Source organism: Mycobacterium canetti CIPT 140010059 (assembly GCF_000253375.1).
GTDB lineage: Bacteria > Actinomycetota > Actinomycetes > Mycobacteriales > Mycobacteriaceae > Mycobacterium > Mycobacterium tuberculosis.
In genome coordinates, this window is record NC_015848.1 from 4,199,607 (window position 1) to 4,257,277 (window position 57,671).

Genomic DNA, 57,671 nt, shown 5'->3' on the forward strand with positions numbered 1-57,671 from the left:
CCAGTTCCCCCTCGGTGAGCGGCGTCGGGAGGTACTCGTCAATGATCCGTGCCTCGGCATGCTCGGTGGCGGCGAGCTCACCGCGGCCGTTTTGGGTGTAGATCTCCGCCGCCTCACCACGCTTGCGCGATTCCCTGGCCAACACCTTGATCACCTCGTCGTCGGAGAGCTCTCTTGCCTGCTTGCCAGAGACCTCCTCGGTCTGGATCGCGGCCAGCAGCATGCGTATGGTCGCGGTCCGCAGCTTGTCCTGCGTCTTCATCGCTTGGGTCAGGTCTGACCGAAGCTGGGATTTAAGTTCCGCCATTGCACAAACGCTACGCGCCGCAACGCCCGAAACCCGACACTGAGACCTACATTGAGAAATGCACCGACCGCGGACAGGATGGAGGCCATGACGAACGACGACAGCTGCTGCGTCCGGTGAGCACGCTGCCGCCTGGCTACCCGGTTGAACCACCGCCCGTGGCGCCGGGATATGCGCCGGCCGGATATCCGCCCTACCCCGCTACACCACCCGGGTACGGCCCGCCGGGTTATGGTGCGCCGCCCAGCTATGGCCCCCCGCCTGGCTATGGTCCACCCCTCGGCTACCCCGCCGCACCGCCCGGCTGCGGACCACCGCCCGGCTATGGCCCACCGCCCGGCTATGGCCCACCGCCCGGCTATGGCCCACCGCTCGCCCCGGGCGCGGTCAAACCAGGAATAATCCCGCTGCGGCCGTTGACCTTGAGCGATATCTTCAACGGCGCGGTCGGCTACATCCGCGCTAACCCGAAGGCGACGCTGGGATTGACCGCCATGGTCGTGGTGACCCTGCAAATCATCTCACTGGTGGCCCTATTTGGCCCCATGACCGCCTTCGGTGACATCGTGACCGGGGAGCCCGACGAGCTGACCGGCGCGGTGGTGGGCGGTTGGTCAGCGTCATTCGGCGCCAGTCTCCTGGTCAGCTGGCTAGCGGGTGTGCTGCTCAGCGGAATGCTCACCGTCATCGTCGGGCGGGCCGTGTTCGGTTCGCCGATCACCGTCGGCGAGGCGTGGGCCAAGGTTCGCGGTCGCCTGCTCGCGTTGTTCGGCCTGGCACTGCTGGAAGCAGCCGGCGTGGTGGCGGTGCTCGGGCTGGCGGTCGTCATACTTTCCGGGGTCGCGGCGGCGGCCAACGAGGCAGCGGCGGCCCTCCTCGGCTTCCCGCTGCTGCTCGTGGTTGGGGTGTCGCTGGCCTATTTGTATGTCGTCCTGCTGTTCGCACCCGTGCTGATCGTGCTGGAGAGGCTGCCCATCGTCGAGGCGATCACCAGATCCTTTGCGCTCGTGCGTCATGGCTTCTGGCGGGTCCTGGGCATCCGCCTGCTGACGGTGCTGGTGGTGGGCGTAGTTGGTAATGCGATCGCGGCTCCTTTCATGATCGTCGGCGAGATAGTGACGGCCGTCACAGCGTCCGACGGGTCAGTCACCATGCGGCTCGTCGGCGCTACGCTCTCGGCCATCGGAGTGACGATCGGCCAGATTGTCACCGCGCCGTTCAGCGCCGGAGTTGTCGTGCTGTTATACACCGACCGCCGTATCCGTGCCGAGGCCTTCGACCTGGTATTGCAGACCGGCTTAGAAGCCGGCCCCACCGGCGGGCCCGCCCCGGTGGAGTCCACCGACAACCTATGGCTCACGCGGCCTTTCTAAAGGGAGTTAGTGAGGACAGGCTGACAGTGCCCTCCATCGACATCGACCGCGAAGCCGCACACCAAGCCGCACAACGCGAGCTCGACAAACCGATCTACCCCAAAGACTCCCTGACCAAGGAACTCACCGACTGGATCGACGAGCAGCTGTACCGGATTTTGGAGAAGGGATCCTCGATACCTGGCGGTTGGTTCACCATCACCGTGCTGCTCATCTTGCTGATGATCGCGGTGACCGCCGCCGTCCAGATCGCACGGCGCACCATGCGCACCAACCGCGGCGGTGACTACCAGTTGTTTGACGCCGGCCAATTGACCGCAGCCCAGCATCGCTCCACGGCTGAAAGCTATGCCGCCGAGGGTAATTGGGCTGCGGCGATCCGCCACCGGCTACAAGCCGTGGCTCGCGAGTTGGAGGAGACCGGCATGCTCAACCCGGCTGCCGGGCGCACCGCCAACGAGCTGGCCAGCGATGCGGGCGAGGTTTTACCGCATCTGGCAGGGGAATTGACGCAGGCGGCAACCGCTTTCAACGACGTCACCTACGGCGAGCGACCCGGAAGCCAAGGCGCCTACCAAATGATCGCCGACCTCGATGACCATCTGCGGTCCCGTTCACCGGCCGTCGTATCTGCAGTGCAGCACCCGGCCGTGTTCGACTCGTGGGCGCAGGTCCGGTGATTCCCACACGTCTCGCAACCGTGCGCCGCCGACGGCCGTGGCGCGGGGTGTTGCTCACGCTGGCCGCAGTCGCCGTCGTGGCCTCGATCGGCACCTATTTGACGGCGCCACGGCCTGGAGGCGCCATGGCCCCCGCGTCCACCAGCTCGACGGGGGGCCACGCGCTGGCGACGCTGCTTGGCAACCACGGCGTCGAGGTTGTCGTGGCCGACTCCATCGCCGATGTCGAAGCCGCGGCACGCCCCGACTCGCTGCTGTTGGTGGCGCAGACGCAGTATCTAGTCGACAACGCACTGCTGGATCGGCTGGCGAAAGCCCCCGGTGACCTGTTGCTGGTGGCACCCACCTCACGAACTCGTACGGCGCTGACGCCGCAACTGCGCATCGCGGCCGCCAGCCCATTCAACAGTCAGCCGAATTGTACGCTGCGGGAAGCTAATCGGGCAGGATCGGTGCAGTGGGGGCCCAGTGACACCTACCAGGCCACCGGCGACCTGGTGTTGACCAGCTGTTACGGCGGGGCATTGGTCCGCTTTCGTGCTGAGGGCCGAACCATCACGGTGGTTGGCAGCAGCAACTTCATGACCAACGGCGGCCTGCTGCCGGCCGGCAACGCCGCACTGGCCATGAACCTCGCGGGCAACCGGCCTCGTCTCGTCTGGTACGCGCCCGACCACATTGAGGGGGAAATGTCTTCTCCGTCATCTCTTTCCGACCTGATTCCGGAGAACGTGCACTGGACCATCTGGCAATTGTGGCTGGTGGTGCTCTTGGTGGCATTCTGGAAAGGCCGGCGGATCGGTCCACTGGTGGCCGAGGAGTTACCCGTTGTGATCCGCGCGTCGGAGACTGTCGAGGGTCGCGGTCGGTTGTACCGATCCCGTCGGGCGCGTGATCGCGCCGCGGACGCACTACGCACCGCGACGCTGCAACGCCTGCGGCCCCGACTTGGGGTGGGCGCAGGCGCGCCGGCGCCAGCAGTGGTGACAACCATAGCGCAGCGCAGCAAAGCTGACCCGCCGTTTGTTGCCTACCATTTATTCGGCCCGGCACCGGCCACCGACAATGACCTGTTACAACTTGCCCGTGCGCTCGACGACATCGAAAGGCAGGTCACCCACTCGTGACACAGTCCGCGTCCAACCCGCAAGCTCCTCCCACCCAAACCCCTGGCGCTGAATTGCCCGGCTATCCCCCGCAAGCGGGTGGTGCCCCTACAGCGGCCCCTTCCGGGCCGCATCCTCACCGGGCTGAAGCAGAATCGGCACGTGATGCATTGCTGGCATTACGCGCCGAGGTCGCCAAGGCCGTCGTCGGACAGGACGGGGTGATCAGCGGCCTGGTGATCGCTCTGTTGTGCCGTGGGCACGTGCTCCTGGAAGGTGTTCCAGGAGTGGCGAAGACGCTGATTGTCCGCGCTATGTCCGCCGCTTTGCAACTGGAGTTCAAGCGGGTGCAGTTCACCCCTGACCTGATGCCAGGCGACGTCACCGGTTCACTGGTCTACGATGCCCGCACCGCCGAGTTCGTGTTCCGGCCGGGCCCGGTGTTCACCAATTTGCTGCTGGCCGATGAGATCAACCGCACCCCACCCAAGACGCAGGCCGCGCTGCTCGAGGCGATGGAAGAGCGTCAAGTCAGTGTGGAGGGTGAGCCTAAGCCGCTGCCCAACCCGTTCATCGTCGCCGCGACGCAGAACCCGATCGAATACGAGGGCACCTATCAGTTGCCCGAAGCCCAACTGGATCGTTTCCTGCTGAAACTGAATGTGACACTGCCGGCACGCGATTCCGAGATCGCCATCCTTGACCGGCACGCGCACGGGTTCGACCCGCGCGATCTATCCGCGATCAATCCGGTGGCCGGGCCGGCCGAGCTGGCGGCTGGCCGCGAGGCGGTGCGCCACGTGCTGGTCGCTAATGAGGTGCTGGGCTACATCGTCGACATCGTCGGGGCCACCCGCTCCTCGCCCGCACTACAGCTCGGTGTGTCGCCGCGTGGGGCAACCGCCCTGCTGGGCACCGCCCGGTCCTGGGCGTGGCTGTCCGGGCGCGATTACGTCACCCCCGACGACGTGAAGGCGATGGCTCGACCGACGCTACGCCACCGGGTGATGCTACGCCCGGAAGCCGAGCTGGAAGGCGCCACACCCGACGGCGTTCTCGACGGAATTCTGGCCTCGGTTCCGGTGCCCCGCTAGTGATCCGTGTGATCGGCGCCGGCGACGATGCAGTGGGGGCACCGCCCGCTTGCGGGGGACGAAGCGATGGGGTGGGGGTACGCCCCCACAAGTGGGAGGTACCCCCACCCGCTTGCGGGGGAGAGCGGCGCAGATGATCCTAACCGGACGCACCGGCTTGCTGGCCCTGATCTGCGTCCTGCCGATAGCGCTGTCCCCTTGGCCGGCAAGGGCTTTCGTGATGTTGCTGGTGGCGCTTGCGGTAGCGGTGACCGTGGACACCCTGCTGGCGGCCAGCACCCGTAAGTTGCGCTTTACCCGCTCGCCGTATACCTCCGCCCGGCTCGGGCAGCCCGTGGACGCGAGCCTGCTGCTCTGCAATGGGGGCCGCCGCCGGTTCCGCGGCCAGGTTCGTGACGCCTGGCCGCCCAGTGCCCGTGCGCAGCCGCACACCCACGATGTCGACGTGGCTGCCGGGCAGCGCCAGCAGGTGCACACTGCACTGCGGCCAGTTCGGCGTGGGGACCAGCGCGCAGCAATGGTCACGGCCCGTTCGATCGGACCACTGGGGTTGGCGGGACGGCAGAGTTCACAGTCGGTGCCCGGCTTGGTCCGGGTGCTGCCGCCGTTCCTGTCTCGCAAGCACCTGCCGTCGAGGCTGGCCAAGCTGCGGGAGATCGACGGGCTGTTACCCACGTTGATACGCGGCCAAGGCACCGAATTCGATTCGCTGCGCGAGTATGTCGTCGGCGACGACGTCCGCTCGATCGATTGGCGCGCGAGCGCACGCCGCGCCGATGTCATGGTCCGCACCTGGCGGCCCGAACGGGACCGCCGAGTCGTCATCGTGCTCGACACCGGACGCATGGCGGCGGGGCGGGTCGGTGTCGACCCGACCGCCGCCGATCCCGCCGGGTGGCCGCGGCTGGACTGGTCCATGGATGCCGCACTGCTGTTGGCGGCACTGGCGTCACGAGCCGGCGACCATGTCGACTTCCTGGCCCACGACCGGATCAGCCGCGCCGGCGTGTTTGGCGCCTCGCGTAGCGAACTGCTTGCCCAACTGGTCGATGCCATGGCCCCGCTGCAACCGGCGCTTATCGAATCCGACTGGCATGCAATGATTGCCGCCATCTTGCGGCGCACCCGGAGGCGATCGCTGGTGGTGCTGCTGACCGACCTCAACGCGACCGCTCTCGACGAGGGCCTGTTGCCGGTGCTGCCGCAGTTGTCGGCCCGACACCATGTGCTGGTCGCCGCGGTTGCCGACCCGCGCGTCGATCAACTGGCCGCCGGGCGGTCCGACGCGGCAGCGGTGTACGACGCTGCGGCTGCGGAGCGCGCCCGCAACGACCGGCGTGCGATCGCGTCACAACTGCGCCGAGGCGGGGTAGATGTCATCGACGCTCCTCCCGCCGAAATCGCACCCGGACTTGCGGATCGCTACCTGGCGATGAAAGCGACCGGCCGCCTCTAATTTCCGACCTCCATTGTGAAATGTGCGACGCCAGCGCGGCGTGTCGTGTCGCGAGTTTCACTCTCGGGGGAGTTCAGCCGGTCGGGACCACGTCGGGCGCGTCCTCCATGTCGCCGGTCTCCCCGGCCTGCGCGGCACGACGACCGAAGTAGCCGATGTAGGACAGAAACACCGCCTCGGCGATGATCCCGACGGCGATCCGAACAAACGTCGGCAACGGCGACGGTGTCACCACCGCCTCGATCAGACCTGCGACCAGAAACACACCCACCAAGCCCACCGCGACCGACACGACACCACGTCCTTGCTCGGCGAGGACCTGTCCGCGCGGGCGGTTGCCTGCAGATATCACCGACCACCCCAGCCGCATCCCAATCGCCGCGGCGAGAAAGACGGCCGTCAGCTCCAGCAGCCCGTGCGGAAGAAGCAGGCCCAGCAGGAAATCGCCCTTCCCCGCCTGGAACATCAGCCCGGCGATCAATCCGACGTTGGCGGCGTTATCGAAGAGCACCAGCGGTATCGGCAGCCCCAGCACAACAGACATCGCGATGCACGTGGTAGCCACCCAGGAGTTGTTCACCCAGACCTGCAGAGCGAACGACGCGGCCGGGTGCTCGCTGTAATAGGACTGGACGTCATGGCTGACCAATTCGTCTATCTCAGTGGGCGTCCCGATCGCGGACTGCACCTCGTGACTGCCGGCCACCCAGAACCCGATCAGCACCACGACGGCGAAAAACGCCACCGCAGTCGCCAGCCACCACCGCCAGGTACGGTAGGCCACGACCGGGAACGACACTGTCCAGAACCGAATGAACGTACGGGTCAGCGGTGCGTGCGCGCCTGTGACCGCGGACCGAGCCCGCGCGACTAGACTCGACAGCCGACCGGTCATCAACTGGTCCGACGAAGCCGATCTGAGCATCGACAGATGCGTGGACACACGCTGATATAGCTCGACGAGTTCGTCGATTTCGGCTCCGCTCAGTGAATGGCGCTTCTTGATCAAGTGGTCGAGCCGGTCCCACGTGCCGCGGTTGGTCAGCAAGAACGCGTCGACATCCACCCTGCGCAGCCTACCTAAGCCGCCGAGCGTGAGCGGTGGCCAAGGCCGAGTGCAGCAGAGCACCGCACCAAAGCCTGTAGCGTTTGTTGGTATGTCGGAAGTGGTGACCGGCGACGCCGTGGTGCTCGACGTACAGATCGCCCAGTTGCCGGTGCGCGCGGTCAGCGCGGTCATCGATATCACCATAATATTCATCGGCTACATCCTCGGTCTGATGCTGTGGGCGACCGCCCTGACCCAGTTCGACGAAGCCTTGACCACCGCATTCCTGATCATCTTCACGGTGCTGGCGCTGGTCGGCTATCCCCTGGTCTGGGAAACCGCAACGCGGGGCCGATCAGTGGGGAAGATCGTGATGGGTCTGCGGGTGGTGTCAGACGACGGTGGCCCGGAGCGGTTCCGGCAGGCGCTGTTTCGCGCGTTAGCGTCGGTGGTGGAGATCTGGATGCTGCTCGGGAGCCCCGCCGTGATCTGCAGCATGTTGTCGCCAAAAGCCAAGCGAGTCGGCGACGTCTTCGCGGGCACGGTCGTTGTCAGCGAACGTGGTCCGCGGTTGGGGCCGCCGCCGGTGATGCCACCGTCGCTGGCCTGGTGGGCGTCGTCGCTGCAATTGTCTGGGCTTACCGCCGGCCAAGCCGAGGTTGCACGTCAATTTCTGGTGCGGGCACCGCAACTCGATCCTGCGCTACGCGAGCAGATGGCCTACCGGATCGCCGGTGATGTGGTTGCCCGCATCGCTCCGCCGCCGCCACCCGGAGTTCCACCACAGTTGGTCCTGGCCGCCGTCCTCGCCGAACGACACCGGCGTGAACTGTTGCGACTGCGTCCCACGCTGCCTCCCGCAGGACAGGCGCCATGGGCCCAAATGGCGCCTCATCGGGGTTGGCCGCCCGGTTTGTCCGGCGCCACGCCGTGGCCTCCTCAGCAGCCGGTGATCCCCTGGCCGGAGCCAGATCCGCCACCGCAAGCCGCTCCCTGGCCGCAGCAGGCGCCGGACGGCCCGGGATTCTCGCCGCCGGGCTAGCAGCTAGTCTTCGCTGCGCCGGATCCCCCGAGCGTGCGGACATGTTCAGGCGCACAGCGAAAGCTAGGACACGTCAACCCAATCCAGGGTCCGCTGCACCGCCTTGCGCCAGCCGGCATAGCCCGCGGCACGCTCGTCGTCGTCCCACGTCGGTGTCCACCGCTTGTCCTCTCGCCAGTTGGCCCGCAGATCGGACGGAGCCGCCCAGAACCCGACCGCCAAGCCCGCCGCGTAGGCCGCACCTAGTGCGGTGGTCTCGGCGACCACCGGCCGCACCACATCCACACCCAACACGTCGGCCTGGATCTGCATACACAGGTCGTTGCCGGTGATCCCGCCATCCACCTTCAACACCTGCAGGCGAACACCGGAGTCTGCTTCCATGGCGTCCACCACATCGCGGCTCTGGTAGCAGATCGCCTCCAGCGTTGCGCGCGCCAGGTGCGCGTTGGTGTTGAACCGCGACAACCCGACGATCGCGCCGCGCGCATCGGACCGCCAGTATGGCGCGAACAGCCCGGAAAACGCCGGCACGAAATACATGCCGCCGTTGTCGGGGACCTGGCGGGCCAGCGCCTCACTCTGTGCGGCGCCGCTGATGATGCCCAGCTGATCGCGTAGCCACTGCACCGCCGAGCCGGTCACCGCGATCGAACCTTCAAGCGCGTACACGGGTTTAGCGTTCCCGAATTGGTAGCACACCGTGGTTAGCAGGCCGTTATTCGATCGCACGATCGTTTCACCGGTGTTCAGCAGCAGAAAATTGCCGGTCCCATAGGTGTTTTTCGCCTCCCCTGGGGCCAGACAGACTTGACCGACCATGGCCGCATGCTGATCACCGAGAACTCCGGTGATCGGCACCTCACCGCCGACAGGCCCGGTCGCCAGCGTGACACCGTAAGGCTCCGACGGCGCCGACGATGCGATCTCGGGCAGCATGGCCCGAGGTATCGAAAAAAACGACAACAGCTCGTCGTCCCAGTCCAGCGTCTCTAGATCCATCAACATGGTCCGGCTGGCGTTGGTTACATCGGTGACATGCACACCCCCCCGCGGCCCGCCGGTCAGATTCCACAACACCCAGGTGTCCGGTGTGCCGAACAATGCGTCGCCGTTCTCGGCGGCCGCGCGGACTCCATCGACATTTTCCAGGATCCACTGCAGCTTGCCGCCAGAGAAATATGTTGCCGGCGGCAGGCCCGCCTTGCGGCGGATCAGGTTTCCACGACCGTCTCGATCCAGCGCCGACGCGATGCGGTCGGTGCGGGTATCCTGCCATACGATCGCGTTGTAGTAGGGCCGTCCGGTGTGCCGATTCCATACCAGCGTCGTCTCACGCTGGTTGGTAATCCCCAACGCGGCAATATCTTTCGGCGATAGGTTGGTGGCGTTGAGCACCGAGATCAACACCGACGCGGTGCGCTCCCAGATCTCGACCGGGTTGTGCTCCACCCAGCCGGCCCGGGGCAGGATCTGCTCGTGCTCGAGCTGGTGGCGGGCCACCTCGGCACCGTGGTGATCGAAGATCATGCAGCGGGTGCTGGTGGTGCCCTGGTCGATGGCGGCTATGAAATCCGAGGACTCGGCCAATTGCTCTCCTAGGATGGCGTCGGACACTGCATGTAATCGTCCATGATGGTCCACCGCAGCGGCGGGTCCGACGCCGTCAGCCGGCGAAGGGGTCGCGAATTCTAATGCCCTCGAACTTGCGGAAGTCGCGGTCGTGACTCCAGATCGTGGCGATGCCGTGATGGCGCATGAGCGCGACGAGGTGGGCGTCGGGAACCAGATTGCCCCGCGGCTTGACCGGGTCGGCTACTCGCCGATAGACGGGCCAGAATCCGTTGGCCTCGCCGACCTGCCGCACGTGCGGTCGTGAGGTGAATTGCTCGATGTTTTCGACGGCGACCTCAGGCGCCAGCGGCGCACCCAACAACGTGGGATGGGTGACAACCCGCAGATAACCCAGCGCGACGGGCCACAATAGATATACCAGCCCTGGCCCAGCCAGGAATCGCTCAACGAGCGTCTTCGCCTTATCGTGAAACGGGCTGGCTCGGTGCGTCGCATGGACCAGAACATCGACGTCAAAGGTTTCGCTCACCCACGGTCCAAAATCGCCCAAACAGCGTCCTTGTCGTCAAGATCCACACGAGGCCGCAAGTCGGCAGTCGCCCAGCGGATGTCAACGTTTGGAGGAGGCTCGGCCGCCAGAGCTTGCGCAAGCAATTCGGAGGCGAGCTGCCCTAACGTTTTGCGCTCCTCGCGCTGGCGTCGTTTCAACGCCCGCAGTATGTCGTCATCGAGGTCGATCGTAGTGCGCATACATCAGATGCTAACTCGATATGCATCTGATGCGAACGATCTCACCCTTCTTGCGCTGCCGGCACGAAACCTGTTGCATCACCAATGTGGGCGAAGAGGTCACGCGCACCACATATAGCCGCGAACATCAGCGCGAGTACCGGCGCAAGGTGCGGCTGTGCTTGGACGTCTTCGAGACCATGCTTGCGCAGACCAGTTTCGAGGCCGACCGGCCACTCACCGGCATGGAGATCGAATGCAACCTCGTCGACGCCGACTACCAGCCGGCCATGTCGAACCGCTATGTGCTGGATGCCATTGCCGACCCGGCGTACCAGACCGAATTAGGCGCTTACAACATCGAATTCAATGTTCCGCCTCGCCCGCTACCGGGACGCACTTGCCTAGAGCTGGAGGACGAAGTCCGCGCCAGCCTCAACGATGCCGAGACCAAGGCCAGCTGCAGCGGAGCTCACATCGTGATGATCGGCATCTTGCCCACACTGATGCCAGAGCATCTGACCGACGGCTGGATGAGCGCATCAGCGCGTTATGCGGCTCTCAACGAGTCGATTTTCAAGGCCCGCGGCGAGGATATCCCCATCAACATCGCCGGCCCGGAACCGCTGAGCTGCCATGCCGGATCCATCGCACCCGAATCCGCTTGCACCAGTGTGCAATTACATTTGCAGCTAGCACCGGCGGATTTTCCGGCTAACTGGAATGCGGCTCAGGTACTGGCCGGACCGCAGTTAGCACTAGGTGCCAACTCGCCCTATTTCTTCGGCCACCAGCTGTGGTCGGAAACCCGCATCGAGCTGTTCACACAGTCCACTGATGCCCGTCCCGAGGAGCTGAAATCGCGAGGGGTGCGCCCCCGGGTATGGTTTGGCGAACGCTGGATCACCTCCGTCCTCGACTTGTTTCAGGAAAACATCCGCTACTTCCCCACCCTGCTACCCGAGGTGTCCGACGAGGACCCCCTCGCAGAGTTTTCGGCTGGACGCATCCCACACCTGTCCGAATTGCGGCTGCATAACGGCACGGTGTACCGGTGGAACCGGCCGGTGTACGACGTGGTCGACGGGCGCCCGCATCTGCGGCTGGAGAACCGGGTGCTACCCGCCGGGCCGACGGTCGTTGACATGCTGGCGAATCATGCCTTCTATTACGGCGCACTACGCGGTCTGTCCGAGGCCGACCCCCCATTGTGGACGCAGATGAATTTCGCTGCGGCACAAGCGAATTTCCTGGCAGCCGCCAGGTACGGCATGGACGCCCAGTTGGATTGGCCGGGCTTGGGCGAGGTGACGACGCGGGAGTTGGTGTTGGGCACGTTGTTGCCGATGGCACACGAGGGACTGCGGCGGTGGGGTGTCGACGCGGCGGTACGCGACCGGTTCCTGGGTGTCATCGGCGGTCGCGCCCAGACCGGCCGCAACGGCGCGCACTGGCAGGTCGCCACCGTGGCGGCCCTACAAGACGGCGGGCTGACCCGGCCCGCGGCACTGGCTGAGATGCTGCGCCGGTACTGCGAGCACATGCACAGCAACGAACCCGTGCATACCTGGGACACGTAGTCCACGAGTAGGTTGGGAGCCATGACCGACGAGGTAATGGACTGGGACAGTGCCTACCGTGAGCAAGGCTCCTTCGACGGGCCGCCGCCGTGGAACATCGGTGAACCCCAGCCTGAACTGGCAGCGCTGATCGCGGCCGGCAAGGTCCGCAGTGACGTGCTAGACGCCGGATGCGGATACGCCGAACTGTCATTGGCCCTTGCCGCCGACGGCTACACCGTGGTCGGCATCGACCTCACGCCCACCGCCGTCGCGGCTGCCACCAAGGCCGCTGAGGAGCGCGGTTTGACCACGGCCAGCTTCGTGCAGGCCGACATCACGGAGTTCGCGGCTTATCCAGCCGGCTCCGCCGGCCGCTTTTCCACGGTGATCGACAGCACCCTGTTTCATTCGCTGCCGGTGGACAGCCGCGACCGCTATCTGAGCTCGGTGCACCGCGCGGCGGCCCCGGGCGCCAGCTATTACGTGCTGGTCTTCGCCAAGGGCGCCTTCCCCGCCGAGCTGGAAGTCAAGCCAAACGAAGTCGACGAGGACGAGTTGCGTGCCGCGGTGAGCAAATACTGGAAGATCGACGAAATCCGGCCCGCCTTCATTCATGTCAATCCGGTCACGATTCCGCCCCAGCTGGCCGGAGCGCCAGTCGAATTCCCGCCATACGATCACGACGAGAAGGGTCGGGTGAAGTTCCCCGCCTATCTACTCACCGCCCACAAGGCCGGCTGAGGCTAACGTTCGCCGCTGGTCGCCGCGGTCGCCGCGACCAACGCCTCGGCGAAGGCGTCCAGGTCATCGGCGGTGTTGTCCACGTGCGGCGAGATCCGCAGCACCGGCGCCGGCAGTTCCAGCGGTGCCCGCTCCACTCCGGCGTAGGTGGTCACGATCCGCCGCTGCGAGAGCAACCAGGCCCGCACCGCTGCCGGGTCGGCGCCGTCGATCGGCGCCAGGGTGGTGATCGCGCTAGGCTCGTCGACCGCTTCGACCACCCGCCAACCGGACACATCGGCGAGTACGGTCCTGGCGATGTCGCCCAGCTCAGCCAAGCGTGCCCGAATAGCCTGCGGCCCGCACGCCAGATGCTCACCGAGTGCGACCGAAAACCCCACTCGCGCAGCTACATTGGCTTCGCCAAATCCGAGTTGTTGGGCCACTGTCAGCGGCGGCATCCAGTCTGGCGCGGGCAGCCTCGCACGTAACCGCTCCATCAACTCAGGACGAACCGCCAGCACCCCAACTCCGCGGGGCCCGGCGATCCACTTGCGCGACGACGCATACGTGACGTCGGCACCCACCGCACAATCCACGTGGCCCAGGCCCTGCGCGGCATCCACGACCAGCGGCAGTTTCAGCTCGGTGCACAGTTGCGCCACCATCGCCAGCGGCTGTGCGACGCCACGGTGGCTGGCCACCACGGTCAGGTGCACTAGGTCGGGCGGGTCGTCGGCCAACATGAAGGCCGCGTCGTCGAGCGCTACCCTGCCGTCCTGCAGGGTTGGTAACGGACGCACGTCGAAGCCATGGGCGGCCATCACAGCCAGGTTCGGCCCGTATTCGCCGGGCAAGCAGGCCAGCGTCCGGTTCTCCCCAGGCCACCTGCCCAGCAGCAGATCCAACGCGTGCAGCGAGCCGGTGGTGAACACCACCTCGGCGTCGGGCAGGCCGCTCAGAGCGGCGACCGCCGCACGTCCGGCGTCGAGCACCGCGGCGGCGGCCTCGGCCGCGACGTAACCGCCAACCTCGGCTTCGTGCCGCGCGTGCTGGGCTGCGGCGTCGAGTGCGGCGAAACTCTGGCGCGAACAGGCCGCGCTGTCCAGGTGTAGCCCCGCGACGGGCGGGCGCGCTGCCCGCCATCGGTCGGCCAGCGAATCGTTTTTGCTCACTTGGCGGCCAGCGACAGGCCAAAGTCACCGGCTTCATCGGTCCACCATCGGATGCGATGCAGTCCGGCCGCGGCCAACTCGGCACCGACCGCTTGCGGCCGGAACTTGCACGAGACCTCGGTCAACATCTCCTCCCCGGCGTCGAAGTCGACGGTCAGGTCCAGTGCACCGACCCGTACCCGCTGGCGACCGTCGGCACGCAACCACATCTCAATCCGCTCTTCTGCGCTGTTCCAACGGGCGACGTGGTGGAAGGCATCGACGTCGAAATCCGCTTCGAGTTCCCGGTTGATCACCGCAAGCACGTTGCGATTGAACTGAGCCGTCACCCCGCCAGGATCGTCGTAGGCGCGCACCAGCCGGGCCGCGTCCTTGACCAGGTCGGTGCCCAGCAGCAAGCTATCGCCCGGCCGCATTACCCCGGCCAGGGCCGTCAGGAACTGCGCGCGCGGCCCAGGCGTGAGGTTGCCGATCGTGGACCCCAAGAACACAAACAGGCGCCGTCCTCCCCTGGGAATCTCGGTTAAATGCTCCTCGAAATCCCCACAAACAGCGTTGATTTCGACACCACTGTATTCACGCTGAATTGCGGTCGCAGTTGCCGACAGCACGCTGGCGTCGACGTCGAACGGGACGAATCTGCGCAGCGATCCCCGGTGGCGCAACGCATCCAGCAGCATCCGGGTCTTCTCCGAGGTGCCGCTACCCAACTCGACCAAAGTATCGGCCTGGCAGGCGGAAGCCACTTCGGCCGATCTGGACCGTAGGATTCCGGCCTCGGCTCGGGTCGGGTAGTACTCCGGCAACCGGGTGATCTGATCGAACAGTTCACTACCCACCGTGTCGTAAAACCACTTGGGCGGTAACGATTTCGGTGTCTTCTGCAGGCCAGAGTACACATCGCGGCGCAACGCCAGATGCCCCGCATCCTCGCCCAGATGGTTGGCAACCGACAGTCTCATCGAGGTCCTTTCGCGCGGTCCAATGGGGTCAGCGTGACACCCTTTTGGGTTACCTCCACCAGGTGGCGGTCCGGCACGTCGTCCCAACCGGAGTCGTCGTCGTATGGTTCGCTGGCCAGCACCACCCCGTCGGCGCGCCGCAGGATGGACAGCGTGTCTCCCCAGGTGGTCGCGATGAGCCGGGAACCGTTGGCCGCCACGATGTTTAGTCGGGCATTTGGGTCGGCCGCGCCGACCTGGACAATGGTGTCTCCCAGAGCGTCCAGACCGTGAGCGAAGATGGTGGCCGCGAGTATCGCGCTGTCACAGACCGATTCGGCCGCCGGGCCCGCCGGCAACACGGCACGATCAACCACACCGTTGTGCGCTAGCAACCAGTGCCCATCGGTGAACGGCGGGGTCGCGCTGACTTCGATCGGCATACCGACGGTCGCCGAGCGCACCGCGGCGAGGATGCAGTGACTACGCAGCGCCGGCGCGACCGAGTGAAACGACGTGTCCCCCCACAGCGGAGCCGGGCTGCGCCAACGCCGGGGAATGGCACCGTCGAAGAAGCCGACACCCCAACCGTCGGCGTTCATCAGCCCGTGCTTTTGCCGACGCGGCGCATATGATTGCACCCGCAGACCCTGCGGCGGGTCCAGCACCAACGAAGAAACCGCGACCGCTGCCCCGAGCCACCCCAGGTGACGACACATCAGATGTCCCACGCCAACCGGACACCGGCAAAGATCTGGCGGCGATACGGGTGATCCCAGTTGCGGAAGCTGGGCCGCAGGATGGCCGGCTCCACCGCCCACGAGCCGCCGCGTAGCACGCGGTAGTCGCCGCCGAAGAACGGCTGTGAGTAACGCTCATAGACCATCGGGACGAACCCCGGCCAGGGCCGCAACGGCGAGGTGGTCCACTCCCAGACATCGCCCAGCATCTGCTCGGCCCCGCACGCCGATGCCCCGGCCGGGTAGGCACCCACCGGCGCGGGGCGCAGCGTTTGACCGCCCAGGTTGGCATAGGTGTCTGTGGGCTCCTCGGTTCCCCACGGGTAGCGGCGGCGGGAACCAGTCGCCGGATCCCACGCGCAAGCCTTCTCCCACTCCACCTCGGTGGGCAACCGCGCGCCTGCCCAGGCGGCGTATGCCTCGGCCTCAAAGTAGCTGACATGCTGCACCGGCTCATCGGCGGGAATGTCCTCGACGTGCCCGAACCGGGTCCGCGTCCGCCCGCCCGACCTCCAGAATTGCGGAGCGGTCAGCCCCGCGCGCTGGCGGTGCTGCCAGCCACGTTCCGACCACCACCGCGACTGGGTGTAACCGCCGTCGTCGATGAAGTCTTGCCATTCACCGTTGGTGACCGGAACCCGGCCGATCCGGAATGCGGGCACGTCGACGACGTGAGCCGGACGTTCGTTGTCCAATGAGCACGGTTCGTCCGCGGCGTCCACGCCCAGCACGAACGGGCCGCCGGCTACCAGCACCGACGTTCCGGCCATCCTCGGCCGTCCGGCGGGCAGGGCGGAAGTCGCGGCCAACAGTGGCGAGCCGGTCCGTAGGTTCAAGGCCTGCAGCATGGTTTCGTCGTGCTGGTTTTCGTGGCTGATCACCATCGCGAACACGAAGCTGTCGCCGTCTTCAGGTAGAGCGGCAAGGGCATCCAGCGCAGCGGAGCGCACCGTTGCGCAGTAGGACCGCGCCCGCGCCGGGGACAGCAACGGCAGTTCCACGCGACTGGCGCGGGAATGCTCGAAGGCGTCGTAGAGACCCTCGACCGCCGGCGGCAAAAGCCCGGGCTGGCCTGGGTCGCCGCCGCGTAGCAGCCACAACTCCTCCTGCTGACCGATGTGTGCCAGGTCCCACACCAGCGGGCTCATCAACGGGTCGTACTGGCAGCAAAGCTCGGCATCGTCGAAGTCGACCAGCCGCAACGTCCGCGCCCGCGCCCGCGCCAGATGACAAGCCAGCTGCTCGGGTGAAGTCACGACGCCCCGTGCATCATCCCGGTGATGGCTGACGCGATGCCGCCCGCGATCACCCGGTCGGAGAAATCGTCTGCCGGGCAAACACCCCTGTCGACGTGGTCCACCAACCGCTGCATCGCGTCGATGAGTTCAGTCGGTACCCGCCGCGCGGCGATGGCCAGGCATCTGTTGGCTGCCAGGTAGAGCCGCCGGTCGGCCAGGCCGATCCGGGCCGCGGTGTCCCAGGCCGTGGCCACCGGTTCGACCGCGTCGACCGCCAAATCTGCCGCCACCGGGTCGTCGAGCAGTGTCACCAAGGTGAACACCACCGCGGGCCACACCTCGTCGGGCACGCTGTCGAGGTAGCGAATTTCCAGCCATTGCCGAGGACGCACCGGCGGGAACAACGTTGTCAGGTGGTAAACCAGGTCGGCGACGGTAGCGCGGCGACCGTCCAGCAGCACCCGACCGTCAACCCAGTCGGTGAAGGGCACGTAGTCCGTCACCGCACGGGTGTCTTGAGCGTCCGGGCTTCGCACCATCATCACCGGCGCCTTCAAGGCATACTTAGCCCAGTCGATGCCGGGGTGGTCGCCACTGGCACCAAGAATGGGGCCGCAGCGCGCGGAGTCCATCTGGCCCCACACCCGCTGCCGGGTGGACTGCCAGCCGGAAAACCGGCCGCCCAGCATCGGGGAGTTGGCGGCAATCGCGATCATCGTCGGCCCCAAGGCGTGCGCCAGGCGGACTCGCTCAGCCCATCCTTCCTGCGGTCCGGCATCCAGATTGACCTGGATCGCGGCTGTCGAGGTCATCATCGCCGCACCCGGCACTCCGCTATGGCTGGCGGCGAAAAACTGCTCCATGGCCCGATAGCGTGCGCCCGGATTGACCCGCACCGGCGACCGCAGCGGGTCTGCACCCAGGGAGACCAAACCCAGCCCGGCATTGGCAAGCGCCGACCGTAGCACCGCCTGATCGCGCGTCATGGCACCGATGGCTGCCAGCACGCCGTCGGCGGGCGGTCCGGACAGTTCGACGGCGCCACCGGGCTCCACGCTGACCACGCTGCCGCCCGGCAGCGGACTGAGCCATTCGAGAACCTCGGTGATCTCTTCCCAGCTGGGCCGGCGAAACGGATCGGCCGGGTCGAAGCAGTGCGCCTCCATCTCCAGACCGACGCGTCCCAACGGACCATCGACGAGGCAGCCGTCCGCGATGTATTCCGCGGCGGCCGACGAATCGGTGATCTCGACGTCGTCCGGGGCAGCGTTATCCAGCTGCGAGGCCGCGGCGGTCATGGCGGCAAGCGTCATATCACGATCCCTCCGGGCCCGGCGCATGCCTAAAACATGCCCTGCGGACCGTTGGTTGCGCAGCTACCAGAACGATAGCCGCCACCGGTTTATCCTGCCGACCGCCCCGCCGCGCGAATGAACTGGCCAACTCAGCCCAGTGTGTTCTGCATTGCCCCGGCCAGCACGTTGACCGCGGGACCGGCGTTGCCGGACTGACAGACCTTGGCCTGCAGCAATACGTTTTCGCGCAGCCTGGTTTGAACAAAGCATCGTCGATCGGTGCCGGCCTCTTGTTTGGTCCAGGCCTCGTCGGTGCCGGTCGACGGCCCACCGGCGAACGACCACACCTGCGTCGTCCCGTCGTCCAGGTGGATCGCGGTGGTCTGCCCCGAGCAGCCCACGGTTCGGTCGACAACGCGGTGAAACGCCCGGTCTGCGGCATCGTTGCTGGCGAATACCCCAACCGCCTGCTTGACCAGGTGGGTTTGGTCGGTGGCGGACGTCTGCGTGGTAGCGCCGTTGAACGACGCCAGGTCGGGATCGTCGTACACCTCGGGCAGCCCGATGTCCACCCAGTTGTTGCACGCCGGTAGTTCGACCCAAAACGCCTGGAACGGCCTGGTGAACACCGCCTCCCACCCCATTGGGGCGCCGACGATGTTGCCGACCGACCCCTTTCCGAGCACCGCGTAGGACACAACCCCGGGCTCCGACGGGTGTGCGTCGGCAACAGGGACCGCGAACCCTGCTATGACGGCTAGACCGATGCTCACCACCGCGGCGGCGATTCGCATGGAGCTAGACCTTGGCCGAGATGTCGACGTCGATGTTGCCCATGGGTCACGATCATGCCAACATGGCCGACCAAACAGAAGGCCCGTTTCTTGAACGAGTCAAGAAAAGGGGCTGGTGCGCCCGGCCGCTAGGGGCGCGCCGGCGCGGTGGTGGGACCCGGACCAGCCGGACCAGCAGCCGGGCCACCCGGGCCTCCAGGGAAACCGGGGCCCATGCCTGGGGGAGGGGGTCCGCCGGGGAACCCGAACACCCATCCCATCCCTGGACCGGGGGCAACGGGACCGACGGGGCGGAACATGCCGTGGTGGTAATAGCGGTGGTAAGGGCATTTCCCCTGCCCGAGAACCAACGCGCCAGAGAAGAAGATGACTGCGACGGTGAAAACAATTCCGGCCACGATCACCACCCACGCTGCGGCCCGGTAGAGCCTGGGCGGCTTTTCCTGCTGCGGCGATGGCGGCGGTGAAGTTGTGGCGGCGGACGGCGGTGGCGCTGCGGGTTGGGGTGTCTCGGTCATCTTTTGAATATCGCTCGGCCGGCAACCACCGTAAAGGGTTGCGGTTACAAACGTGCCGTGAACTGGTGCAGCCCGGTGCCTTGGGTGGACACCGGGCTGCTGGTTGTCGGTTACGGAGCGGGTGTCGCGGGCGGACTGACGGACGACGGCACCTGGCCGGGCCCGCCCGGGCCTGGGCCGGGACGCACTGCCGCGGGCCCACCGTGCGGACTGCCCGGTCGCAGCATCATCGCCGGGTGCTGGTGGTGTTGCCGGTGGTGGAAGCCGCCGTAACCGGCATGCTTGCCGAGGATATAGCCGGTGAAGAAGATGACCGCCACGATGAACACGGTTCCGGCGGCAATGGCTACCCACGCCGCGGCTTTGAACACCTTGGGGGTCTGGTGAGGCGATGGTGTTGGGGTTTCAGATGTTTCACTCATGTGTCGCATGATGCCTTGGCAACCAGTAACGCGACTATGCGTCCCTTATGTAGCAGCTGTGAGCGCGCGGGCGGGTATCGGCCCGGGGCACCACCATGGCTGCGTCTCGGTGTCAGAGCACCGGAGCTACGGGTCTGACCAGGGCTTAAACGGGTTGACCGCGAACTGAATCACCCGGTATGGCGCGGTCTGCCGGGCGCGGGTGTTCCACTGGCTGACGAAGATCCGCAGCTCATCGAGCGTGGACCCGGGCGAGATGTAGCCGCCATACGGTTGAGCGAGTCGATTGTCGTCGGGCGGCGGCAGGCGTTCCGGCGGCTCCGGCCACTCGTCGTGGCGCACCACCGTGGTCACCGGGGCGGCGCCCAGCGACGTCGGGTGGTGCGCCACCCGAACCTCCATGTTGCCGGTGCTGGCGTTGAAATAGGACAGCACCGTCTGGCCGTCTATCTGACGGATGCTCATCTCGCCGACCTGGTCGGGCCAGAGCGGAGTCGGCGGCTTGTTCCAACCGCCGTCGGGGCCGGCCGCCCAGCCCTGCCAGCGGGACCGGTCGGTGAACGCTTCCGGGGTGGCCCGATACAGCACCGCCGGCTCCCCACGGGTGAAGCTGTCGGCCACGATGTAGACCCACCCAGTTGGCGAATCAGGCGTGGGAACCGGGTCGTAGTATCCGCTGATCTGTGTCTGCCGGCCGTCCTGGTAGGCGGCGTTGCGCCTGGACCCCGACACGGTCTGCCAGCCGCCGCGCGCCGCCTCGGCCCGCACCAGGCGGGAATTCTGCGGCTGCAGGTCCTTGGTGGTGGTCACCATCAGGTAGTTGCGGCGGTTGATCTGCACCACACCGGCGGGCAGCTGTGAGTCTCCAGGCGGCGTGGGATCGGCCAGCAGCGGCGTGCCGACGCCGGTGACACCGGTGTAGCGCACCCCGGCCGGATCGTCGATCGACTCGGTGTCGACGTGCAGCGCGACCGGCGCATACCAGCCACCGAACCCGACACCCTGACCGGCGAAGCTATCCCCGCACACCTGCAGCAGTTGACTAGGGAATTCCACGAACTCGCACAGGTCGGTGGCACCGATGCCGTAGTCCCCGGTGGGGGTTCCGGTACCGGCCGTCGGACCGATTCGCAGCACTTGACCTGGCGCCAGCGGCGGCAGGATCGGCCGGGGCGCCGGTGCCGGCGGATCGGCGCGTGCATACCAAACACATTGCGGGACAAGGAAAGAGACTACCAGCGAGCACCGCACGACCCAGGCGGAGCGCACCCGCATATCACAAGTCGGCGGTCAGCAGCTCGGCGATCTGGATGGTGTTCAGCGCCGCCCCCTTGCGCAGGTTATCCCCCGACACGAACAGCGCCAGACCACGCCCGTCGGGCACCCCCGGGTCGCGCCGGATCCGGCCGACCAGAGATTCGTCGACACCGGCGGCGGCCAGCGGCGTCGGCACGTCGACCAGCTGCACGCCCGCAGCACCGTCGAGCAGCTCACGCGCCCGCTCCGGCGAGAGCGGCCGCGCGAACTCGGCGTTGATCGACAACGAGTGTCCGGTGAACACCGGAACCCGCACACAGGTGCCGCTGACCAACAGGTCGGGGATGCCGAGGATCTTGCGGCTCTCGAAGCGCAACTTTTGATCCTCGTCGGTCTCGCCGGAGCCGTCGTCCACCAGGGATCCGGCCAGCGGCACCACGTTGAACGCGATCGGGGCGACGTAGGTGTTCGGCGGCGGGAACTCGAGCGCGCCGCCGTCATACACCAGCTGCTCGGCCCCACCGATGACCGCACGCGCCTGCTCGGCCAGCTCGGCCACCCCGGCCAGGCCGCTACCGGACACAGCCTGATACGACGAGACCACCAACCGCACCAGTCGGGCTTCGTCGTGCAGCACCTTGAGCACCGGCATCGCGGCCATGGTGGTGCAGTTCGGGTTGGCGATGATGCCCTTGGGCCGGCGGTGCGCGTCGCGTTCGAAGTTCACCTCGGACACCACCAACGGCACGTCGGGGTCCTTACGCCACGCCGACGAGTTGTCGATCACCGTGACTCCGGCCGCCGCAAAGCGGGGCGCCTGCACCTTCGACATGGCCGAGCCGGCGGAGAACAACGCGATATCCAGCCCGCTCGGGTCGGCCGTCTCGGCGTCTTCCACTTCGATCTCCTGGCCGCGGAAGGCCAGCTTGCGGCCCTGCGATCGGGCCGACGCGAAGAACCGCACCACGCTCGCCGGGAAATCCCGCTCGTCGAGCAACGTGCGCATGACCTGACCCACCTGACCGGTGGCCCCCACGATCCCTATTGACAGGCCCATCTACCGTCCCGTCCCCGCGTACACCGTGGCCTCCTCGTCGCCGCCGAGCCCGAACGCTTCATGCAGCGCGACCACGGCCTTGTCCAGTTCGGTGTCGCGGCACAACACCGAGATCCTGATCTCCGAGGTGGAGATCAGCTCGATGTTGACCCCCACCGCCGCCAGCGCCTCACAGAACGTCGCGGTGACCCCGGGGTGGCTGCGCATGCCGGCACCGATCAGCGATACCTTGCCGATGCGGTCGTCGTACAGCAGCTGTGAGAAGCCGATCTCGTTTCTGAGCGAGTCCAGTTTTTCCACAGCGGCGGGCCCGACGTCGCGGGAGCAGGTGAAGGTGATGTCGGTCTTGCCGTCCTCGACCTTGGAGACGTTCTGCAGCACCATGTCGATGTTGACGTCGGCGTCGGCCACCGCCCTAAACACCTTGGCCGCATACCCGGGGATGTCGGGCAGCCCGACGATGGTCACCTTGGCCTCGCTGCGGTCGTGCGCGACTCCGGTCAGGATGGGGTCTTCCATGGGTACGTCCTTGATCGATCCGACAACGACGGTGCCCGGTCTGTCCGAGTACGACGACCGGACGTGCACCGGAATATTATGGCGGCGAGCGTATTCCACGCAGCGCAGCATCAGCACCTTGGCGCCGCAGGCCGCCATCTCGAGCATTTCCTCGAAGGTCACGGTGTCGAGCTTTCGGGCGTTGCGCACGATGCGCGGGTCGGCGCTGAAGATGCCGTCCACGTCGGTGTAGATCTCACAGACATCGGCACCCAGCGCGGCGGCCATGGCGACGGCGGTGGTGTCCGAGCCGCCGCGGCCCAACGTCGTGACATCCTTGGTGTCCTGGCTGACCCCTTGGAATCCGGCCACCAAAACGACCCGCCCCTCCTCAAGGGCGGTTTGCAGCCGCCCCGGCGTGACGTCGATGATCTTGGCGTTGCCGTGGGTGCCGGTGGTGATCACCCCGGCCTGCGAACCGGTGAACGACCGGGCATGCGCGCCGAGCGACTCGATGGCCATGGCCACCAACGCATTCGAGATGCGTTCACCGGCGGTGAGCAGCATGTCCAGCTCCCGAGGCGGCGGCGCCGGGCACACCTGCTGAGCCAGATCCAGCAGGTCGTCGGTGGTATCCCCCATGGCAGAGACGACGACGACGACGTCATTGCCTTGCTTCTTGGTGGCGACGATGCGTTCGGCGACGCGGCGAATCCGTTCGGCGTCGGCCACCGAGGATCCGCCGTACTTCTGCACGACGAGCGCCACTGTTTCCCTTTCCGGGGAAGATTGGAGACAGGTCCAGAATAGGGGGCGCGCCGGCCTGCGCTGACTCTGCGTCCACCACGGGAATGTGCGAGTAGCCCACACGGTGGGCGCAGAGTCAACGTGTAAAGTGCTTCATGTGCAGCGGGTGCTCCTCCTCGGACGCCGCGACGGGGTCTGATCCAGACCGGCTTCCCGTCGCGGGACGTTCGCGATGCGCCGGTCTGAGGTTCCTTCTCACCATCCCGGAGCAACTACCGTGACAACTTCTGAATCGCCCGACGCCTATACCGAGTCGTTTGGGGCCCACACCATCGTGAAACCCGCCGGCCCACCTCGCGTCGGTCAGCCCTCGTGGAATCCGCAGCGAGCCTCGTCGATGCCGGTCAACCGCTACCGGCCGTTCGCCGAGGAGGTCGAGCCCATCCGGCTGAGAAACCGCACGTGGCCTGATCGCGTCATCGATCGTGCGCCGCTGTGGTGCGCGGTCGACTTACGCGATGGCAACCAGGCGCTGATCGACCCGATGAGCCCGGCCCGCAAGCGCCGCATGTTCGACCTGCTGGTCCGCATGGGCTACAAGGAGATTGAGGTGGGGTTCCCCTCGGCCAGCCAGACCGACTTCGACTTCGTCAGAGAGATCATCGAGCAGGGCGCCATTCCCGACGACGTCACCATCCAGGTGCTCACCCAATGCCGTCCCGAGCTGATCGAGCGCACCTTCCAGGCGTGTTCGGGCGCACCCCGGGCCATCGTGCACTTCTACAACTCGACGTCAATCCTGCAGCGCCGCGTGGTCTTTCGCGCCAACCGGGCTGAGGTGCAGGCCATCGCGACAGATGGGGCGCGCAAGTGCGTCGAGCAGGCCGCCAAATACCCGGGCACGCAGTGGCGATTCGAGTACTCCCCGGAGTCCTACACCGGCACCGAACTGGAATACGCCAAACAGGTGTGCGACGCCGTCGGCGAGGTCATTGCGCCGACGCCGGAGCGCCCGATCATCTTCAACCTGCCCGCCACGGTGGAGATGACGACGCCCAATGTCTACGCCGACTCGATCGAGTGGATGAGCCGCAACCTAGCCAACCGGGAGTCGGTCATCCTGAGCCTGCACCCGCACAATGACCGCGGAACCGCCGTCGCCGCAGCGGAATTGGGTTTCGCGGCCGGGGCTGATCGGATCGAGGGCTGCCTGTTCGGCAACGGCGAGCGCACCGGCAACGTGTGCCTGGTCACGCTGGGACTCAACCTGTTCTCCCGAGGTGTGGACCCGCAGATCGACTTCTCCAATATTGACGAGATCCGGCGCACGGTGGAGTACTGCAACCAGCTGCCGGTGCACGAACGTCACCCCTATGGCGGCGACCTGGTGTACACCGCGTTCTCCGGTAGCCACCAGGACGCCATCAACAAGGGCCTAGACGCGATGAAGCTGGATGCGGATGCCGCCGACTGTGACGTCGACGACATGCTGTGGCAGGTGCCGTATCTGCCCATCGACCCGCGCGATGTCGGGCGCACCTACGAGGCGGTGATCCGGGTCAACTCGCAGTCCGGCAAGGGCGGCGTGGCCTACATCATGAAGACCGACCACGGCCTTTCCCTGCCGCGGCGGCTGCAGATCGAGTTTTCCCAAGTGATCCAAAAGATCGCAGAGGGTACAGCAGGCGAGGGTGGCGAGGTCTCGCCCAAGGAGATGTGGGATGCGTTCGCCGAGGAGTATCTGGCCCCGGTGCGGCCTTTGGAGCGGATGAGGCAACATGTGGACGCTGCCGACGACGACGGCGGCACGACCAGCATCATGGCGACCGTCAAGATCAACGGCGTGGAGACCGAGATCAGCGGGTCCGGTAACGGTCCGCTGGCCGCGTTCGTCCATGCGCTGGCCGATGTCGGGTTTGACGTGGCCGTGCTCGACTACTACGAGCACGCGATGAGCGCCGGCGACGACGCTCAGGCCGCCGCGTATGTGGAGGCCTCCGTGACGATCGCGAGCCCGGCGCAGCCGGGCGAAGCGGGTCGGCACGCATCGGACCCCGTGACGATCGCGAGCCCGGCGCAGCCGGGCGAAGCGGGTCGGCACGCATCGGACCCCGTGACGAGTAAGACGGTGTGGGGTGTCGGTATCGCGCCGTCAATCACCACCGCGTCGCTGCGCGCCGTGGTGTCGGCGGTCAACCGGGCGGCACGCTAGGACGGCGCTGAACTAGGGTCGGGGTCCGCGGCGTGATTTTTCGCGGTGACGTTCCGCTCGCAGTTTCAGAACAACGCTAACTGCTTTTCGACGGGAGCGACGTCGGTGAAGTCCTCCACGCTAGCGCCCCCGACGACGGCACCGATGCACTCCATGAATCGCGCTTCAGGCATCACCGGAACCCCCAGCTGCAGGGCGTGATAGCCCTTGCCGTGTTCGGGGGCGGTCGCGTTGCAGACCACCAGTGAGGTATCCCGGTCTACGACGTCGCTGTAGGCCAGCCCGGCGTGCAGAATCCGTTCGACGAGTTCCTCGTGGGTCCGTTTTACCTCGGCCGCCAGCCCCACCCGCATGCCCTGGACCAGCGGGCGGCCCTGGACATACCGGCCCGGGTTGAGGTAGCGGCAGGCCATCCGGGCTGCCAAGGCCTTCAGCGGTCGCAGCTCGTCGTGAGTCACCCGGCCGTTGGGCCACCGGCGCCGTGTCACCGGGTGCACCGGCAGCCAGACGTCGAGTTCGCGCGCACTCTCTAGGGCAGCTGCCAGTATCCCGGTCAATACCCGGGCGTCGTCGAATGCGTCGTGCGGCCGTTGCTGGGGCACACCCCAATGCGCGGCAAGTGTCTCCAGCCGCAGATTGTCGACGCCAAGCTGCAGCCGGCGGGCCAGCTCGACCGTGCACATGACGAAGTCAACCGGGAGTTCGGCCTCGGCGATCTCGGCCTCCGCAGCGAGAAACGCATAGTCGAACGCGACATTGTGCGCGACCAGAGTGCGCCCGCGCAGCACGTCGACAACCTCACCGGCGATATCGGCGAACTGTGGCTGGTCATCGAGCATGGCGGCGGTCAGGCCGTGCACGTGGGTGGGGCCCGGGTCCACCTTGGGATTTAGCAGGCTGACCACGGATTGCTCTAGTCGGCCGGCGGCGTCCAGGCCGAGCACCGCAAGGCTGATGATCCGGGCCTGGCCCGGCCGAAAGCCCGAGGTCTCGACGTCGATGACGGCCCAACCCCGATCCTGGTGGCTGGCTGGCCGTCCCCAGGTGTGGCTCACAAGACGAGGATGACACGTCCGAGCGACATCACCTGGTCGCTACGCATCGTGTCGGCCCGTAAAACCCGGACGCGGGCGACCCGCCGCACCCGGCGACAAGCGCCGAGCTTGCGATCGCCCTGAATCCAACGCGGGCGACCCGCCGCACTCGGCGACAAGCGCCGAGCTTGCGATCGCCCGTAAACTGCCCGGGTGGTAACCACCCGGGCACGCCTGGCCCTAGCCGCCGGCGCGGGCGCACGCTGGGCGTCGCGGGTCACCGGTCGCGGCGCCGGAGCGATGATCGGCGGTCTGGTCGCCATGACCCTGGACCGCTCGATCCTGCGCCAACTCGGGATGGGCCGGCGCACCGTCGTCGTCACCGGCACCAACGGCAAGTCGACCACCACACGGATGACCGCGGCCGCGCTGGGCACGTTGGGAGCCGTGGCCACCAACGCCGAGGGCGCCAACATGGACGCCGGCCTGGTGGCCGCGCTCGCCGCTCACCGCGACGCCGAGCTGGCGGTGCTGGAAGTCGACGAGATGCACGTACCGCACATCTCCGATTCCGTCGATCCCGCCGTCGTCGTCTTGCTCAACCTCTCCCGAGACCAGCTGGACCGGGTCGGCGAGATCAACGTCATCGAACGCACACTGCGGGCCGGGCTGGCCCGGCACCCCGACGCTGTCGTGGTCGCCAACTGCGACGACGTGCTGATGACCTCGGCCGCCTACGACAGCCCCAACGTCGTTTGGGTGGCTGCCGGCGGCGCGTGGTCAAACGATTCGGTCAGCTGTCCGCGCAGCGGCGAGGTCATCGTTCGCAACGCCCCCTCTCAGGAAGACCACTGGTACTCCACCGGCGCCGACTTCAAGCGGCCCGCCCCGCACTGGTGGTTCGACGACGCCACGCTGTATGGGCCCGACGGGCTGGCGCTGCCGATGCGGCTGGCGCTGCCAGGCTCGGTGAATCGCGGCAACGCCGCCCAAGCCGTGGCCGCCGCAGTCGCCCTGGGCGCCGATCCGGCTGTGGCCGTCGCCGCCGTCTACCAGGTCGACGAGGTCGCCGGGCGCTACCGGACCGTTCGTATCGGCGCGCACCAAGCCCGGATCCTGCTGGCCAAAAATCCGGCCGGCTGGCAGGAAGCGCTGGCGATGGTCGACACGCATGCGGCCGGGGTGGTCATCGCGGTCAACGGGCGGGTGCCCGACGGCGAGGACCTGTCCTGGTTGTGGGACGTGCGCTTCGAGCACTTCGAGAAGACCCGAGTGGTAGCCGCCGGGGAGCGCGGCACCGATTTGGCGGTTCGCCTCGGATACGCAGGCGTCGAACACACCCTGGTGCACGACACCGTGGCCGCCATCGCCTCATGCCCACCCGGGCGGGTGGAGGTCGTCGCCAACTACACCGCGTTCCTGCAGCTGCAACGAGCATTGGCGCGTCGTGGCTGATTCTGTGGTGCGGATCGGGCTCGTGCTGCCCGACGTGATGGGCACCTACGGCGACGGCGGCAACGCCGTGGTGCTACGACAGCGGCTGCTGCTGCGCGGCATCGCCGCCGAGATCGTCGAGATCACGCTGGCCGATCCGGTGCCGGATTCGCTGGACCTCTACACGCTGGGCGGAGCGGAGGACTACGCGCAGCGGCTGGCCACCCGGCACCTACGTCGATATCCGGGCCTGCAACGCGCGGCGGGCCGGGGTGCTCCAGTATTGGCGATCTGCGCGGCCATCCAGGTGCTTGGGCACTGGTACGAGACGTCGTCGGGAGACCGGGTCGACGGCGTGGGGTTGCTGGATGTGACCACGTCACCGCAGGATGCGCGCACCATCGGCGAGTTGGTCAGCAAGCCGTTGCTGGCCGGTTTGACCCAACCCTTGACCGGTTTTGAGAACCACCGCGGCGGCACCGTCCTCGGGCCCGGAACGTCGCCCTTGGGCGCGGTGGTCAAGGGAGCCGGCAACCGGGCCGGCGACAGTTTTGATGGCGCGGTTGCGGGCAGCGTGGTCGCGACCTACATGCACGGGCCGTGCCTGGCCCGCAACCCGGAGCTTGCCGACCTGCTGCTGAGCAAGGTGGTTGGGGAGCTGGCGCCGCTGGATTTGCCCGAGGTGGACCTGCTGCGCCGCGAACGGCTATCCGCGCGTTAGGTGGGGCCTTAGGGCCGCCATCCCCTGGCCAGCAGAGCGGCACGCACGCGGTTCACCACGTCGTCGGGGTTGTCCTCGGCGATCACGCGAATGACGATCCAGCCCAACTCGGCCAGCTTGCGGAGCCGCCGCTGGTCTTTCACGTAGCGACCGCGGTCGCTGCGATGCTGATCACCGTCGTACTCGGCGGCCACCATGTATTTCTCCCAGCCCATGTCGAGCACGCCAACGTTGCGCCAGCGGTGGACCACCGGAATTTGCGTCGTGGGGACCGGCAGGCCGGCGTCGATCAACAACAGCCGCAGCCAGGTCTCCTTGGACGACGCGGCGCCGCCGTCAACAAGGGGCAGCACGTCACGCAACCAGCGGACACCTCGGGCGCCCGCGTGACGCTTGGCCAACAGAAGCACGTCGTCGCGGGAAAACGGGGTGGCACGCATGAGGGCATCGAGACGGGCCACGGCTTCGCCGCGGGACAGATGGCGGCCGAGGTCGTATGCCGTCCGCGCCAGTGTGGTGACCGGCAGGCCCACCACCCTGGTGATCTCGTCGTCGCACAAGGTCTCACGGCGTATGACAAGACCGTGCTGCGGGCGGGTAGTGGGAGAAATCAGCTCGATGGCCACGTCGACGTCTACCCACTGAGCACCATGCAGCGCAGAGGCCGCATTACCAGCTATGACGCCATGGCGCCTCGTGGCGAGCCAGGCGCCAACCGTGCGATCCCGAAGTGTGGGCACTGAGCGCCTCGAGACGTACACACCGCGGAACATCGGCTGATACCAACGTTGCAGCTCGTGCCTGGTCAGGCGACCAGCGGTGATGGCCTCGCTGCCGATGAAGACGTCGCCCATGACGGACATGCTGGCACTCCGCACCGACATCCGTGAGATCAACATTTTGCAGGCAAGGTGCGAGTAGCGGCCTGCAGAACGTTGATCTCGGCGAAAGTCGGATGTCGGCGAATCAGGCGAGCACGCGGCGGCCGGCGAGCGCTCGGCCCAGGGTGAGCTCGTCGGCGAATTCCAGGTCACCGCCCATCGGCAGCCCGGACGCGATCCGCGTGACGGTCAGGCCGGGGATGTCGCGCAGCATTCGCACCAGGTAGGTGGCCGTCGCCTCGCCCTCGGTGTTGGGGTCGGTGGCGATGATGACCTCGGTGACGTCGACGTCGTCGACCCGTTCCCCGATGCGGCTCAGCAGTTCGCGGATCCGCAGCTGATCCGGCCCAATTCCGGACAGCGGGTCAAGCGCCCCGCCCAGGACGTGATAGCGACCCCGGAACTCGCGGGTGCGCTCGACGGCCTGGATGTCTTTGGGTTCCTCGACAATGCACACCACGGACGCATCGCGACGGATATCAGAGCAGATTCTGCAACGCTCGTTGTCAGAGACATTCCCACACACCGCGCAGAATCGCACGCCGTCCCGAACCTTCGCCAGCACACCGGTCAGCCGGTCGATGTCCGACGGTTCTACCGACAACAGGTGGAAGGCGATTCGCTGCGCACTCTTGGGTCCGATCCCCGGCAACTTGCCGAGTTCGTCAATCAGGTCCTGGACGGGTCCCTCAAACATGTCGGTGCAGGTCAGATCCCTGGTACAGGTGGTGCGCCCGGCGCACCCGGCATACCCGGCATACCCGGCATACCTGGCGCTCCCGGCGGCGCAGCCGGTGGTGCCGGCGGGCGCATCGCGCCGGCCAATGCACCCAGCCGTTCCTGCGCCATCTTCGTCACCTGCTGGGACGCGTCCCGCATCGCACCGACGATCAGGTCTTGCAAGGTCTCGATGTCGTCGGGATCGACGACCTTGGGGTCGATCGTCACGCCGATCACCTCCCCGCTGCCTTTGACGACGACCTTGACCAAGCCCCCACCGGCTTGACCGTGCACCTCAGAGTTCGCCAGCTGTTGCTGGGCCTCCAGGAGCTTTTGCTGCATCTGCTGCGCCTGAGCGAGCAGCGCCGACATGTCGCCTCCGGGTTGCATGACAGTCCCCTAGCATCTTGGTCTCGAGTTGGTTTCGCCTGTGGTTGTCGGGCGATTCGGAACATTCAGCCTAGACCGCGCCGCGTTACCTTTGCGCCGTGGACCTACGAGTTGGCCCGCGTGTCGGGTTCGCCATGATAGTCGGGGTACTCGTCGCAGCAGCGACGCCGATCATCTCGTCCGCGAGCGCAACCCCCGCCAACATCGCCGGCATGGTCGTCTTCATCGACCCCGGCCACAACGGAGCCAACGACGCATCGATCGGCCGCCAGGTACCCACCGGTCGCGGCGGCACCAAGAACTGCCAGGCCAGCGGAACGTCAACCAACAGCGGCTACCCGGAGCACACCTTCACCTGGGAAACCGGGCTGCGGCTGCGGGCCGCGTTGAACGCACTGGGGGTTCGGACCGCCCTGTCACGTGGCAACGACAACGCGCTCGGACCGTGTGTCGATGAGCGCGCCAACATGGCCAACGCGTTGCGCCCCAACGCGATCGTCAGCCTGCACGCCGACGGCGGACCGGCGTCTGGCCGCGGATTCCACGTCAACTACTCGGCCCCGCCGCTCAACGCGATACAGGCCGGTCCCTCGGTTCAGTTCGCTCGAATCATGCGCGACCAGCTGCAGGCCTCGGGCATTCCGAAGGCGAACTACATCGGCCAGGACGGCCTGTACGGACGTTCGGACTTGGCCGGCCTGAACCTAGCCCAATATCCGTCGATCCTGGTCGAGTTGGGCAACATGAAGAACCCCGCGGACTCGGCGCTGATGGAGTCCGCCGAGGGCAGGCAAAAATACGCCAACGCCCTGGTTCGCGGCGTCGCCGGCTTCCTGGCCACCCAGGGCCAGGCGCGTTAGCCCCGCACACAGGCGGCACCCCCACCGCGCCCCGCATCGTCGTCAGGCGTCACCCTCGAGTTCGGTCTTGAGGTTGGACAGCACCTCGGCCTGGATCTTCTTCAGCCCCAGCGGCGCAAAGGTCTGCTCGAAGAAACCCTTGACCCCGCCCGCGCCGGTCCAGGTGGTCTTCACCGTGACGCTGGAACCGGGTCCGGCGGGAGCGACCGTCCAGTTGGTGACCATGGACGAATTCACGTCCTTCTCGATGACGGTGTGCCCGGCAACGTCCACGTTCACCTGCACATCGCGAACACGCGACTGCGTCGCCTGCAGCCGCCACTTGGCGACTGTGCCCCGCCCCTTGCCGCCCTCAAGCACCTGGTACTCGCTGTAGTGCGGGGACAGGATTTTAGGACGGACGGTCTCATAGTCGGCCAGCGCGTCGAGTGTGGCCGTGGGCTCAGCATTGATCAAGATCGTGCTGGCTGCGCTCACCTGTCCCATCAGGGCCGGACTCCTTCGTTTGTGATTGCTGCACCGCCCGCACCCGGATGCAGGGGCAGTTGTCGAGGACTAGGGTATATGCGGTGCCTGTCCCTGGATCTGCACAGTCGGCTTACGCCTGCGGCGTCGAGCGGTTGCTGGCGAGCTATCGATCCATCCCCGCGACTGCATCCATCCGGCTTGCCAAGCCCACCTCAAATCTGTTCCGCGCCCGAGTCAAACACGATGCGCGCGGCCTGGACGCATCGGGACTGACCGGTGTCATCGGTATCGATCCCGAGGCCCGCACCGCCGACGTGGCCGGCATGTGCACATACGAGGACCTAATCGCCGCGACACTGCACTACGGTCTGTCGCCATTGGTGGTTCCGCAGCTGAGGACGATCACACTGGGCGGTGCGGTCACCGGCTTGGGTATCGAGTCGGCGTCGTTCCGCAACGGCCTGCCCCACGAGTCGGTGCTGGAGATGGATATCCTCACCGGCGCAGGAGAACTTCTCACCGTTTCGCCCGGACAGCACTCCGACTTGTACCGTGCATTCCCTAACTCGTATGGGACACTGGGCTATTCAACCCGGCTTCGAATCCAGCTGGAGCCGGTCCGGCCGTTTGTCGCGCTGCGGCACATCCGATTTAGCTCGTTGACGGCGATGGTGGCCGCAATGGAGCGCATCATCGACACCGGCGGACTGGACGGCGAATCGGTGGACTATCTCGACGGGGTGGTTTTCAGCGCTGACGAAAGCTACCTGTGCATCGGCATGCAGACGAGCGTACCGGGCCCGGTCAGCGACTACACCGGACAAGACATCTACTACCGGTCGATCCAACACGAGGCGGGAATCAAGGAAGACCGGTTGACCATCCACGATTACTTCTGGCGCTGGGACACCGATTGGTTCTGGTGCTCACGATCGTTTGGTGCCCAAAACCCGCGGCTGCGCCGCTGGTGGCCGCGGCGCTACCGGCGTAGCAGTGTCTACTGGAGGTTGATGGCGCTCGATCAGCGCTTCGGGATCGCCGACCGGTTCGAGAACAGCAGGGGTCGTCCCGCGCGTGAACGGGTGGTGCAGGATATCGAAGTGCCGATCGAACGGACCTGCGAGTTTCTGGAGTGGTTCGGGGAAAACGTGCCCATTTCGCCAATCTGGTTGTGCCCGTTGCGGCTACGCGATCACGCCGGCTGGCCGCTGTACCCGATCCGGCCTGACCGTAGCTATGTCAACATCGGGTTCTGGTCGTCGGTGCCGGTTGGCGCCACCGAGGGCGCCACCAACCGCAAGATCGAGAACAAGGTGAGTGCGCTCGACGGGCACAAGTCGCTCTACTCCGACTCCTTCTATACCCGCGAGGAGTTCGACGAGCTCTACGGCGGCGAGACTTACAACACTGTGAAGAAAGCCTACGATCCCGATTCGCGTCTCCTCGATCTTTACGCAAAGGCGGTGCAACGACGATGACAACGGGCAGACTCAGCATGGCCGAGATCCTGGAGATCTTCACCGCGACCGGGCAACACCCGCTGAAGTTCACCGCGTATGACGGCAGCACCGCGGGACAAGACGACGCCACACTGGGCCTGGATCTTCGGACGCCCCGCGGCGCCACCTACTTAGCTACCGCTCCCGGCGAACTCGGCCTGGCCCGCGCTTACGTGTCGGGTGACCTACAGGCACACGGAGTACATCCCGGCGATCCGTACGAACTGCTCAAAACGCTGACCGAAAGGGTCGACTTCAAACGGCCGTCGGCGCGGGTGCTGGCTAATGTGGTGCGCTCGATCGGCGTTGAGCACTTACTGCCCATCGCGCCGCCACCCCAGGAGGCGCGACCCCGGTGGCGTCGAATAGCTAATGGCTTGCTGCACAGCAAGACCCGTGACGCCGAGGCTATCCATCACCACTACGACGTCTCCAACAGCTTCTACGAGTGGGTGCTCGGGCCATCGATGACCTACACGTGCGCGGTGTTTCCGAACGCTGAGGCTTCGCTGGAGCAGGCCCAAGAGAACAAATACCGACTCATTTTCGAAAAGCTACGGCTAGAGCCGGGTGACCGGCTACTCGACGTCGGCTGCGGCTGGGGCGGCATGGTGCGCTACGCCGCCCGACGCGGTGTCCGGGTGATCGGCGCCACGCTCTCGGCCGAGCAGGCCAAGTGGGGCCAGAAAGCAGTCGAGGACGAGGGATTGAGCGACCTCGCGCAGGTGCGGCATTCCGACTACCGCGACGTAGCCGAGACCGGTTTCGACGCCGTTTCTTCGATCGGGCTAACCGAGCACATCGGCGTCAAGAATTACCCGTTCTACTTCGGGTTTCTCAAGTCGAAGTTGCGCACCGGCGGCTTGCTCCTCAATCACTGCATCACCCGCCACGACAACAGGTCGACGTCCTTTGCCGGCGGGTTCACCGACCGTTACGTTTTCCCCGACGGGGAGCTGACGGGCTCGGGACGTATTACCACCGAGATCCAGCAGGTCGGCTTGGAAGTGCTGCACGAGGAGAACTTCCGCCATCACTACGCGATGACGCTGCGCGACTGGTGCGGCAACCTCGTCGAACACTGGGACGACGCGGTCGCCGAGGTCGGTCTGCCGACCGCCAAGGTGTGGGGCCTGTACATGGCGGCTTCGCGGGTGGCCTTCGAACGAAACAACCTGCAGCTACATCACGTATTGGCGACCAAGGTGGACCCCCGGGGCGACGACAGCTTGCCACTGCGGCCCTGGTGGCAGCCCTAGGCGTTGTCTATCCGGCGCGCGCCCAGCTCGTTCTGCAGCAGCTCGAGTGCAACCTCTTCCGGGTCGCGACGCGGCGACGGGTCGCCACCACGGCCGGCTTCGGCGAGCATGTGCTCCTCCTCGTCGCGCTGAGTGGAATTCGCTGTGGGGGCAGGGTTTACGGCCTTGGCGGTCGCCACGTTCGCTCCCCCGCCGACGGGTGATGCCGCCGCAGCCGGTTCACCGGTCTCACATCGCACCCGCCAGTTGACTCCCAGCGCGTCTTTGAGCGCCTCGGCGAGGACATCGGCGTTGCGCTGTTCGGACAGCCGCCGCGCCAGCGGCGCCGATTCGTGGGTCAGCACCAGCGTGTTGTCCTCTAGCGCACGGACGGTGGCACCCGCCAGCATGACCTCGGTGGTACGGCTGCGCAGGCGCACCTTGTCGCGCACCGTCGGCCACATGGACCGAACCGCGGCCACGGTGGGTTCGCTCGAGGCCGGTGTGGGGGCCGGCACCGGTCTCGGTTCACGCGCGGGCTGGTGTTTCGGCTCGGCAGCCGCAGCCGACGGGCGTGGTACGGCTTGCGGCGCCGGGATCGACATGTCCAACCGGGTCTCGATCCGTTCGACCCGCTGCAACAGTGCCGATTCGGCGTCGCTCGCCGAGGGCAGCAGCAGTCGCGCGCAAACCACTTCCAGCAGCAGACGCGGCGCGGTCGCACCGCGCATCTCGCCTAGCCCGGCCTGCACCACCTCGGCATATCGGGTCAGGGTCGCCGGCCCGATCCGGGCGGCTTGCTCGCGCATCCGATCCAGCGCGTCTTCGGGCGCATCCACCACCCCGCGAGATGCCGCGTCGGGAACCGATTGCAGCACAATCAGGTCGCGGAATCGCTCCAGCAGATCGGTAGCGAAACGCCGAGGGTCATGTCCGCCATCGATCACCGATTCGATCGCCCCGAACAATGCGGCCGCATCGCAAGCGGCCAGTGCGTCGACCGCGTCGTCGATCAAGGCGACATCGGTGACACCCAGCAGCCCCAGCGCCCGGGTGTAGGTCACGTGGGTGTCCGCGGCCCCAGCCAGCAATTGGTCCAGCACCGAGAGCGTATCCCGTGGGGAACCTCCGCCGGCCCGGATCACCAACGGGTACACCGCATCGTCGACGACGACGCCCTCCTGCTCGCAGATCCGCGCGAGCAACGCCCGCATAGTGCGCGGCGGCAGCAGCCGGAACGGGTAGTGATGAGTGCGCGACCGAATCGTCGGCAGTACCTTCTCCGGTTCAGTGGTGGCGAATATGAAGATCAGGTGTTCGGGCGGTTCCTCCACGATCTTGAGCAGCGCGTTGAATCCCGCGGTGGTCACCATGTGCGCCTCGTCGACGATAAATACCCGGTACCGTGACTGGACCGGCGCATAGAACGCGCGGTCCCGCAGCTCGCGGGTGTCGTCCACGCCGCCGTGGCTGGCGGCATCCAGCTCTACCACGTCGATGCTGCCGGGGGCGTTGGGCGCCAACGAAACGCAGGATTCGCAGACCCCGCACGGGTTGGCGGTAGGACCCTGCGCACAGTTCAACGACCGCGCCAGGATACGCGCTGACGACGTCTTTCCGCAGCCACGCGGCCCAGAGAACAGGTACGCGTGGTTGATCCGGCCGGCATCCAGCGCCACCGACAGCGGCGCGGTGACGTGCTCCTGCCCCACCACCTCCGCGAAGCTTGCCGGTCGGTACTTGCGGTAGAGAGCCACCTCAGCAGGCTACCGACCCTAGGCGACGAGTGTGTTCGCAGCGTCGAATGTGAACGTTCGGCGTGATTTCGGCGCGCGGGTTCCCGCTCTCAGCGCACGTTCGGCGTCGAGGAGGCCAGTCCCTGGTCAAGCAATGCCTCGGTTGCCGCCAACAGCGCGCAGGTCGCCAACCCGTCAACCGCGTTGCGCAGGTCCGGTACCGACGGAAACGACGGCGCGATCCGGATGTTCTTGTCGTCCGGATCCTTTCGATACGGGAACGACGCCCCCGCCTCGGTCACCGCGATACCAACGTCCTTAGCCAAGGCTACGGTCCGGCGCGCGGTGCCAGGCAACACGTCGAGGCTGATGAAGTAGCCACCCTTGGGCTCGGTCCAGGAGGCGATCTTGGACTCGCTTAGCCGCTGATCCAGAACTTCGGCCACCAACGCGAATTTCGGCGCCAGTATCTGCTGGTGACGCAACATGTGTAGACGTACCCCATCGGCGTCGCCGAAGAAGCGTAGATGCCGCAGCTGGTTGACCTTGTCCGGGCCGATCGACTTCTTCCCGGCGTACTGCAGATACCAGGCGATGTTGCCTAACGATCCACCGAAGAAGCTGACACCGCCGCCGGCGAAGGTGATCTTCGAGGTGGACGCGAAGACGTAGGGTCGGTTGGGGTTGCCGGCCTTGGCGGCCAGCCCGAGCACGTCGACCTGGCGCGGGAAATCCAGCGTCAGGGTATGCACCGCATACGCGTTGTCCCAGAACAAGCGGAAGTCAGGTGCCGCCGTCCGCATCTGGACGAGTCGGCGAACCGTTTCCCAGGAATAGGTGACGCCCGAAGGGTTGCCAAAGACCGGTACCGTCCACATCCCCTTGATGGATGGGTCGACGGCAACCAGTTCTTCGATCAGATCGACGTCGGGCCCATCCTGCAGCACGGGTATCGGGATCATCTCGATGCCCATGGTCTCGGTGATGGCAAAGTGCCGGTCATAGCCGGGGACCGGGCACAGGAATTTGATGCCGTCCTGCTCCTGAATCCAAGGCCGCGGCGAGTCCACGCCGCCATACAACATGGAGAAGGCGACGATGTCGTGCATCAATTCCAGGCTGGAGTTGTTGCCCGCGATCAGGTTGGGCACTGCGATGCCGAGCAGTTCGGCGAAGATAGCCCGCAGGCCCGGCAGGCCGTGCTGGCCGCCATAGTTGCGGGTGTCGGTGCCCTCCGGGTCGCGGTAGTCGTCTCCGGGCAAGCTCAGCAGCTGGTTCGACAGGTCGAGCTGCTCTGCGGATGGTTTGCCGCGGGTGAGATCCAGAGCCAGCTTCATGCCCTGAAGCGCCGCATAATCCTGCTGATGGCGTGCGTGTAGTGCCGCTAGCTCTTGGGGGCTAAGAGAGTCGAACGACACCATGGGCCCTTTCGCCGAGTCGAAAACCGTGGGTATACCGAGGTCCAGTCAGTGCCCCGGCTGAAGGGGACCCCGCGCACCCGACAGAGCCCGTTGACCCTTGCTGCCTTCCGGCCCTGGGGGAGTTCACAGGATAGACGCCACGCGGGGTCCACCGCGAGTCTAATACCTGGGCTGGAACGCCCGGGACGGACTCAGCGGGCTACCATATGCTGCGGAGGATTCGCCTAGTGGCCTATGGCGCTCGCCTGGAACGCGGGTTGGGTTAACAGCCCTCGCGGGTTCAAATCCCGCATCCTCCGCCAGGTGGTCCGCAGCGCGGACGGGAACGCGGACGGGAACAATGTGGACTGGTCGGCTTCTCACCGGCTCGGTTCACCAGCCTAAGGAGGGGTATGGGGCGCAAGGTCGCCGTGCTGTGGCACGCGTCGTTTTCGATTGGCGCCGGCGTCCTCTACTTCTATTTCGTATTGCCCCGTTGGCCTGAGCTGATGGGTGACACCGGACACTCGCTGGGGACTGGGCTCCGGATTGCCACGGGCGCGTTGATCGGTCTGGCCGCACTGCCGGTGGTATTCACTTTGCTGCGCACCCGCAAGCCGGAGCTGGGCACCCCGCAGCTGGCGCTGTCAATGCGAATCTGGTCGATCATGGCTCATGTGCTGGCCGGCGCGCTGATCGTCGGCACGGCGATTAGCGAGGTCTGGCTCAGCCTGGATGCCGCCGGGCAGTGGTTGTTCGGGATCTACGGAGCTGCCGCCGCGATCGCGGTGCTCGGGTTCTTCGGGTTCTACCTGTCGTTTGTCGCCGAGCTGCCGCCGCCACCGCCGAAGCCGCTCAAGCCGAAGAAACCCAAGCAGCGACGCCTTCGCCGCAAGAAGACGGCCAAGGGCGACGAGGCTGAGCCGGAAGCCGCCGAAGAAGCCGAGAACACGGAGCTGGCGGCGCAGGAGGACGAGGAGGCCGTCGAAGCTCCGCCAGAAAGCATAGAAAGCCCGGGAGGTGAACCCGAGTCGGCGACCCGGGAAGCTCCGGCAGCAGAGACCGCCACCGCCGAGGAGCCCCGGGGCGGGTTACGGAATCGCCGCCCCACCGGCAAAACCTCACATCGACGTCGGCGCACTCGCAGCGGTGTCCAGGTCGCCAAGGTCGACGAATAGCCGCGGTCCGGTGCTGTAGCGCCGGCTGTGAACCCTGCGACGCAATGTCGGCCTGTCACGTTGTCGGATTCACTGTCGCGGGCTAGCGCTTTCCCGTCAGAAGACGAGAAGCCTCCCCGATCTCCAACTAGCATCGAGATCGGGCTTGCGAAGGTTGGGTTGCAAAATGGATGTCATCAGATGGGCTCGCCGGCTTGCGGTGGTGGCGGGCACAGCAGCGGCAGTGACCACTCCTGCACTACTGAGTGCGCACGTTCCGATGGTCTCCGCCGAACCGTGTCCCGACGTCGAGGTGGTGTTTGCCCGTGGCACCGGGGAGCCACCTGGTGTTGGCAGCGTCGGAGGACTGTTCGTCGACGCACTGCGTTCCCAGGTTGGCGCCAAGTCACTCGGGGTCTACGCCGTTAACTACCCCGCCAGTAACGACTTTGCCAGCAGCGACTTCCCTAAGACGGTCATCGACGGAATTCGCGACGCGGGCTCTCATATCCAGTCAATGGCGACGAGCTGTCCCCAGACCAGGCAAGTGCTCGGTGGATACTCCCAAGGTGCGGCGGTGGCCGGGTATGTCACCTCGGCTGTGGTACCGCCGGGTGTACCCGTGCAGGCGGTACCGGCACCGATGGCCCCGGAGGTAGCAAACCACGTCGCCGCGGTCACTCTGTTCGGCGCACCGTCGGCTCAATTCCTGGGCCAGTACGGCGCGCCGCCGATCGCCATCGGTCCCCTGTACCAGCCGAAAACGCTTCAGTTGTGTGCCGATGGCGACTCGATTTGTGGCGACGGCAACAGCCCGGTCGCGCATGGCCTGTACGCGGTGAACGGCATGGTAGGCCAGGGCGCGAATTTCGCCGCCAGCCGCCTGTAGCCAGAACTGCGCTGCCACCCCAGCGAGAGCTGGGCGGTGATCCAATGCAGAATGCCACCATGCGCGTTCTGGTCACCGGCGGTACGGGATTTGTGGGCGGGTGGACTGCCAAAGCCATCGCTGACGCGGGCCGCTCCGTCCGGTTCCTGGTGCGAAATCCCGCACGGCTGAAGACGTCTGTCGCGAAACTGGGCGTCGACGTGTCGGACTTTGCGGTTGCAGACATATCCGACCGCGATTCGGTACGGGAGGCGTTGAACGGATGCGACGCCGTCGTGCACAGCGCCGCGCTGGTGGCAACCGACCCGCGTGAGACTTCGCGGATGCTAAGGACGAACATGGCGGGCGCCCAAAATGTTCTCGGTCAAGCCGTCGAGCTCGGACTGGATCCGATCGTGCATGTGTCGAGCTTCACGGCGCTGTTTCGTCCCGACCTAAAGACGCTGGCCGCTGATCTGCCGGTTGCCGGTGGGACGGATGGATACGGACAATCCAAAGCGCAGATCGAAATCTATGCGCGCGGTCTTCAGGACGCCGGCGCACCGGTGAACATCACTTATCCTGGCATGGTCCTCGGCCCGCCGGTGGGCGATCAATTCGGTGAAGCCGGGGAGGGTGTCCGGTCCGCATTGTGGATGCATGTCATTCCCGGGCGCGGCGCGGCGTGGTTGATCGTCGACGTCCGAGATGTGGCGGCACTGCACGCGGCGTTGTTGGAATCCGGGCGTGGGCCGCGCCGCTACACTGCGGGAGGTCATCGGATTCCGGTGCCCGAGCTCGCGAAAATTCTGGGCGAGGTCGCCGGCACCACGATGCTGCCCGTCCCGGTGCCCGATTCCGCGCTGCGTGTCGCGGGATCGGTGCTGGATCAAGCCGGGCCCTATCTGCCTTTCAATACTCCGTTCACCGCGGCAGGTATGCAGTACTACACACAGATGCCGGAGTCCGACGATTCGCCGAGCGAAAAAGAACTAGGCATCACCTACCGCGATCCGCGCGACACCGTGGCCGACACCGTCACGGCCCTGCGCGGCCTGGGCAGCTAACTGCCGTCGGGAGGTTCCGCCGGTTCCGCATCGGGGCGCGAATTCTTCAACCACTGCTTCAGCCGGAGCAGTTCGTTGACGACGATCCCGACGCCCAGGAGGATGACCAGCGTCACCACAATAGCGGTGGCCACGTAGTCCATGGTGACAGCCCCGCCACGGCGCACGTTCAGGCCGCTTGCTGTCGGATCGAGAGGACCTACGCGATGAAGGCGGTGACCTGCACCAACGCAAAGCTTGAGGTAGTCGACCGGCCGTCCCCGGCGCCGGCCAAGGGTCAACTGTTGCTCGATGTGCTGCGGTGCGGCATCTGCGGATCGGACCTGCATGCCCGCTTGCACTGTGATGAACTGGCCGACGTGATGGCCGAATCTGGCTACCACGCCTTCATGCGATCGAATCAGCAAGTGGTGTTCGGACACGAGTTCTGTGGCGAGGTGGTCGATTACGGTCCGGGCACCCGCAGGACCCCTAGGCGCGGCACCCCGGTCGTCGCCATGCCGCTGCTGCGGCGTGGCAACAAAGAGGTGCACGGGATCGGGCTTTCGACAATGGCGCCGGGCGCCTACGCCGAGCGGCTCGTCGTCGAGCAGTCGCTGACGTTTCCTGTCCCGAACGGGCTGGCGCCCGAGATAGCCGCGCTGACCGAGCCCATGGCCGTCGGATGGCACGCCGTCCGGCGCGGCGAGGTGGGCAAGGGCGACGTCGCGATCGTGATCGGGTGCGGTCCGATCGGCCTCGCGGTGATCTGCATGCTGAAGTCGCGCGGGGTACGCACGGTGATCGCAAGCGACTTTTCACCCTGCCGTCGTGCCCTCGCAACCGCCTGTGGCGCTGATTCCGTCGTCGATCCCGTACAGGACTCACCGTATGCGGTAGCCGCCGGCCTTGGACAGGGAAACAGACACCTGCAAAGCATCCTCGACGCGTTCGACCTCGCAGTCGCCACGGTCGAAAGACTGCAGCGGCTGCGGCTGCCGTGGTGGCACCTTTGGCGGGCTGCCGAAGCAGCTGGCGCCGCAACGCCAAAGCGTCCAGTCATCTTCGAATGTGTTGGCGTTCCGGGAATTATCGATGGCATCATCGCCAGCGCACCGCTGTTCTCGCGCGTCGTCGTGGTCGGCGTCTGCATGGGCTCAGACCACATCCGGCCGGCGATGGCGATCAACAAAGAGATCGACCTGCGGTTTGTTCTCGGCTACACACCGTTAGAGTTCCGCGACACGTTGCACATGCTGGCCGACGGCAAGGTCAACGCCGCGCCGCTGATCACCGGGACGGTCGGTTTACCCGGCGTGGCGGCAGCATTCGATGCGCTCGGCGATCCCGAGGCGCACGCAAAAATCATGATCGACCCCAAGAGCAACGCCGCGAGTCCCCAACCATTCCGCGTGGAGTGAATGATGCGGGATAGCCGCACGGCGTTGGATCCACCCGGGACGACAGCTTGAATTCAGGCGGCCTCGGCTTTAAAGCGCACACTACCGCGCCTGCTGCGGCATGGATCCAAATATCCGCCAAAGTACGTATGGACAACCGATAGCCCGGCGCACCTACGACCCGCCGCGCAGACACATTTACGCGTTCGCACCGATGGCTGCGGACCCAGCAAATGGCAGAGTTAGAGCGTCCGCCGTGTCTTGGGTCAATGCTTCCAGGCCGGCACCTTTTCTCCCGTGGACCGCATGTGCCCACGGTCGCGTCAGTACCGCCCGAATCGTTCCTTGAGGCCTATTGCAGATGAAACCGTCGCCTGCCGATACCCACGTCGTGATTGCCGGTGCTGGCATCGCGGGATTGGCTGCCGCCATGATCCTGGCCGAAGCCGGGGTGCGAGTCACATTGTGCGAAGCTGCATCCGAAGCTGGGGGCAAGGCCAAGAGTTTACGTCTCGCGGACGGCCACCCGACCGAGCACAGTTTGCGGGTTTACACCGATACTTACCAAACCCTGCTGACGCTGTTCTCGCGTATACCCAGCGAGCATGACAGGACCGTGCTAGACAACCTGGTCGGCGTCAGCATGGTTTCGGCTACCGCGCAAGGCGTGATTGGCCGAATCGCTGCGCCAGTTGCCTTACAACGCCGGCGGCCAACCTTCGCGCGGATCGTAGGCAAGGTAGTCGAACCGCCGCGGCAACTTGTCCGGATCTTGTTGCGCGGCCCAATGGTAATCGTTGGTCTGGCCCAACGAGGTGTGCCGGCCACCGACGTCCTCCACTACCTCTACGCCCATCTACGGCTGCTGTGGATGTGCCGAGAGCGACTCTTGGCGGAGCTGGGCGATATCTCGTATGCGGATTATCTGCAGCTCGGCCGCAAGTCTGCCCAGGCGCAGGAATTCTTTTCTGCTGTGCCGCGCATTTACGTCGCGGCGCGCACCAGTGCCGAAGCGGCGGCCATTGCGCCCATCGTTCTCAAGGGGCTGTTTCGCCTGAAAAGTAATTGTCCATCAGCCCTCAACGACGCAAAGCTGCCCGCGATCATGATGATGGATGGACCGACCAGCGAGCGCATGGTCGATCCCTGGATTCGTCACCTGACAAGGCTCGGCGTGGACATCCACTTCAACACGCGTGTCGGCGATCTCGAGTTCGACGACGGTCGCGTCACCGCATTGATATCGTCCGATGGCCGCCGGTTTGCCTGCGACTATGCCCTGCTCGCGGTGCCCTATCTGACGCTGCGAGAGCTGGCCAAATCAGCTCATGTCAAGCGATATCTCCCTCAGCTCACACAGCAGCACGCCCTTGCGCTTGAGGCATCGAACGGAATCCAGTGTTTTCTGCGCGACCTCCCCGCGACGTGGCCTCCGTTCATCCGCCCTGGAGTCGTCACTACGCATCTGCAAAGCCAGTGGTCGCTGGTCTGCGTTCTGCAGGGAGAAGGTTTCTGGAAAAACGTCCGCCTGCCGGAAGGAACCCGCTACGTTCTGTCAATAACCTGGAGTGATGTGGAAACGCCCGGACCTGTTTTTGATCGGCCATTGAGTGAATGTACGCCCGATGAGATCTTGACCGAGTGCCTGACGCAGTGCGGCCTCGATAAATCGAACGTCTTGGGCTGGCGGATCGATCACGAGCTGAAGCACTTAGACGAGGCCGAATACGAAAAGGTGGCGAGCGAGCTGCCTCCTCATCTTGTCTCGGCGCCTGCGCGCGGGCAGCGCATGGTGAATTTCTCGCCGCTTACCGTATTGATGCCGGGCGCGCGCCACCGCTCCCCGGGTATTTGCACCTCAGTGCCTAACCTTTTGCTAGCCGGTGAGGTGATCTATTCACCCGACCTGACCTTGTTTGTTCCGACCATGGAGAAGGCGGCATGCTCCGGCTATCTGGCCGCCCGCCAAATCATGAACATGGTTGCTTCGCACGCCGCACCGCTGCGGATCGACTTCCGGGATCCCGCCCCATTTGCGGTTCTGCGGCGGGTGGACCGATGGTTTTGGAGCCGCCGCCGACGACCGCCAGACCGGTCGACATTTGCAACCCCACCAACCGCCATGCCGGCGCCGAGCCACCTGACCGACGTGGATCGCTCTGCAAGTTAGCCGCCGGTAAGCCACCAAGCCTCGTCACGCTACAAGTCCACCGTTGAACCGACGGCGTTGACGCGTCACATATCCCTGACCCTTCAAGAACGTGGAGTTCCCCTTGACTGTGCACACCGTCGCCACCAACAATGCTGCGCCCGTCATAGCCGCCGGGCCCGTCGGCCCTAGCAGACGACGCCGCCAGCCCTCCTCGGCGGCGGTGCTGCTGGTGGCGGCGTTCGGCGCCTTCCTCGCTTTCCTTGACTCCACGATCGTCAACGTCGCGTTCCCCGATATCCAGCGGCACTTCCACAGCGACATCAGTGACCTGTCCTGGGTGCTCAACGCCTACAACATTGTTTTCGCGGCGTTCCTGGTGGCCGCCGGCAGGCTGGCCGACCTGATGGGGCGCAAGCGGGTGTTCATCTTGGGGGTGGTGTTGTTCACCGTCGCGTCCGGGCTGTGCGCAATCGCCGAAAGCGTCGGGGAACTGGTTGCGTTCCGTGTGCTGCAAGGCATCGGCGCAGCGGTTCTGGTACCGGCTTCGCTGGGGCTGGTCGTCGAGGCCTTCCCGGCCGAGCGGCGCGCGCACGGGGTCAACCTGTGGGGCGCGGCGGGGGCCATCGCCGCGGGCCTCGGCCCGCCGATCGGTGGCGCCCTCATCGAGGCGGATGGCTGGCGGTGGGTGTTCCTGGTGAACCTTCCGCTGGGGGTATTCGCTGTGCTGGCCGCTCGGCGGGCACTGGTGGAGAACCGGGCCGCCGGACGTCGGCGTGTGCCCGACGTGAGCGGCGCGGTGCTGCTGGCTTTCGCGCTGGGCCTTTTGACGCTGGGATTGATCAAGGGCCCGGATTGGGGTTGGGCCAGCCTGCCGACCAGCGGGTCATTGCTGGCCGCGGCGGTCGCGATGGTTGGGTTTGTGATGAGCTCACGACACCACCCGGCACCGATGGTCGAGCCCACGCTGTTGCGCATCCAGTCGTTCGTGGCCGGCACCGGGCTGACCGCCGTGGCCAGCGCCGGCTTCTACGCCTATCTGCTGACGCACGTGCTGTTCCTCAACTACGTCTGGGGTTACACGCTGCTGGAGGCTGGCATGGCCGTCGCCCCCGCCGCGCTGGTCGCCGCCGTCGTCGCGGCGGTGCTTGGCCGCGTCGCCGACCGGCACGGTTACCGCTTCATCGTCGGCATCGGCGCGTTGATCTGGGCTGCCAGCCTGCTGTGGTATCTCAAGGTTGTCGGGTCCCAGCCCGATTTCCTCGGTGAATGGCTGCCCGGCCAGATACTGCAGGGAATCGGGGTGGGCGCTACCTTCCCGCTGCTCGGCAGTGCCGCCTTGGCCCGGCTGGCCAAGGGCGGCAGCTACGCCACCGCTTCGGCGGTGACCGGCACCATCCGCCAGGTTGGCGCCGTCATCGGCGTCGCGGTGCTGGTGATCCTGGTCGGCACACCGGCACCGGGCGCAGCCGAAGAGGCGTTGCGTCACGGGTGGGCGTTGGCCGCGATCTGTTTCGTGGCGGTGGGGATCGGGGCGCTGTCGCTGGGTCGCATCCGCCCAGTCCCAGCTGCGGTTGAACCCCCGCCGGGGCCGCCGGTGGCTCCGTTGGGAGCGCGGCGGCCGCCGAGACCCGCACCGGTGGCCTCACCCGCCGCGGCAGTGGCCCCGACCCCCAAGACTTCCCGCGAAGTCAACCTGCTGGAGGCTCTGCGGTTTGCCAGGCCGGACACGCAACAGATTGAGCTGCAAGCAGGCTCGTATTTGTTCCACGCGGGCGATGTGTCCGATGCGCTCTACGTGGTGCGCAGCGGCCGCCTGCAAGTCCTCGCCGGCGACGGCGCAAAGGACGAAGTGGTGGCCGAGCTGGGCCGTGGTCAGGTGGTCGGGGAGCTCGGGGTGCTGCTCGATGCGCCGCGGTCCGCGTCGGTTCGTGCGGTACGCGACTCGTCCCTGATGCGAGTGACCAAGGCCGAATTCGCGAAGATCGCCGATGCCGGGGTGCTTGGGGCGCTGGCGGGGGTACTGGCCAAACGACAGCACCAGACACGCGTGGCCTCTCAGCGGACAACGCCGGAGGTCGTTGTCGCGGTCGTCGGTGTCGACGCCAATGCACCGGTCGCAATGGTGGCCACCGAATTGTGCAGGGCACTGTCGACACGGCTACGTGCTGTCGCCCCCGGCCGGGTCGACTGCGACGGGTTGGAACGTGCCGAGCAGACCGCCGACCGGGTGGTGCTGCATGCGGCCGTCGGCGACGCGCGGTGGCGGGAATTCTGTTTGCGTGTCGCCGATCGCGTGGTGCTGGTGGCCAGCAACCCGGCCGTGCCTGTGGCCCCGCTGCCGACCCGAGCGACCGGCGCCGACCTGGTGCTGGCCGGACGGCCCGCCGGCCGGGAGCACCGACGTGCCTGGGAGCAGTTGATCACGCCGCGGTCGATGCATGTGGTCCGACGCGAATATGTCGCCGACGACCTGCGGGTGCTCGCCACGCGTATCGCGGGCCGTTCCGTGGGGCTAGTCCTCAGCGGTGGGGCAGCGAGGGCGTGTGCCCACTTGGGCGTGCTGGAGGAACTGGAGGCCGCCGGGGTCACCGTCGACCGCTTTGCCGGCACCAGCATGGGCGCAATCATCGCGGCTCTGGCGGCCAGCGGTTTGGATGCTGCCGGGGTGGATGCGCAAATCTACGAGCACTTCGTGCGCAAGAGCCACGGCGACTACACCCTGCCGAGCAAGGGGCTGATCCGCGGGAAACGCACCCAGTCCACGCTACGCACGATCTTCGGAGACCATTTGGTGGAGGAGCTGCCGAAACATTTCCGCTGCGTCAGTGTCGACCTATTGGCTCGGCGGCCCGTCGTGCACCGCCAAGGCCCGCTCGCCGACGTCGTCGGCTGCTCGATGCGGCTGCCTTTTCTGTATGCGCCACTGCCCTACGGCGGCACCCTGCACGTCGACGGCGGTGTGCTGGACAACGTGCCCGTCACCACGCTGGTGGGCAAGGACGGCCCACTGATTGCGGTAAACGTGGCCTCTGGCGGAAATCCAAGCCCCGCGTCCGGCGGCCGTCGCCGCGGCAAACCACGGGTGCCCGGCCTAACCGACACCCTGCTGCGCACCATGACAATCAGCAGCGCGATGGCATCGGAAAAAGTGTTGGCCCAGGCCGACCTGGTGATCAAGCCCAACCCGATCGGCGTCGGACTCATGGAGTACCACCAGATCGACCGCGCCCGTGAAGCGGGCCGGATCGCGGCCCGTGAAGCGTTGCCACAGATCATGGAGCTGGTGCACGGCTGAACCTGGGCGGGGCCGCTAAGAAATGTGGCCGCGGCCAACGCTATCGGCGGCCTGGCCAGCTTTCCGGGCCGCTACCCGATGGGAGTCCTCACCCACGCCGCCGGCGGACCCAACCCCGATTGTTCGACCGCAGACACTGATCTATCGCGCAGGCGTTGCCGCATGGTGGACTAGCCCAATGACGCGGGCTGACTGCAAGCGCGACCGTGACGAGATGTTCGTCGAGTACACCAAGAGCATCTGCCCCGTCTGCAAGGTCGTGGTCGACGCCCAGGTCAATATCCGCCACGACAAGGTGTATTTGCGTAAGCGCTGCCGCGAGCACGGAAGTTTCGAGGCCCTGGTGTACGGGGATGCCCAGATGTATTTGGAATCAGCACGATTCAACAAACCGGGCACCTTTCCGCTGCGGTTTCAGACCGAGGTGCGCGACGGCTGTCCCAGTGACTGCGGGCTGTGCCCGGACCACAAGCAACACGCCTGCCTGGGGTTGATCGAAGTCAACACACACTGCAACCTGGACTGCCCGATCTGTTTCGCCGACTCTGGCCACCAACCCGACGGCTACGCCATCACCGCGGCGCAGTGTGCACGGATGCTCGACACGCTCGTTGCCGCCGAGGGTGAACCCGAAGTGGTGATGTTCTCCGGTGGCGAACCGACCATCCACAAACAACTCCTCGAGTTCGTCGACGCCGCCCAGGCCCGCCCGGTCAAGACCGTCATCATCAACACCAACGGCATCCGGCTGGCCTCCGACCGGCGATTCGTCGACCAGCTCGCCACCCGCAACCGTCCCGGCCACCCCGTGCACATCTACCTGCAGTTCGACGGCCTGGACGAGGCAACACATCGTCGAATCCGGGGCCGCGATCTGCGGGACGTAAAGCAGCGGGCCCTGGACAACTGCGCCGCGGCGGGCCTGACCGTCAGCCTGGTGGCCGCGGTGGAACGCGGCCTCAACGAGCACGAGCTCGGCGCGGTCATCCGCCACGGCATGGCGCAGCCCGGAGTGCAATCGGTGGTATTTCAGCCGGTCACCCACGCCGGCCGGCATGTGCAGTTCGACCCGCTGACCCGACTGACCAACTCCGACATCATCGCCTGCATCACCGCGCAACTGCCCGAATGGTTCAGGCCCGGTGACTTCTTTCCGGTGCCATGCTGCTTCCCCAGCTGCCGATCGATCACCTACCTGCTCACCGACGGGGAGCATGTGGTCCCGATTCCGCGGCTGCTCAATGTCGAGGACTACCTCGACTACGTCTCTAACCGGGTGATCCCTGACCTGGCGATCCGCGAAGCCTTGGAGAACTTGTGGTCGGCGTCGGCGGTGCCAGGCACCGACACCATGACCGCACAGCTACAGCGGGCTACCGCCGCCCTGAACTGCGCCGAGGGCTGCGGGATCAACCTGCCCGAGGCCCTCGCGCACCTCACCGACCGGGTCTTCGCCATCGTCATCCAAGACTTCCAGGATCCGTACACCCTCAACGTCAAACAGCTGATGAAATGCTGCGTGCAACAGATCACCCCGGACGGACGGCTGATCCCGTTCTGCGCCTACAACTCGGTCGGCTATCGAGAGCAGGTGCGTGAACAGCTCACCGGGGTACCGGTACCCGACATTGTGCCCAATGCCATCCCACTCGCCGGGTTGCTGGCGGACGCACCACACGGATCAAAACAGGCCAATACCGGTGGGAGTACCGCCAGGCTCGCGGGGGCAACCCGAGGTGGGCCGATGGCACTGCCACCACAGCAGATCAAAGCGTGTTGCGCCGACGCCTATTCCCGCGACATCGTCGCCTTGCTACTCGGTGACTCCTTTCACCCGGGCGGCGCGACATTGACCCGTAGGTTGGCTGACCAACTCGGGCTGAGGTCGACAGGCGGCCCGCGGCGGGTCGCCGACATCGCCGCCGGGCCCGGCGCCTCCGCACGGCTGCTGGCCAGCGACTACGGTGTGGCTGTCGACGGGGTCGACATCAGCGAGATCAACGTGAGGCGCGCCCAAGCCGCCGTCGCGCAAACCGGCCTGACCGAGCGGGTGCGCTTCCACCTGGGCGACGCCGAATCAGTCCCGTTGCCCGACGACACATTCGACGCGCTGGTGTGCGAGTGCGCGTTCTGCACATTCCCGGACAAGAACGCCGCCGCCCAGCAGTTCGCTCGGATTCTGCGTCCCGGTGGCCTGGCCGGCATCACCGATGTCACCGTCGGGGACGGCGGCCTGCCGGCGGAGCTGACCGCACTGGCCGCGTGGGTCGCCTGCATCGCCGACGCCCGAACCGTCACCGACTACACCGACATCCTCGAAGGGGCCGGATTGCGCACCCGCCACATCGAGTCTCATGACGAGAGCCTGCTGGACATGATCGACCGCATCGACGCGCGGATCACCGCCTTGCACGTCGCCGCACCGGAGATCCTCGCCGACAACGGCATTCGCCACGACTCGGTGCGCGATTTCACAGCGCTCGCACGCGCCGCGGTACAAACCGGACGAATCGGATACACGTTGATGATCGCGGAAAAGCCGTGATAATCCAGGAAATGTGGGACAGACCAATCGCATTTCCCGCATCTGAGGAGCGAGCCGCACCGCGTTACTTCGACGTGTTTCCCCTCTTCAAGTCGGTATCCCGGCTCGGCTGAACACGCTTGGGTTCGCCCGGCATCTTCGGATAGTTCGGCGGATACGGCATGTCACCGAGCCCGCGCTCCTCGTCGGCGGCGGCCAAGTCCAGCAATGGTGCAATCGACTGGGCCACGTCGTCCATGCCGGCCCAGGGGTCGTCGCGGATCTTCACCAGCTCGGGCACCGTGGTCATGGTGTAGTCGTCGGGATCCGCGCCGGCCAGCTCTTCCCAGGTCAACGGCATCGATACCGTCGCGATCGGGGTAGGACGCACCGAATAGGCCGACGCCATGGTGCGGTCGCGGGCGTTTTGGTTGAAGTCGATGAAGATACGCGCGCCCCGTTCTTCCTTCCACCACGACGTCGTCACCGCATCCGGTGCGCGGCGCTCGACTTCCCGGGCCAACGCAATGCCCGCCCGACGCACCTCGACGAAGTCCCAGTCGGTGGCGATGCGCAGGAATACGTGAATCCCTCTACCCCCGGATGTCTTCGGATAACCGACCAGACCGAGGTCGTCCAGCACGGACCGGAGCACATCGACGGCGACCGTACGCGCCTCCACGAAGCCGGTGCCCGGTTGCGGATCTAGATCGATGCGCAATTCGTCGGGGTGCTCGGTGTCGGGGCAGCGCACTTGCCACGGGTGCAGGGTGATTGTGCCCATCTGCGCCGCCCATACGATCGCCGCCGGGTGGGTCACCTTCAGCGCGTCAGCCATCCGCCCCGACGGAAACGTCACCCGGCACGTCTGCAGGTAGTCAGGGCGGTGCCGCGGGATCCGCTTTTGGTAGATCTGCTCGCCGTCGACGCCGTCCGGGAAGCGCTGCAAGTGCGTCGGCCGGTCACGCAGCGCCGTCAGCATCGGACCCCCGGCCACGGCGAAGTAGTACTCAACGAGGCGGCGCTTGGTGCCGTGCGACCCCAGCTTCGGGAAATACATCCTGTCCGGGCTAGTCAACCGCACCGCGATGCCGTCGACGTCGAGTTCCTCAGCTGCCGCCGCCATATCGGAATTCCAGCATGCCGCACGCAAGAATGAGCACATGCAGTTACCCGTCATGCCGCCGGTGTCGCCGATGCTGGCCAAATCGGTCACCGCAATCCCGCCGGACGCGTCGTATGAACCCAAATGGGACGGATTCCGCTCCATCTGCTTTCGCGACGGTGATCAGGTCGAACTGGGTAGCCGCAACGAGCGGCCGATGACCCGCTACTTCCCCGAGCTGGTCGCCGCGATCAGGGCCGAGCTGCCGCATCGCTGTGTGATCGACGGGGAGATCATCATCGCCACCGACCACGGCTTGGACTTCGAGGCGCTGCAACAGCGCATCCATCCTGCCGAGTCGAGGGTGCGAATGCTTGCCGACCGCACACCAGCCTCCTTCATCGCATTCGACCTGCTGGCCCTCGGCGACGACGACTACACCGGGCGGCCGTTCAGCGAAAGACGAGCCGCTCTGGTCGATGCCGTAACTGGTTCGGGGGCCGACGCTGACCTGTCGATCCACGTCACCCCGGCAACCACCGACATGGCGACCGCACAACGATGGTTCTCCGAGTTCGAGGGGGCCGGTCTAGACGGTGTCATCGCCAAACCGCCGCACATCACCTATCAACCGGACAAACGCGTTATGTTCAAGATCAAACACCTGCGGACCGCCGATTGCGTGGTGGCCGGCTACCGGGTGCACAAGTCCGGCAGTGACGCGATCGGCTCACTGCTGCTAGGGCTTTACCAGGAGGACGGCCAACTCGCGTCGGTCGGCGTGATCGGCGCGTTCCCCATGGCCGAACGACGCCGGCTATTAACCGAGCTGCAGCCGCTGGTCACCAGCTTCGACGACCACCCATGGAACTGGGCCGCCCACGTTGCCGGCCAGCGCACCCCACGTAAGAACGAGTTCTCCCGCTGGAATGTCGGCAAAGACCTGTCGTTCGTGCCGCTGCGACCCGAGCGGGTGGTCGAGGTCCGCTACGACCACATGGAAGGCGCGCGGTTCCGCCACACCGCACAGTTCAACCGGTGGCGCCCCGACCGCGACCCACGCTCATGCAGCTATGCCCAGCTCGAACGCCCGCTCACCGTCAGCCTCTCCGACATTGTGCCGGGCCTACGCTAAGGTGCGACCCTCTTCGGTCAGTTGATCCCCGGTGGGCCGATCGGCTCGGGCGCCACATCCGGGTCGGTTCGTTGCGTTCGGCCGCGTAACATCTGCGGCATGGCGGTGCTGCCCGCGTGCCGGTTGGGACTTGTCGTCTGTGTGGCGACCGCAGTGATCACAGCAACCATGGTGTTGGCTACGCCGAGCTATGCATGCGCCTGCGGTGCCGCGGGTCACAGCACATGGCTCCCAAGCAACTTTGAATCATGAAGTCGCGCTGCTTCATTGGGAACGGGACGACCGAGACGATCGTCATGTAGCTGGCAATGAACGCCGATACCGACAACGTTGCCTTGGTAGTGCCCACCCACCGAACGACGATCCGTACCGGCAGGTGGTCACCGTTTACGACGATGTCGCACTCCCCCCGCTGCTGCTGGTGGTCGTGTCGGCGATCGCGGTGGGCGCGGCGGGCGGGGCCGTTGTGGTGGTTCTGCGGCGACGGCGGCGCGCCCACACTGGGTAGTCCGCTACGGTGAGGGCGCTCAGCAAGGCAGGGATTCTGGTCCTTCGGACAATCCCGCCACGGCCGGGTGCGCCATCAACCGGTCGAGAAAACCCCGCTGCCCCTTGAGCAGTTTGGTGCGTGCCCGCGCTACCGGAAACCAGCTCACCCGGTCGACCTCGGGGAACTTACGCATCTTGCCCGAGCCCTTCGGCCAGTCCAGTTCGAAGGTGTTGCTTCGTGCGTCGGTGATGTCCAGATCCGCCCGGACACCGAACACGGTCACCACCTTGCCGCCGGACTGTTTCAGCGACCCGAAGTCGATTCGCGGCCCGTCAGGCACGCACAACCCGATCTCCTCGGAGAACTCGCGCCGGGCGGCCAGCCACGGATCTTCGCCGCCGGTGTATTCGCCCTTCGGGATCGACCAAGCGCCGTCGTCCTTTCCCGCCCAAAACGGGCCGCCCGGATGCGCCAGAAGGACGTCGACGACACCGGCGCGCGCCCGATACAGCAGCACACCCGCGCTGAGCTTGGGCATGAGTACGGGTTCTTTAGATCCCGACGGCCTGTTCCAGATCCTTCAGCGACGATTCCAGGTGCGCAAGCAGCCGCTGCAAGTGGGGCACACTGCGACGGCACCCGACCAGTCCGAAGTCGAGATTCCCAGCATTGTTCACCAGGGTGATGTTCAACGCTTGACCGTCCGGGATGTTCGACAATGGGTAACTACCGTCAAGCCGGGCCGTGCCGTAGTAGAGCGGGTCTACCGGCCCCGGCACATTCGAGATGACGATGTTGAACGGTGGCGGCACTGCCGACAAGAAACCCGGTACACCCGCCAACGTCAGCGGCGCCATATTCAATGCCGACAATGCAAGCACCTGCAGCTGCGGCAATTCGGAGAGCACTTTCTTGTTGCCGTCCATGGACGCGCTGATGGTCTGAATCCGTTGCGCTGGGTCGTCGACATGGGTGGCGAGATTGCACAGGACGCTGCCGACCAAGTTGCCGCCGGCGTCAGCGTCCTCTTTGGAGCGTAGGCTCACCGGAACCATCGCGATCAGCGGTCTGTCCGGCAGCGCATTCCGCTCTATCAGGTAGTAGCGCAACGCACCGGCACACATCGCCAGGACGGCGTCGTTGACGGTCACACCGGCGGCCTGCTTGACGCTCTTGATCCGGTCCAGCGACCAGGACTGCGCAGCGCACCGGCGGGCTCCCCCGACCTTGACGTTGAACATGCTGTGTGGCGCCGCGAACGGCAGCGTCAACTGCTGCTCGAGTAGCGCCGCACGAGCCAGCTTCAGCGTCGACGGTGCAAGTCCGACAACGGATCCCGCCATCTTGAACAGCGCATCCAACAGTGACGAGCCGTCCGATGGCGGGCGCGTACGTGGGCGCGGAGGCAGGTTCCAGATGGCGCGCACCTCGGCGTCGTCCGGGTCAGCCGACAGCGTGCGCTGCGCCAGCTTCATCGCCGAAACACCGTCGATCAGGGCGTGGTGCATTTTGGTGTACATAGCAAACCGGCCGTCGTTCAGCCCCTCCACCACGTGCAGCTCCCACAGCGGGCGGTGGCGATCGAGCAGGCTGGTATGCAGCCTTGAGGTCAGCTCGAGCAGATCGCGGACTCGTCCTGGCGAGGGCAGCGCCGAGCGGCGAACGTGGTAATCGATGTCGATGTCGTCGTCATAAGCCCATGCCACACGGGCGATTCCACCCCCGATCGTCGCAGGGTGCTTTCGGAACATGGGCTGGAATTCGTCGTTGGCAACCAAACGCTCGGTGAACTCACGGACGAACTCAGGACCAGCTCCCTCCGGCGGCTCGAACAACGACAAGCCACCCACATGCATGGGGTGTTCACGAGATTCAATGAAAAGAAACATCGAGTCGTTGGGCATCATCAGATCCATGCACCCATTACACCCATTACCGAGTGATCCGGGAAGGCTTCTGTGGTGCCCGAGGTTTGGCAAGTCGCAAGAACATCGCCGCCCAGCTGACTTCGGGATGACAACGCATGTAGTCCGGGGCGGCTTGAGGTGACAACGTCGGGTGGGCGAAGTAGTCCGGCTGAGAGGTATTGGTGGCAGCATGGGTTTGTGACCTCAATGTCGTTGGCCTGGGATGTGGTGTCGGTCGACAAGCCGGACGATGTCAACGTCGTGATCGGCCAGGCGCACTTCATCAAAGCGGTCGAAGACCTGCACGAGGCCATGGTCGGCGTGAGCCCATCGCTACGGTTCGGGCTCGCCTTTTGCGAGGCGTCCGGGCCCCGGTTGGTTCGCCATACCGGCAACGATGGCGATTTGGTCGAACTCGCGACCCGCACTGCGCTGGCCATCGCGGCCGGGCATAGCTTCGTGATCTTCTTACGTGAGGGGTTTCCCATCAACATCCTCAACCCGGTGCAGGCGGTGCCCGAGGTCTGCACGATCTACTGCGCCACAGCCAATCCGGTCGACGTTGTCGTCGCGGTGACCCCGCATGGTCGCGGCATCGTGGGTGTTGTCGACGGGCAGACCCCTCTGGGAGTGGAGACCGATCGCGACATTGCGCAGCGGCGTGACCTGTTGCGCGCCATCGGTTACAAGCTCTGATACGGGCCGCCGGTCCGCCCTTGACAGCGGAACGGCCGCCGCAGAGGGTCGACGGCATGTCCGTGGTGCGCGGGACCGCTCTGGCTAACTACCCGAGCCTGGTTGCCGGGTTGGGCGGTGACCCGGCCACTCTGCTACGGGCCGCGGGTGTTCGGGATCAGGATGTCGGCAACTATGACGCGTTCATTTCGATCCGGGCAGCGATTCGGGCAATCGAATCGGCCGCAGCGGTCACCGCCACAATGGATTTCGGGAGACGATTAGCACAGCGGCAAGGGATTGAGATCCTAGGACCGGTCGGTGTGGCGGCCCGCACGGCCGCCACGGTCGGTGACGCTCTGGCGATCTTCAACACCTTCATGGCGGCCTACAGCCCGGTTATCGCCATCCGGATCACGCCGCTGGCCGGACAGCGGTCATTCATTGCACTCGAGTTCCTGCTCGACGAGCCGGCGCCGTATCCGCAGACCATGGAGCTGGCGCTCGGGGTGGCGCTCGGGGTGATCCGGTTGTTGTTGGGCGCTGACTACGCCCCACTGGCCGTGCACTTGCCCCACGACCCACTCACACCCGAAGCCTTCTACCTGCAGTACTTCGGCTGCCGGCCTTACTTCGCCGAACGTGTTGGTGGTTTCACCATGCGCACCGCGGACCTGAGCCGTCCCCTCAACCACGACGATGTCGCGCACCGGGTGGTCGTCGACTACCTGAGCAGCATCACGCCGCTGGGCGAGGGGATCGTGGAATCGGTGCGCACCATCGTGCGCCAGCTGCTGCCCACCGGAGCGGCGACGCTCAACGTGGTCGCCGAGCAGTTCCACCTGCACCCGAAAACGCTGCAACGTCGACTTGCGGAGGAGAACACCACATTCGTTATTCTGGTCGATCGGGTCCGCAAGGATGTCGCCGATCGCTACCTAAGGACCACCGGGATCGGCCTTACCCATTTGGCACGTGAACTGGGCTACGCCGAACAAAGCGTGTTGACCCGCTCGTGCAAACGCTGGTTCGGAACCGGACCGGCCGCCTACCGCAACCAGGCCAGGTTGCAGACAACCGTGAGCGCACCTGGCAGCGGGCGTGGTCCGAATCCAGGTAACGTCTCAGTATCCTGCTGACCGATGGATCAAGATCGATCGGACAACACGGCATTGCGCCGTGGTCTGCGAATTGCACTGCGCGGGCGCCGCGATCCGCTGCCCGTGGCCGGCCGGCGGAGCCGGACCTCCGGCGGAATGGGTGACCTGCACACCCGAAAGGTCCTTGACCTGACCATCCGGCTCGCCGAGGTGATGTTGTCGTCCGGCTCTGGCACCGCGGATGTCGTCGCCACCGCCCAGGACGTGGCTCAGGCCTACCAGCTCACCGATTGCGTTGTCGACATCACCGTTACCACCATCATCGTGTCCGCGCTAGCGACCACCGACACTCCGCCGGTCACCATCATGCGGTCGGTCCGGACCCGGTCCACCGACTACAGCCGGCTGGCCGAACTCGATCGACTCGTTCAGCGGATAACCTCCGGTGGCGTCGCAGTCGACCAGGCTCACGAGGCTATGGACGAGTTGACCGAACGGCCCCACCCCTACCCGCGCTGGCTGGCGACCGCGGGGGCGGCGGGCTTCGCACTCGGCGTCGCCATGTTGCTCGGCGGAACCTGGCTGACCTGCGTCTTGGCTGCCGTGACGTCTGGCGTGATCGACCGACTGGGCCGGCTGCTGAACCGGATCGGGACCCCGTTGTTCTTCCAGCGCGTGTTCGGCGCGGGGATCGCGACCCTGGTCGCGGTGGCGGCTTACCTGATCGCCGGCCAGGATCCGACCGCGCTGGTGGCCACCGGAATCGTTGTGCTGCTGTCTGGGATGACCTTGGTGGGTTCGATGCAGGACGCGGTCACCGGGTACATGCTCACCGCACTCGCCCGGCTTG

51 protein-coding genes, 1 tRNA gene, 1 other RNA gene and 2 pseudogenes (2 of these 55 cut by a window edge) are annotated in these 57,671 nt (G+C 66.0%); 28 read left to right on the top strand and 27 right to left on the bottom strand.

Going from position 1 to position 57,671, the window contains the following annotated elements; translation table 11 throughout:
* Window positions 1–307, bottom strand: partial view of a GatB/YqeY domain-containing protein gene (locus tag MCAN_RS19490; RefSeq protein ID WP_014001887.1) — the 5' portion only. 158 nt of this gene lie to the left of the window's left edge; 307 of the gene's 465 nt are visible here — the first part of the coding sequence; its start codon is at window positions 305–307; its stop codon lies off the left edge, out of view.
* Between MCAN_RS19490 and MCAN_RS19495 the strand changes: the two genes are divergently transcribed.
* From MCAN_RS19495 to MCAN_RS19515, 6 genes and pseudogenes are all read left to right on the top strand, one after another.
* Complete coding sequence (locus tag MCAN_RS19495) at window positions 307–1,680, top strand: membrane protein (protein ID WP_014001888.1); 1,374 nt, start codon at window positions 307–309, stop codon at window positions 1,678–1,680. The two genes, MCAN_RS19490 and MCAN_RS19495, sit on opposite strands and share 1 nt — an antisense overlap.
* Window positions 1,681–1,706: 26 nt before the next feature.
* The gene (locus MCAN_RS19500) at window positions 1,707–2,360 is read left to right on the top strand and encodes a DUF4129 domain-containing protein (protein ID WP_014001889.1); all 654 of its coding nucleotides are present in this window, start codon (window positions 1,707–1,709) and stop codon (window positions 2,358–2,360) included.
* Complete coding sequence (locus MCAN_RS19505; RefSeq protein ID WP_049805713.1) at window positions 2,342–3,487, top strand: DUF4350 domain-containing protein; 1,146 nt, start codon at window positions 2,342–2,344, stop codon at window positions 3,485–3,487. Before MCAN_RS19500 ends, MCAN_RS19505 begins: the two co-directional genes overlap by 19 nt.
* Entirely contained in the window at window positions 3,484–4,560 is a 1,077-nt protein-coding gene (locus MCAN_RS19510) for an AAA family ATPase (RefSeq protein ID WP_003419775.1), read from the top strand. Before MCAN_RS19505 ends, MCAN_RS19510 begins: the two co-directional genes overlap by 4 nt.
* Window positions 4,561–4,568: 8 nt before the next feature.
* Window positions 4,569–4,640, top strand: a pseudogene (locus tag MCAN_RS24245) (hypothetical protein); the annotation flags it as partial.
* A 53-nt stretch (window positions 4,641–4,693) separates the two neighbouring features.
* Window positions 4,694–6,016, top strand: coding sequence for a DUF58 domain-containing protein (locus MCAN_RS19515; protein WP_014001891.1), 1,323 nt, complete (start codon window positions 4,694–4,696; stop codon window positions 6,014–6,016).
* Between the two features lie 73 nt (window positions 6,017–6,089).
* Here the strand turns inward: MCAN_RS19515 and MCAN_RS19520 are convergent, their stop codons facing one another.
* Entirely contained in the window at window positions 6,090–7,082 is a 993-nt protein-coding gene (locus MCAN_RS19520; RefSeq protein WP_003419778.1) for a stage II sporulation protein M, read from the bottom strand.
* A gap of 91 nt (window positions 7,083–7,173) precedes the next feature.
* On the opposite strand from MCAN_RS19520, the gene MCAN_RS19525 reads away from it, so the two are divergent.
* Window positions 7,174–8,106, top strand: a complete 933-nt coding sequence (locus tag MCAN_RS19525; protein ID WP_014001892.1) for an RDD family protein — start codon at window positions 7,174–7,176, stop codon at window positions 8,104–8,106.
* 63 nt (window positions 8,107–8,169) lie between these two features.
* Here the strand turns inward: MCAN_RS19525 and glpK are convergent, their stop codons facing one another.
* From glpK to MCAN_RS19540, 3 genes are read right to left on the bottom strand one after another with little or no spacing between them, the layout of a single operon-like run.
* Window positions 8,170–9,723: a glycerol kinase GlpK gene (glpK, locus tag MCAN_RS19530; RefSeq protein ID WP_014001893.1), complete on the bottom strand. Its 1,554-nt coding sequence runs from the start codon at window positions 9,721–9,723 to the stop codon at window positions 8,170–8,172.
* Window positions 9,724–9,772: 49 nt separating this feature from the next.
* Window positions 9,773–10,210 (bottom strand): type II toxin-antitoxin system VapC family toxin, encoded by a 438-nt coding sequence (locus MCAN_RS19535; protein ID WP_014001894.1) that lies wholly within the window; start codon window positions 10,208–10,210, stop codon window positions 9,773–9,775.
* Window positions 10,207–10,431, bottom strand: a complete 225-nt coding sequence (locus MCAN_RS19540; protein WP_015291658.1) for an antitoxin VapB48 — start codon at window positions 10,429–10,431, stop codon at window positions 10,207–10,209. The genes MCAN_RS19535 and MCAN_RS19540 overlap by 4 nt, the downstream gene beginning before the upstream one ends.
* Window positions 10,432–10,517: 86 nt before the next feature.
* Between MCAN_RS19540 and MCAN_RS19545 the strand changes: the two genes are divergently transcribed.
* The gene (locus tag MCAN_RS19545) at window positions 10,518–11,990 is read left to right on the top strand and encodes a glutamate--cysteine ligase (RefSeq protein WP_041180325.1); all 1,473 of its coding nucleotides are present in this window, start codon (window positions 10,518–10,520) and stop codon (window positions 11,988–11,990) included.
* Between the two features lie 21 nt (window positions 11,991–12,011).
* Window positions 12,012–12,713, top strand: a complete 702-nt coding sequence (locus tag MCAN_RS19550) for a class I SAM-dependent methyltransferase (protein ID WP_014001896.1) — start codon at window positions 12,012–12,014, stop codon at window positions 12,711–12,713.
* Window positions 12,714–12,715: 2 nt separating this feature from the next.
* On the opposite strand, the gene egtE is transcribed toward MCAN_RS19550, so the two are convergent.
* From egtE to MCAN_RS19605, 11 genes are all read right to left on the bottom strand, one after another.
* Entirely contained in the window at window positions 12,716–13,867 is a 1,152-nt protein-coding gene (egtE, locus tag MCAN_RS19555) for an ergothioneine biosynthesis PLP-dependent enzyme EgtE (RefSeq protein ID WP_014001897.1), read from the bottom strand.
* On the bottom strand, window positions 13,864–14,829 hold the full coding sequence (gene egtD / locus MCAN_RS19560) for an L-histidine N(alpha)-methyltransferase (RefSeq protein WP_014001898.1): 966 nt from the start codon (window positions 14,827–14,829) through the stop codon (window positions 13,864–13,866). The genes egtE and egtD overlap by 4 nt, the downstream gene beginning before the upstream one ends.
* Window positions 14,826–15,527: an ergothioneine biosynthesis protein EgtC gene (gene egtC, locus MCAN_RS19565; protein WP_014001899.1), complete on the bottom strand. Its 702-nt coding sequence runs from the start codon at window positions 15,525–15,527 to the stop codon at window positions 14,826–14,828. The genes egtD and egtC overlap by 4 nt, the downstream gene beginning before the upstream one ends.
* Entirely contained in the window at window positions 15,527–16,804 is a 1,278-nt protein-coding gene (gene egtB, locus MCAN_RS19570; protein ID WP_003419808.1) for an ergothioneine biosynthesis protein EgtB, read from the bottom strand. The genes egtC and egtB overlap by 1 nt, the downstream gene beginning before the upstream one ends.
* Window positions 16,801–18,099, bottom strand: a complete 1,299-nt coding sequence (gene egtA / locus MCAN_RS19575; protein WP_014001900.1) for an ergothioneine biosynthesis glutamate--cysteine ligase EgtA — start codon at window positions 18,097–18,099, stop codon at window positions 16,801–16,803. The genes egtB and egtA overlap by 4 nt, the downstream gene beginning before the upstream one ends.
* A gap of 131 nt (window positions 18,100–18,230) precedes the next feature.
* Window positions 18,231–18,875: a sensor domain-containing protein gene (locus tag MCAN_RS19580; protein ID WP_003419812.1), complete on the bottom strand. Its 645-nt coding sequence runs from the start codon at window positions 18,873–18,875 to the stop codon at window positions 18,231–18,233.
* Between the two features lie 128 nt (window positions 18,876–19,003).
* A complete protein-coding gene (locus MCAN_RS19585) occupies window positions 19,004–19,393 on the bottom strand; it encodes a hypothetical protein (RefSeq protein WP_014001901.1) in 390 nt (129 codons plus the stop codon).
* Between the two features lie 110 nt (window positions 19,394–19,503).
* On the bottom strand, window positions 19,504–19,824 hold the full coding sequence (locus MCAN_RS19590; RefSeq protein ID WP_014001902.1) for a hypothetical protein: 321 nt from the start codon (window positions 19,822–19,824) through the stop codon (window positions 19,504–19,506).
* 117 nt (window positions 19,825–19,941) lie between these two features.
* The gene (locus tag MCAN_RS19595) at window positions 19,942–21,090 is read right to left on the bottom strand and encodes a DUF4185 domain-containing protein (RefSeq protein WP_041180181.1); all 1,149 of its coding nucleotides are present in this window, start codon (window positions 21,088–21,090) and stop codon (window positions 19,942–19,944) included.
* Between the two features lies 1 nt (window position 21,091).
* On the bottom strand, window positions 21,092–22,129 hold the full coding sequence (asd, locus tag MCAN_RS19600; protein WP_014001904.1) for an aspartate-semialdehyde dehydrogenase: 1,038 nt from the start codon (window positions 22,127–22,129) through the stop codon (window positions 21,092–21,094).
* Entirely contained in the window at window positions 22,130–23,395 is a 1,266-nt protein-coding gene (locus MCAN_RS19605; protein WP_014001905.1) for an aspartate kinase, read from the bottom strand. It lies immediately after the preceding gene.
* A gap of 256 nt (window positions 23,396–23,651) precedes the next feature.
* Here MCAN_RS19605 and leuA point away from each other — a divergent pair, with 256 nt between their 5' ends.
* A complete protein-coding gene (leuA, locus tag MCAN_RS19610) occupies window positions 23,652–25,586 on the top strand; it encodes a 2-isopropylmalate synthase (protein WP_014001906.1) in 1,935 nt (644 codons plus the stop codon).
* 65 nt (window positions 25,587–25,651) lie between these two features.
* Here the strand turns inward: leuA and MCAN_RS19615 are convergent, their stop codons facing one another.
* Window positions 25,652–26,641: a DEDDh family exonuclease gene (locus MCAN_RS19615; protein ID WP_014001907.1), complete on the bottom strand. Its 990-nt coding sequence runs from the start codon at window positions 26,639–26,641 to the stop codon at window positions 25,652–25,654.
* A gap of 192 nt (window positions 26,642–26,833) precedes the next feature.
* On the opposite strand from MCAN_RS19615, the gene MCAN_RS19620 reads away from it, so the two are divergent.
* Both MCAN_RS19620 and MCAN_RS19625 read left to right on the top strand, forming a co-directional pair.
* Window positions 26,834–28,075 (top strand): Mur ligase family protein, encoded by a 1,242-nt coding sequence (locus tag MCAN_RS19620; RefSeq protein ID WP_014001908.1) that lies wholly within the window; start codon window positions 26,834–26,836, stop codon window positions 28,073–28,075.
* Window positions 28,076–28,079: 4 nt separating this feature from the next.
* Window positions 28,080–28,775 carry a type 1 glutamine amidotransferase gene (locus tag MCAN_RS19625; RefSeq protein ID WP_014001909.1) on the top strand — a complete coding sequence of 232 codons (696 nt, stop codon included), beginning with the start codon at window positions 28,080–28,082 and terminating at the stop codon, window positions 28,773–28,775.
* Window positions 28,776–28,783: 8 nt separating this feature from the next.
* Here MCAN_RS19625 and MCAN_RS19630 read toward each other — a convergent pair whose 3' ends face one another.
* From MCAN_RS19630 to MCAN_RS19640, 3 genes are all read right to left on the bottom strand, one after another.
* Complete coding sequence (locus tag MCAN_RS19630; RefSeq protein ID WP_014001910.1) at window positions 28,784–29,674, bottom strand: hypothetical protein; 891 nt, start codon at window positions 29,672–29,674, stop codon at window positions 28,784–28,786.
* 67 nt (window positions 29,675–29,741) lie between these two features.
* Window positions 29,742–30,353, bottom strand: coding sequence for a recombination mediator RecR (gene recR, locus MCAN_RS19635; protein ID WP_003420407.1), 612 nt, complete (start codon window positions 30,351–30,353; stop codon window positions 29,742–29,744).
* 11 nt (window positions 30,354–30,364) lie between these two features.
* Window positions 30,365–30,766, bottom strand: a complete 402-nt coding sequence (locus MCAN_RS19640; RefSeq protein WP_003420408.1) for a YbaB/EbfC family nucleoid-associated protein — start codon at window positions 30,764–30,766, stop codon at window positions 30,365–30,367.
* A gap of 98 nt (window positions 30,767–30,864) precedes the next feature.
* Here MCAN_RS19640 and MCAN_RS19645 point away from each other — a divergent pair, with 98 nt between their 5' ends.
* Window positions 30,865–31,626, top strand: a complete 762-nt coding sequence (locus MCAN_RS19645) for an Rv3717 family N-acetylmuramoyl-L-alanine amidase (protein ID WP_003912326.1) — start codon at window positions 30,865–30,867, stop codon at window positions 31,624–31,626.
* Window positions 31,627–31,668: 42 nt separating this feature from the next.
* Here the strand turns inward: MCAN_RS19645 and MCAN_RS19650 are convergent, their stop codons facing one another.
* Window positions 31,669–32,112: an SRPBCC family protein gene (locus MCAN_RS19650; RefSeq protein WP_014001911.1), complete on the bottom strand. Its 444-nt coding sequence runs from the start codon at window positions 32,110–32,112 to the stop codon at window positions 31,669–31,671.
* 47 nt (window positions 32,113–32,159) lie between these two features.
* Between MCAN_RS19650 and MCAN_RS19655 the strand changes: the two genes are divergently transcribed.
* Window positions 32,160–33,572, top strand: coding sequence for an FAD-binding oxidoreductase (locus MCAN_RS19655; protein ID WP_003420413.1), 1,413 nt, complete (start codon window positions 32,160–32,162; stop codon window positions 33,570–33,572).
* Entirely contained in the window at window positions 33,569–34,852 is a 1,284-nt protein-coding gene (locus MCAN_RS19660; RefSeq protein ID WP_181518804.1) for a class I SAM-dependent methyltransferase, read from the top strand. The genes MCAN_RS19655 and MCAN_RS19660 overlap by 4 nt, the downstream gene beginning before the upstream one ends.
* On the opposite strand, the gene MCAN_RS19665 is transcribed toward MCAN_RS19660, so the two are convergent.
* The 3 genes from MCAN_RS19665 to ffs all read right to left on the bottom strand — a co-directional run bounded on the left by MCAN_RS19665 (window position 34,849) and on the right by ffs (window position 38,141).
* Window positions 34,849–36,588 carry a DNA polymerase III subunits gamma/tau gene (locus MCAN_RS19665; protein WP_014001913.1) on the bottom strand — a complete coding sequence of 580 codons (1,740 nt, stop codon included), beginning with the start codon at window positions 36,586–36,588 and terminating at the stop codon, window positions 34,849–34,851. The two genes, MCAN_RS19660 and MCAN_RS19665, sit on opposite strands and share 4 nt — an antisense overlap.
* 89 nt (window positions 36,589–36,677) lie before the next feature.
* A complete protein-coding gene (locus tag MCAN_RS19670; RefSeq protein ID WP_014001914.1) occupies window positions 36,678–37,985 on the bottom strand; it encodes a PLP-dependent aminotransferase family protein in 1,308 nt (435 codons plus the stop codon).
* Window positions 37,986–38,046: 61 nt separating this feature from the next.
* Window positions 38,047–38,141: signal recognition particle sRNA small type (gene ffs / locus MCAN_RS22035), an RNA gene on the bottom strand.
* A gap of 60 nt (window positions 38,142–38,201) precedes the next feature.
* Here ffs and MCAN_RS19675 point away from each other — a divergent pair.
* The 8 genes from MCAN_RS19675 (at window position 38,202) to MCAN_RS19710 (ending at window position 50,430) form a co-directional block, all read left to right on the top strand.
* Window positions 38,202–38,290 (top strand) — tRNA-Ser (locus tag MCAN_RS19675).
* A gap of 90 nt (window positions 38,291–38,380) precedes the next feature.
* Window positions 38,381–39,145, top strand: a complete 765-nt coding sequence (lucA, locus tag MCAN_RS19680) for a lipid uptake coordinator LucA (RefSeq protein WP_014001915.1) — start codon at window positions 38,381–38,383, stop codon at window positions 39,143–39,145.
* Window positions 39,146–39,311: 166 nt separating this feature from the next.
* Window positions 39,312–40,013, top strand: a complete 702-nt coding sequence (locus MCAN_RS19685; protein ID WP_014001916.1) for a cutinase family protein — start codon at window positions 39,312–39,314, stop codon at window positions 40,011–40,013.
* A 59-nt stretch (window positions 40,014–40,072) separates the two neighbouring features.
* Window positions 40,073–41,059 carry an SDR family NAD(P)-dependent oxidoreductase gene (locus MCAN_RS19690; protein WP_041180327.1) on the top strand — a complete coding sequence of 329 codons (987 nt, stop codon included), beginning with the start codon at window positions 40,073–40,075 and terminating at the stop codon, window positions 41,057–41,059.
* A gap of 206 nt (window positions 41,060–41,265) precedes the next feature.
* Window positions 41,266–42,459 carry a zinc-binding dehydrogenase gene (locus tag MCAN_RS19695; RefSeq protein WP_014001918.1) on the top strand — a complete coding sequence of 398 codons (1,194 nt, stop codon included), beginning with the start codon at window positions 41,266–41,268 and terminating at the stop codon, window positions 42,457–42,459.
* 340 nt (window positions 42,460–42,799) lie between these two features.
* Entirely contained in the window at window positions 42,800–44,608 is a 1,809-nt protein-coding gene (locus tag MCAN_RS19700) for a hydroxysqualene dehydroxylase (protein ID WP_014001919.1), read from the top strand.
* Between the two features lie 109 nt (window positions 44,609–44,717).
* Window positions 44,718–47,885 carry an MFS transporter gene (locus MCAN_RS19705; RefSeq protein WP_014001920.1) on the top strand — a complete coding sequence of 1,056 codons (3,168 nt, stop codon included), beginning with the start codon at window positions 44,718–44,720 and terminating at the stop codon, window positions 47,883–47,885.
* A gap of 178 nt (window positions 47,886–48,063) precedes the next feature.
* A complete protein-coding gene (locus MCAN_RS19710; protein WP_041180184.1) occupies window positions 48,064–50,430 on the top strand; it encodes a radical SAM protein in 2,367 nt (788 codons plus the stop codon).
* Window positions 50,431–50,494: 64 nt separating this feature from the next.
* Here the strand turns inward: MCAN_RS19710 and ligD are convergent, their stop codons facing one another.
* Window positions 50,495–51,535 carry a non-homologous end-joining DNA ligase gene (gene ligD, locus MCAN_RS19715; protein ID WP_014001922.1) on the bottom strand — a complete coding sequence of 347 codons (1,041 nt, stop codon included), beginning with the start codon at window positions 51,533–51,535 and terminating at the stop codon, window positions 50,495–50,497.
* Between the two features lie 37 nt (window positions 51,536–51,572).
* Between ligD and MCAN_RS19720 the strand changes: the two genes are divergently transcribed.
* Window positions 51,573–52,649 carry an ATP-dependent DNA ligase gene (locus MCAN_RS19720; RefSeq protein WP_003420435.1) on the top strand — a complete coding sequence of 359 codons (1,077 nt, stop codon included), beginning with the start codon at window positions 51,573–51,575 and terminating at the stop codon, window positions 52,647–52,649.
* 99 nt (window positions 52,650–52,748) lie between these two features.
* A pseudogene (locus MCAN_RS19725) lies at window positions 52,749–53,157 on the top strand (DUF2330 domain-containing protein).
* Window positions 53,158–53,176: 19 nt separating this feature from the next.
* Here the strand turns inward: MCAN_RS19725 and MCAN_RS19730 are convergent.
* Window positions 53,177–53,677: an NUDIX domain-containing protein gene (locus MCAN_RS19730; RefSeq protein ID WP_014001924.1), complete on the bottom strand. Its 501-nt coding sequence runs from the start codon at window positions 53,675–53,677 to the stop codon at window positions 53,177–53,179.
* Window positions 53,678–53,690: 13 nt separating this feature from the next.
* Window positions 53,691–55,055 (bottom strand): WS/DGAT/MGAT family O-acyltransferase, encoded by a 1,365-nt coding sequence (locus tag MCAN_RS19735; RefSeq protein WP_014001925.1) that lies wholly within the window; start codon window positions 55,053–55,055, stop codon window positions 53,691–53,693.
* Between the two features lie 198 nt (window positions 55,056–55,253).
* On the opposite strand from MCAN_RS19735, the gene MCAN_RS19740 reads away from it, so the two are divergent.
* The 3 genes in view from MCAN_RS19740 to MCAN_RS19750 are tightly spaced (at most 56 nt apart) and all read left to right on the top strand, a layout consistent with a single transcriptional unit that may run on beyond the window.
* Window positions 55,254–55,742, top strand: a complete 489-nt coding sequence (locus MCAN_RS19740) for an adenosine-specific kinase (protein ID WP_003899658.1) — start codon at window positions 55,254–55,256, stop codon at window positions 55,740–55,742.
* Window positions 55,743–55,798: 56 nt separating this feature from the next.
* On the top strand, window positions 55,799–56,860 hold the full coding sequence (locus tag MCAN_RS19745; protein ID WP_014001926.1) for an AraC family transcriptional regulator: 1,062 nt from the start codon (window positions 55,799–55,801) through the stop codon (window positions 56,858–56,860).
* Window positions 56,861–56,863: 3 nt separating this feature from the next.
* Window positions 56,864–57,671, top strand: partial view of a threonine/serine exporter family protein gene (locus tag MCAN_RS19750; RefSeq protein ID WP_014001927.1) — the 5' portion only. 782 nt of this gene lie beyond the right edge of the window; 808 of the gene's 1,590 nt are visible here — the first part of the coding sequence; the start codon lies at window positions 56,864–56,866; its stop codon lies off the right edge, out of view.

Coding starts and splice junctions, on each gene's coding strand:
- MCAN_RS19595 (WP_041180181.1), bottom strand. CDS start 21,090: ATGCGGGTGCGCTCCGCCTGGGTCGTGCGGTGCTCGCTGGTAGTCTCT.
- egtC (WP_014001899.1), bottom strand. CDS start 15,527: ATGTGTCGTCACCTGGGGTGGCTCGGGGCAGCGGTCGCGGTTTCTTCG.
- MCAN_RS19735 (WP_014001925.1), bottom strand. CDS start 55,055: ATGGATCTGATGATGCCCAACGACTCGATGTTTCTTTTCATTGAATCT.
- MCAN_RS19740 (WP_003899658.1), top strand. CDS start 55,254: ATGTCGTTGGCCTGGGATGTGGTGTCGGTCGACAAGCCGGACGATGTC.
- asd (WP_014001904.1), bottom strand. CDS start 22,129: ATGGGCCTGTCAATAGGGATCGTGGGGGCCACCGGTCAGGTGGGTCAG.
- MCAN_RS19695 (WP_014001918.1), top strand. CDS start 41,266: ATGAAGGCGGTGACCTGCACCAACGCAAAGCTTGAGGTAGTCGACCGG.
- MCAN_RS19700 (WP_014001919.1), top strand. CDS start 42,800: ATGAAACCGTCGCCTGCCGATACCCACGTCGTGATTGCCGGTGCTGGC.
- MCAN_RS19730 (WP_014001924.1), bottom strand. CDS start 53,677: ATGCCCAAGCTCAGCGCGGGTGTGCTGCTGTATCGGGCGCGCGCCGGT.
- MCAN_RS19720 (WP_003420435.1), top strand. CDS start 51,573: ATGCAGTTACCCGTCATGCCGCCGGTGTCGCCGATGCTGGCCAAATCG.
- MCAN_RS19630 (WP_014001910.1), bottom strand. CDS start 29,674: ATGTTGATCTCACGGATGTCGGTGCGGAGTGCCAGCATGTCCGTCATG.
- MCAN_RS19650 (WP_014001911.1), bottom strand. CDS start 32,112: ATGGGACAGGTGAGCGCAGCCAGCACGATCTTGATCAATGCTGAGCCC.
- MCAN_RS19660 (WP_181518804.1), top strand. CDS start 33,569: ATGACAACGGGCAGACTCAGCATGGCCGAGATCCTGGAGATCTTCACC.
- MCAN_RS19580 (WP_003419812.1), bottom strand. CDS start 18,875: ATGCGAATCGCCGCCGCGGTGGTGAGCATCGGTCTAGCCGTCATAGCA.
- MCAN_RS19655 (WP_003420413.1), top strand. CDS start 32,160: ATGCAGGGGCAGTTGTCGAGGACTAGGGTATATGCGGTGCCTGTCCCT.
- MCAN_RS19690 (WP_041180327.1), top strand. CDS start 40,073: ATGCGCGTTCTGGTCACCGGCGGTACGGGATTTGTGGGCGGGTGGACT.
- MCAN_RS19585 (WP_014001901.1), bottom strand. CDS start 19,393: ATGACCGAGACACCCCAACCCGCAGCGCCACCGCCGTCCGCCGCCACA.
- MCAN_RS19525 (WP_014001892.1), top strand. CDS start 7,174: ATGTCGGAAGTGGTGACCGGCGACGCCGTGGTGCTCGACGTACAGATC.
- MCAN_RS19640 (WP_003420408.1), bottom strand. CDS start 30,766: ATGCAACCCGGAGGCGACATGTCGGCGCTGCTCGCTCAGGCGCAGCAG.
- egtA (WP_014001900.1), bottom strand. CDS start 18,099: ATGACGCTTGCCGCCATGACCGCCGCGGCCTCGCAGCTGGATAACGCT.
- MCAN_RS19685 (WP_014001916.1), top strand. CDS start 39,312: ATGGATGTCATCAGATGGGCTCGCCGGCTTGCGGTGGTGGCGGGCACA.
- MCAN_RS19710 (WP_041180184.1), top strand. CDS start 48,064: ATGACGCGGGCTGACTGCAAGCGCGACCGTGACGAGATGTTCGTCGAG.
- MCAN_RS19515 (WP_014001891.1), top strand. CDS start 4,694: ATGATCCTAACCGGACGCACCGGCTTGCTGGCCCTGATCTGCGTCCTG.
- ligD (WP_014001922.1), bottom strand. CDS start 51,535: ATGGCGGCGGCAGCTGAGGAACTCGACGTCGACGGCATCGCGGTGCGG.
- MCAN_RS19540 (WP_015291658.1), bottom strand. CDS start 10,431: ATGCGCACTACGATCGACCTCGATGACGACATACTGCGGGCGTTGAAA.
- lucA (WP_014001915.1), top strand. CDS start 38,381: ATGGGGCGCAAGGTCGCCGTGCTGTGGCACGCGTCGTTTTCGATTGGC.
- MCAN_RS19550 (WP_014001896.1), top strand. CDS start 12,012: ATGACCGACGAGGTAATGGACTGGGACAGTGCCTACCGTGAGCAAGGC.
- recR (WP_003420407.1), bottom strand. CDS start 30,353: ATGTTTGAGGGACCCGTCCAGGACCTGATTGACGAACTCGGCAAGTTG.
- egtD (WP_014001898.1), bottom strand. CDS start 14,829: ATGAGACTGTCGGTTGCCAACCATCTGGGCGAGGATGCGGGGCATCTG.
- MCAN_RS19745 (WP_014001926.1), top strand. CDS start 55,799: ATGTCCGTGGTGCGCGGGACCGCTCTGGCTAACTACCCGAGCCTGGTT.
- MCAN_RS19590 (WP_014001902.1), bottom strand. CDS start 19,824: ATGCGACACATGAGTGAAACATCTGAAACCCCAACACCATCGCCTCAC.